At 60.4% G+C, this 57671-nt stretch carries 49 protein-coding genes and 2 pseudogenes (2 of these 51 running past the window's edge); 27 read left to right on the forward strand and 24 right to left on the reverse strand.

What is annotated here, in order from left to right; translation table 11 throughout:
* Positions 1 to 159, forward strand: the 3' portion of a protein-coding gene (locus tag FRT59_RS11435) for a GlsB/YeaQ/YmgE family stress response membrane protein (RefSeq protein ID WP_005792540.1). Its footprint begins 87 nt before the window's first position; 159 of the gene's 246 nt are visible here — the last part of the coding sequence; its start codon lies beyond the left edge, outside the window; the stop codon is at positions 157 to 159.
* 77 nt (positions 160 to 236) lie between these two features.
* Complete coding sequence (locus FRT59_RS11440) at positions 237 to 773, forward strand: DUF3299 domain-containing protein (RefSeq protein WP_034116470.1); 537 nt, start codon at positions 237 to 239, stop codon at positions 771 to 773.
* A gap of 117 nt (positions 774 to 890) precedes the next feature.
* On the opposite strand, the gene FRT59_RS11445 is transcribed toward FRT59_RS11440, so the two are convergent.
* Both FRT59_RS11445 and FRT59_RS11450 read right to left on the reverse strand, forming a co-directional pair.
* Positions 891 to 1790 (reverse strand): D-hexose-6-phosphate mutarotase, encoded by a 900-nt coding sequence (locus FRT59_RS11445; RefSeq protein WP_153871264.1) that lies wholly within the window; start codon positions 1788 to 1790, stop codon positions 891 to 893.
* A gap of 58 nt (positions 1791 to 1848) precedes the next feature.
* The gene (locus FRT59_RS11450) at positions 1849 to 2253 is read right to left on the reverse strand and encodes an acyl-CoA thioesterase (RefSeq protein WP_003176975.1); all 405 of its coding nucleotides are present in this window, start codon (positions 2251 to 2253) and stop codon (positions 1849 to 1851) included.
* A gap of 460 nt (positions 2254 to 2713) precedes the next feature.
* Between FRT59_RS11450 and FRT59_RS11455 the strand changes: the two genes are divergently transcribed.
* The 10 genes from FRT59_RS11455 to FRT59_RS11500 all read left to right on the forward strand — a co-directional run bounded on the left by FRT59_RS11455 (position 2714) and on the right by FRT59_RS11500 (position 13728).
* A complete protein-coding gene (locus tag FRT59_RS11455; RefSeq protein ID WP_034116468.1) occupies positions 2714 to 4003 on the forward strand; it encodes an MFS transporter in 1290 nt (429 codons plus the stop codon).
* A gap of 195 nt (positions 4004 to 4198) precedes the next feature.
* Positions 4199 to 5185, forward strand: a complete 987-nt coding sequence (locus FRT59_RS11460; protein WP_017135798.1) for a phosphate ABC transporter substrate-binding protein PstS — start codon at positions 4199 to 4201, stop codon at positions 5183 to 5185.
* Between the two features lie 384 nt (positions 5186 to 5569).
* Complete coding sequence (locus FRT59_RS11465; protein ID WP_198809684.1) at positions 5570 to 7603, forward strand: ABC transporter permease subunit; 2034 nt, start codon at positions 5570 to 5572, stop codon at positions 7601 to 7603.
* Positions 7604 to 7618: 15 nt separating this feature from the next.
* Positions 7619 to 9289, forward strand: a complete 1671-nt coding sequence (pstA, locus tag FRT59_RS11470) for a phosphate ABC transporter permease PstA (protein ID WP_034116466.1) — start codon at positions 7619 to 7621, stop codon at positions 9287 to 9289.
* A gap of 134 nt (positions 9290 to 9423) precedes the next feature.
* Positions 9424 to 10257 carry a phosphate ABC transporter ATP-binding protein PstB gene (gene pstB / locus FRT59_RS11475; RefSeq protein WP_034116465.1) on the forward strand — a complete coding sequence of 278 codons (834 nt, stop codon included), beginning with the start codon at positions 9424 to 9426 and terminating at the stop codon, positions 10255 to 10257.
* A 110-nt stretch (positions 10258 to 10367) separates the two neighbouring features.
* Positions 10368 to 11129, forward strand: a complete 762-nt coding sequence (gene phoU / locus FRT59_RS11480; RefSeq protein ID WP_034116464.1) for a phosphate signaling complex protein PhoU — start codon at positions 10368 to 10370, stop codon at positions 11127 to 11129.
* 166 nt (positions 11130 to 11295) lie between these two features.
* Positions 11296 to 12195, forward strand: a complete 900-nt coding sequence (locus tag FRT59_RS11485) for a response regulator (protein ID WP_153871266.1) — start codon at positions 11296 to 11298, stop codon at positions 12193 to 12195.
* 187 nt (positions 12196 to 12382) lie between these two features.
* Positions 12383 to 12706, forward strand: coding sequence for a type II toxin-antitoxin system RelE/ParE family toxin (locus tag FRT59_RS11490; protein ID WP_153871267.1), 324 nt, complete (start codon positions 12383 to 12385; stop codon positions 12704 to 12706).
* Between the two features lie 4 nt (positions 12707 to 12710).
* Positions 12711 to 13010 (forward strand): helix-turn-helix domain-containing protein, encoded by a 300-nt coding sequence (locus FRT59_RS11495; RefSeq protein WP_153871268.1) that lies wholly within the window; start codon positions 12711 to 12713, stop codon positions 13008 to 13010.
* A gap of 55 nt (positions 13011 to 13065) precedes the next feature.
* Positions 13066 to 13728 (forward strand): peptidoglycan DD-metalloendopeptidase family protein, encoded by a 663-nt coding sequence (locus FRT59_RS11500; RefSeq protein ID WP_153871269.1) that lies wholly within the window; start codon positions 13066 to 13068, stop codon positions 13726 to 13728.
* Between the two features lie 3 nt (positions 13729 to 13731).
* Here the strand turns inward: FRT59_RS11500 and FRT59_RS11505 are convergent, their stop codons facing one another.
* The 3 genes from FRT59_RS11505 to phoB form a co-directional block, all read right to left on the reverse strand.
* Positions 13732 to 15072: a hemolysin family protein gene (locus tag FRT59_RS11505; RefSeq protein WP_034116459.1), complete on the reverse strand. Its 1341-nt coding sequence runs from the start codon at positions 15070 to 15072 to the stop codon at positions 13732 to 13734.
* Positions 15073 to 15341: 269 nt separating this feature from the next.
* Positions 15342 to 16628: a phosphate regulon sensor histidine kinase PhoR gene (gene phoR, locus FRT59_RS11510; protein WP_153837567.1), complete on the reverse strand. Its 1287-nt coding sequence runs from the start codon at positions 16626 to 16628 to the stop codon at positions 15342 to 15344.
* A gap of 82 nt (positions 16629 to 16710) precedes the next feature.
* On the reverse strand, positions 16711 to 17400 hold the full coding sequence (gene phoB, locus FRT59_RS11515) for a phosphate regulon transcriptional regulator PhoB (protein WP_003176964.1): 690 nt from the start codon (positions 17398 to 17400) through the stop codon (positions 16711 to 16713).
* Positions 17401 to 17552: 152 nt separating this feature from the next.
* Between phoB and FRT59_RS11520 the strand changes: the two genes are divergently transcribed.
* Positions 17553 to 17930, forward strand: coding sequence for a COG4315 family predicted lipoprotein (locus FRT59_RS11520; protein WP_153871270.1), 378 nt, complete (start codon positions 17553 to 17555; stop codon positions 17928 to 17930).
* Between the two features lie 126 nt (positions 17931 to 18056).
* Here the strand turns inward: FRT59_RS11520 and ubiA are convergent, their stop codons facing one another.
* Both ubiA and FRT59_RS11530 read right to left on the reverse strand, forming a co-directional pair.
* Complete coding sequence (ubiA, locus tag FRT59_RS11525) at positions 18057 to 18947, reverse strand: 4-hydroxybenzoate octaprenyltransferase (protein WP_153871271.1); 891 nt, start codon at positions 18945 to 18947, stop codon at positions 18057 to 18059.
* A complete protein-coding gene (locus FRT59_RS11530; RefSeq protein WP_198809676.1) occupies positions 18947 to 19510 on the reverse strand; it encodes a chorismate--pyruvate lyase family protein in 564 nt (187 codons plus the stop codon). Before FRT59_RS11530 ends, ubiA begins: the two co-directional genes overlap by 1 nt.
* A gap of 196 nt (positions 19511 to 19706) precedes the next feature.
* Here FRT59_RS11530 and FRT59_RS11535 point away from each other — a divergent pair, with 196 nt between their 5' ends.
* From FRT59_RS11535 to FRT59_RS27220, 4 genes are all read left to right on the forward strand, one after another.
* Positions 19707 to 19874 carry a rubredoxin gene (locus FRT59_RS11535; RefSeq protein ID WP_003213373.1) on the forward strand — a complete coding sequence of 56 codons (168 nt, stop codon included), beginning with the start codon at positions 19707 to 19709 and terminating at the stop codon, positions 19872 to 19874.
* 36 nt (positions 19875 to 19910) lie between these two features.
* Positions 19911 to 21059, forward strand: a complete 1149-nt coding sequence (locus FRT59_RS11540) for an NAD(P)/FAD-dependent oxidoreductase (protein WP_034116454.1) — start codon at positions 19911 to 19913, stop codon at positions 21057 to 21059.
* A 189-nt stretch (positions 21060 to 21248) separates the two neighbouring features.
* Positions 21249 to 21524, forward strand: a complete 276-nt coding sequence (locus tag FRT59_RS11545) for an HU family DNA-binding protein (protein ID WP_003195589.1) — start codon at positions 21249 to 21251, stop codon at positions 21522 to 21524.
* Between the two features lie 771 nt (positions 21525 to 22295).
* Positions 22296 to 22901: a type III secretion effector protein gene (locus tag FRT59_RS27220; RefSeq protein WP_325167959.1), complete on the forward strand. Its 606-nt coding sequence runs from the start codon at positions 22296 to 22298 to the stop codon at positions 22899 to 22901.
* A 450-nt stretch (positions 22902 to 23351) separates the two neighbouring features.
* On the opposite strand, the gene FRT59_RS27225 is transcribed toward FRT59_RS27220, so the two are convergent.
* From FRT59_RS27225 to tssA, 17 genes and pseudogenes are all read right to left on the reverse strand, one after another.
* Complete coding sequence (locus FRT59_RS27225) at positions 23352 to 23738, reverse strand: hypothetical protein (RefSeq protein WP_233094199.1); 387 nt, start codon at positions 23736 to 23738, stop codon at positions 23352 to 23354.
* A 201-nt stretch (positions 23739 to 23939) separates the two neighbouring features.
* Positions 23940 to 24272, reverse strand: a complete 333-nt coding sequence (locus FRT59_RS11560) for a barstar family protein (RefSeq protein WP_034116452.1) — start codon at positions 24270 to 24272, stop codon at positions 23940 to 23942.
* Complete coding sequence (locus FRT59_RS11565) at positions 24272 to 28618, reverse strand: RHS repeat-associated core domain-containing protein (RefSeq protein ID WP_153871273.1); 4347 nt, start codon at positions 28616 to 28618, stop codon at positions 24272 to 24274. The genes FRT59_RS11560 and FRT59_RS11565 overlap by 1 nt, the downstream gene beginning before the upstream one ends.
* 34 nt (positions 28619 to 28652) lie before the next feature.
* Complete coding sequence (locus FRT59_RS11570; protein WP_233094198.1) at positions 28653 to 28976, reverse strand: 3-hydroxydecyl-ACP dehydratase; 324 nt, start codon at positions 28974 to 28976, stop codon at positions 28653 to 28655.
* A gap of 423 nt (positions 28977 to 29399) precedes the next feature.
* Positions 29400 to 30323 (reverse strand): annotated as a pseudogene (locus FRT59_RS27515) (RHS repeat domain-containing protein); the annotation flags it as partial.
* 1 nt (position 30324) lies between these two features.
* Positions 30325 to 30954 (reverse strand): annotated as a pseudogene (locus FRT59_RS27520) (PAAR domain-containing protein); the annotation flags it as partial.
* Between the two features lie 14 nt (positions 30955 to 30968).
* Positions 30969 to 31403, reverse strand: a complete 435-nt coding sequence (locus FRT59_RS11580) for a DcrB-related protein (protein WP_153837338.1) — start codon at positions 31401 to 31403, stop codon at positions 30969 to 30971.
* Between the two features lie 15 nt (positions 31404 to 31418).
* Positions 31419 to 33365, reverse strand: a complete 1947-nt coding sequence (locus FRT59_RS11585) for a type VI secretion system Vgr family protein (RefSeq protein WP_153871275.1) — start codon at positions 33363 to 33365, stop codon at positions 31419 to 31421.
* A 157-nt stretch (positions 33366 to 33522) separates the two neighbouring features.
* Entirely contained in the window at positions 33523 to 36195 is a 2673-nt protein-coding gene (tssH, locus tag FRT59_RS11590) for a type VI secretion system ATPase TssH (protein WP_034116449.1), read from the reverse strand.
* Positions 36188 to 37234 carry a type VI secretion system baseplate subunit TssG gene (gene tssG, locus FRT59_RS11595; RefSeq protein ID WP_153871276.1) on the reverse strand — a complete coding sequence of 349 codons (1047 nt, stop codon included), beginning with the start codon at positions 37232 to 37234 and terminating at the stop codon, positions 36188 to 36190. The genes tssH and tssG overlap by 8 nt, the downstream gene beginning before the upstream one ends.
* Positions 37198 to 39057, reverse strand: coding sequence for a type VI secretion system baseplate subunit TssF (gene tssF / locus FRT59_RS11600; RefSeq protein ID WP_153837341.1), 1860 nt, complete (start codon positions 39055 to 39057; stop codon positions 37198 to 37200). Before tssF ends, tssG begins: the two co-directional genes overlap by 37 nt.
* Positions 39054 to 39569 carry a type VI secretion system baseplate subunit TssE gene (gene tssE, locus FRT59_RS11605; RefSeq protein ID WP_034116446.1) on the reverse strand — a complete coding sequence of 172 codons (516 nt, stop codon included), beginning with the start codon at positions 39567 to 39569 and terminating at the stop codon, positions 39054 to 39056. The genes tssF and tssE overlap by 4 nt, the downstream gene beginning before the upstream one ends.
* Positions 39563 to 40009 carry a hypothetical protein gene (locus FRT59_RS11610; protein WP_153871277.1) on the reverse strand — a complete coding sequence of 149 codons (447 nt, stop codon included), beginning with the start codon at positions 40007 to 40009 and terminating at the stop codon, positions 39563 to 39565. The genes tssE and FRT59_RS11610 overlap by 7 nt, the downstream gene beginning before the upstream one ends.
* An 81-nt stretch (positions 40010 to 40090) precedes the next feature.
* Complete coding sequence (locus FRT59_RS11615) at positions 40091 to 40579, reverse strand: Hcp family type VI secretion system effector (RefSeq protein WP_034116443.1); 489 nt, start codon at positions 40577 to 40579, stop codon at positions 40091 to 40093.
* 175 nt (positions 40580 to 40754) lie between these two features.
* Positions 40755 to 42251: a type VI secretion system contractile sheath large subunit gene (gene tssC / locus FRT59_RS11620; protein ID WP_034116442.1), complete on the reverse strand. Its 1497-nt coding sequence runs from the start codon at positions 42249 to 42251 to the stop codon at positions 40755 to 40757.
* A 2-nt stretch (positions 42252 to 42253) separates the two neighbouring features.
* Positions 42254 to 42760, reverse strand: a complete 507-nt coding sequence (tssB, locus tag FRT59_RS11625) for a type VI secretion system contractile sheath small subunit (RefSeq protein ID WP_010168268.1) — start codon at positions 42758 to 42760, stop codon at positions 42254 to 42256.
* Positions 42761 to 42814: 54 nt separating this feature from the next.
* Complete coding sequence (tssA, locus tag FRT59_RS11630) at positions 42815 to 43834, reverse strand: type VI secretion system protein TssA (protein ID WP_342449097.1); 1020 nt, start codon at positions 43832 to 43834, stop codon at positions 42815 to 42817.
* Between the two features lie 392 nt (positions 43835 to 44226).
* Here tssA and tagH point away from each other — a divergent pair, with 392 nt between their 5' ends.
* The 10 genes in view from tagH to FRT59_RS11680 are tightly spaced (at most 57 nt apart) and all read left to right on the forward strand, a layout consistent with a single transcriptional unit that may run on beyond the window.
* Positions 44227 to 45561 carry a type VI secretion system-associated FHA domain protein TagH gene (tagH, locus tag FRT59_RS11635; protein ID WP_153871279.1) on the forward strand — a complete coding sequence of 445 codons (1335 nt, stop codon included), beginning with the start codon at positions 44227 to 44229 and terminating at the stop codon, positions 45559 to 45561.
* Between the two features lie 57 nt (positions 45562 to 45618).
* Positions 45619 to 46134, forward strand: coding sequence for a type VI secretion system lipoprotein TssJ (gene tssJ / locus FRT59_RS11640; protein ID WP_034116439.1), 516 nt, complete (start codon positions 45619 to 45621; stop codon positions 46132 to 46134).
* 18 nt (positions 46135 to 46152) lie between these two features.
* A complete protein-coding gene (tssK, locus tag FRT59_RS11645) occupies positions 46153 to 47487 on the forward strand; it encodes a type VI secretion system baseplate subunit TssK (protein ID WP_034116438.1) in 1335 nt (444 codons plus the stop codon).
* Positions 47488 to 47493: 6 nt separating this feature from the next.
* Positions 47494 to 48783, forward strand: coding sequence for a DotU family type VI secretion system protein (locus tag FRT59_RS11650; RefSeq protein ID WP_034116437.1), 1290 nt, complete (start codon positions 47494 to 47496; stop codon positions 48781 to 48783).
* Positions 48780 to 52280: a type VI secretion system membrane subunit TssM gene (gene tssM, locus FRT59_RS11655; RefSeq protein WP_198809675.1), complete on the forward strand. Its 3501-nt coding sequence runs from the start codon at positions 48780 to 48782 to the stop codon at positions 52278 to 52280. The genes FRT59_RS11650 and tssM overlap by 4 nt, the downstream gene beginning before the upstream one ends.
* Positions 52277 to 52930 (forward strand): type VI secretion system-associated protein TagF, encoded by a 654-nt coding sequence (gene tagF, locus FRT59_RS11660; protein ID WP_153871280.1) that lies wholly within the window; start codon positions 52277 to 52279, stop codon positions 52928 to 52930. The genes tssM and tagF overlap by 4 nt, the downstream gene beginning before the upstream one ends.
* Positions 52931 to 53650 carry a PP2C family protein-serine/threonine phosphatase gene (locus FRT59_RS11665; protein ID WP_034116434.1) on the forward strand — a complete coding sequence of 240 codons (720 nt, stop codon included), beginning with the start codon at positions 52931 to 52933 and terminating at the stop codon, positions 53648 to 53650.
* Positions 53647 to 56625 carry a serine/threonine-protein kinase gene (locus tag FRT59_RS11670; protein ID WP_153871281.1) on the forward strand — a complete coding sequence of 993 codons (2979 nt, stop codon included), beginning with the start codon at positions 53647 to 53649 and terminating at the stop codon, positions 56623 to 56625. Before FRT59_RS11665 ends, FRT59_RS11670 begins: the two co-directional genes overlap by 4 nt.
* On the forward strand, positions 56625 to 57329 hold the full coding sequence (locus FRT59_RS11675; RefSeq protein WP_153837349.1) for an ABC transporter ATP-binding protein: 705 nt from the start codon (positions 56625 to 56627) through the stop codon (positions 57327 to 57329). The genes FRT59_RS11670 and FRT59_RS11675 overlap by 1 nt, the downstream gene beginning before the upstream one ends.
* Positions 57329 to 57671, forward strand: partial view of an FtsX-like permease family protein gene (locus FRT59_RS11680; protein WP_153871282.1) — the beginning only. Its footprint extends 842 nt past the window's final position; only the first 343 of its 1185 coding nucleotides appear in the window; it begins with the start codon at positions 57329 to 57331; its stop codon lies beyond the right edge, outside the window. The genes FRT59_RS11675 and FRT59_RS11680 overlap by 1 nt, the downstream gene beginning before the upstream one ends.

Consider the following 57671-nt stretch of genomic DNA (forward strand, 5'->3'; position numbering starts at 1 on the left):
ATCATGACCATCCTGCTGGGTATCGCCGGCTCCCTGGCCGCGACCTATGGCGGCCAGGCACTGGGGATCTACCAGGCAGGCCAGGGTGCGGGCTTCATCGGCGCACTGGTAGGTGCCATCGTGTTGCTGGTGATCTACGGCCTGATCAAAAAGAAGTAATCAGCCGACAAAGTCCTCTGCGCTGCGCAGGCGCAGAGGGCTAGAATGCTCGGCAATCGTATTTGCCGAGCCTCTCCATGCGCCGTCTTCTGTTGACTCTTCTTCTACTGGGCTCTTGCCTGGCTCATGCTGGCGAACTGCCGGAAACCGATTGGCTCGACCTGATGCCGCTTTCGGACCAGAAGGCCCTCGAGGCCATGCCCGAGATCGACCACAACTCCCCCGAAGCCCAAGGCACGTTCACCGACAAAGGCGGCTTGAAACAAAGCAAAGGCCTGCCCGCGGTGATGTATTCCACCAAGACCGTGGCCGCCATGAACGGCAAGAACATCCGCATTGGCGGCTATCCGGTGCCGCTGGAAACCGATGCCAAGGGCCGCAGCACGCTGTTCTTCCTGGTGCCTTACCCGGGCGCCTGCATCCACGTGCCGCCACCGCCGCCTAACCAACTGGTGCTGGTGCGCTATCCCAAGGGCCTGAAGCTGGATGATATCTACACGCCACTGTGGGTGACGGGAACGTTGAAGGTGGAGAAGGTCAACAATGAGTTGGCCGACGCAGCCTATGCGCTGGAGGCGGGGAAAGTGCGGGTCGTAAAGGAATCCGATCTCTGAAACCACACATAACCAATGTGGGAGGGGGCTTGCTCCCGATAGCGGTCTATCAGTCACAAATGTGCTGACTGACCCTCTGCTATCGGGAGCAAGCCCCCTCCCACATTTTGATTGGGTTTACAAAGTGGTACTGGTGATACTCACACCCAAAGTGCGGCTTTCACTGGGCGCCAAAGCCACCACATCATCCAGCACATTCGCCGTCTCGATGCACAACATACCCTGCCAGCCATCATCGGCCATATCGTCGAAAGCCTGGGCTCGCTCGGTCCAGGGGTTCCAGATCACCGTCGAGTTCGAACCCTGGCTGGTGAGTTGGACGCGGCGTTGCCAGTCTTTATCCACAATGCTCAACTGCGCCGGCGTATCCAGGTAGATGCGATCCGTCTCGGCGGTGAAGTGCAGCAGGCCGGATTGCTGCTTTTCGGTCCAGCCATCGGCGGTATCGATATACGCCAAGCCATCCAGGCCCTCGACCTGCACGTTGCGCACATCGCTCACGGCGAAGTAGGTGTGCAGCGCCTGGCTGAGGGTCACGGTGTCGGTGCCACGGTTGTGGCTGGTGAGGCAGATATGCAGTTGGTCATCCAGCAGCAGGCTCAGTTTCAGGTCGACCTGATGTGGCCAGCCGGGGAAGCCGCTCGCAGGTACTGGCAGCTCTAGGTCAACGCGCAACGCCTCGCCTTCAAGCTCGGCGCCGGCCAATTCCCAGAGTGCCGTGCGCGCAAAGCCGTGCGCTCCGGCAGGTTGGTCGCTTTGACGCATCGCCTTGACGCTATCGGGGTTGCGGTCGAACACACCAAACCACGGCCAGCACACCGGTACGCCGGTACGAATGCCTTTGCCCTGCTTGAACAGCGCTTCAGGGTTCGGCCAGATCAGCGGCTGCTCGCCCTGGCGCTGGTAACTGAAGATATGCGCACCCTGCCGGGCCACCATCAGCTCGGCGCCGTTGTGGCGGATGCGCCAGCAGTCCAGCTCGTCGACTTTCACCGTTTCAACGTGGGGCGTAGGCATAACAAAGCACTCTCAATGGCAGGCAATGGGGCAATTGACCGTTAAAACCCGGCGAGGTTTAACGCGCCCGTGACGGTACCGAACGCGTGCGGCCGCTGCCATCGATGGCGACGAACACAAATACCGCTTCGGTGACCTTGCGCCATTCGCTGGACAGCGGGTCATCGCTCCACACTTCGACCATCATCTGAATCGAGCTGCGGCCGATTTCCAGGGCCTGGGTATAGAAGGAAAGCTGCGCGCCCACTGCCACCGGTACCAGGAACGCCATGCGATCAATGGCCACGGTTGCCACCCGCCCACCGGCGACCTTGCTGGCCATTGCCGTGCCGGCCAGGTCCATCTGCGCGACCAGCCAACCGCCGAAGATATCGCCAAAACCGTTGGTTTCACGGGGCAGTGCAGTGATTTGCAGGGCGAGATCGCCTTGCGGGATAGGATCTTCTTGTTCGAGTTCGATCATGCCGAGGGTGCCTCTGACCCGTGACGCTCATGGGTATTTCAAGTGGATAGCCGTCTTCTGGAAAAACGTTTCAGCACCAACATACACCGCGCGATGCGTTTTTCGTAAGGCGTACTGAAGGGAAACTCTGCCAAATCGGCTGGGTGGCACCCAACGACGTTTTGGCACAGCAGCCCGTCAAGACTGCGGGTTCTTGCGCCTGCACCGGCCGAGTATATCGAGACGCTGGCGTCGCGACGACCTCCCGAGATTCATTTTGTCGGTAAATAGGCGCTGTATCGGGGCTTTTTACGGCAACTGTGCTTCTGGCCGAGTTGAGCGCTGCCCTGCGCCGGTGATATTGCCTCCAACTGAACGGTTAAATGCTCGACGCTGTGCTTTTTGAAGCGATTTGCTATCTTGCCAAACCTGCCGCAAGTCCCGGGCTTGCTGTCCTGATTACTATAAGAGAAACCTTGCCATGTCCTCCGTGCCCGCAAGCAGTGCGCAACCCTCGCGCCCGCTGACCCGCAACGACTACAAAACCCTGTCGCTGTCTGCTTTGGGCGGGGCGCTGGAGTTCTACGACTTCATCATCTTTGTGTTTTTCGCCACCGTGGTCGGAAAACTGTTCTTTCCCGTCGACATGCCCGAATGGCTGCGCATGATGCAGACCTTCGGCATCTTCGCCGCCGGCTACCTGGCGCGCCCTTTGGGCGGCATCATCATGGCGCACTTCGGTGACCTGCTGGGGCGCAAGAAGATGTTCACCCTGAGCATCTTCATGATGGCCGTGCCGACCCTGATCATGGGCCTGCTGCCCACCTACGCGCAGATCGGCTTGTGGGCGCCGCTGTTGCTGCTGCTGATGCGCATCATCCAGGGCGCGGCAATCGGCGGCGAAGTACCGGGCGCCTGGGTGTTCGTCTCCGAACACGTGCCACCGCGCCACATCGGCTACGCCTGCGGCACCCTGACCAGCGGCCTCACCGCCGGTATTTTGCTGGGCTCGCTGGTAGCTACCGCCATCAATACAGCCTATACCCCGGAGCAGGTCTCCGATTACGCCTGGCGCATCCCGTTCCTGCTCGGCGGCGTATTTGGCCTGCTGTCGGTGTACCTGCGCCGCTGGCTGCACGAAACGCCGATTTTCGCGGAGATGCAGCAACGCAAGACGTTGGCTGCCGAACTGCCGTTGCGCGCAGTGCTGCGCGACCACCGCGGCGCCATTGTGCTGTCGATGCTGCTGACCTGGCTGCTGTCGGCCGGCGTCGTGGTTGTTATCCTCATGACCCCGACCGTGCTGCAAACCGTCTATCACTTCAGCCCCACAGTTGCGCTGCAGGCCAACAGCCTGGCCATCGTGACCCTGAGCCTGGGCTGCATCGCCTCGGGTGCCCTGGCCGACCGTTTTGGTGCCGGTCGCGTATTGGTCACCGGTTGCGCGCTGCTGCTGGCAACCTCCTGGACGCTGTATCACAGCCTCATGGCCCACCCGGACTGGCTGTTCCCGTTGTACGCATTGACCGGTCTGTTCGTGGGCACCATCGGCGTGGTGCCGTATGTAATGGTCAAGGCGTTCCCACCCGTGGTCCGTTTCAGTGGCTTGTCGTTCTCCTACAACGTGGCTTACGCCGTGTTCGGTGGGCTGACGCCGTTGGCGGTGTCGCTGCTGATGAAGGAAAGCCCGATGGGCCCGGCTTACTACGTTGCTGCCCTGTGCTTGATGGGGATTGTGGTGGGTGGGTATCTGTGGAAGCGCGGACGCTAAAACCAGCCTGATCCACTGTGGCGAGGGAGCAAGCGCCCTCGCCACAATCAAGGTGTTCATTGTTTCGCTGCGCATAAGCCTTCGCTTCCTGATAGTGGCCTTTCATCTAACTGTCACATTCCAGACATAGAGTGTTCACACGGCCTCCTGATACTTGGCCCCGATCCAACTATCCCTATCTGCTAGGAGCAAGGCATGAAACTGAAACGTTTGATGGCGGCAATGACTTTTGTCGCTGCTGGCGTTGCGACCGCCAACGCGGTGGCCGCTGGTGTTGATCCGGCAATCCCGGCTTACGTTAAGACCACTGGTGTGTCGGGCAACTTGTCCAGCGTCGGTTCCGATACCCTGGCTAACCTGATGACCCTGTGGGCTGAGGGTTACAAAAAGGAATACCCGAACGTCAACATCCAGATTCAAGCTGCCGGCTCCGCCACCGCGCCACCTGCGCTGACCGAAGGCACCTCCAACCTGGGCCCGATGAGCCGCAAGATGAAGGACACCGAACTGGCGGCCTTCGAGCAGAAGTACGGCTACAAGCCAACCGCTATCCCGGTCGCCGTGGATGCCCTGGCTGTGTTCGTGCACAAGGACAACCCGATCCAGCACCTGACCATGGAACAAGTCGACGCGATCTTCTCCTCGACGCGTCTGTGCGGTGCCAAAGCTGACGTGAAAACCTGGGGCGACCTGGGTGTGACCGGCGACCTGGCCAACAAGCCAGTGCAACTGTTCGGTCGTAACTCGGTATCCGGCACCTACGGTTACTTCAAGGAAGAAGCCCTGTGCAAAGGCGACTACAAGCCTAACGTGAACGAACAACCTGGCTCGGCTTCGGTCGTGCAGTCGATCAGCTCCTCGCTGAACGGCATTGGTTACTCGGGCATCGGCTACAAAACCGCCAGCGTGAAGACCGTGGCCCTGGCCAAGAAAGGCAGCACTGACTTCATCGAAGACAGCGAAGAAAACGCCCTGAACGGCAAATACCCGCTGTCGCGCTTCCTCTACGTTTATGTCAACAAAGCCCCGAACAAGCCGCTGGCCCCGCTGGAAGCCGAGTTCGTGAAACTGGTGCTGTCCAAACAGGGCCAGGAAGTTGTGGTGAAAGACGGCTACATCCCACTGCCAGCCAAAGTAGCCGCCAAGGCCCTGGCTGACCTGGGTCTGAAAGAAGGCAACTGATTGCCTCTGCGGGGCCGGTATACCGGCTCCGCATCCGAATTTTCTAGTCCGCTGCCAGCTTTGCTTCGCGGCGGATTTGTTGCGTCACTGCACTGTCATCTTTCTGTCATACAGGATCGCTAGGGTGTGCGCATGAATGATCTGGCCAATTCCACCATGACGACAACTTCCCCTCCCAAGCGCATTGATTTCAATACGCCTGAGCTGCAACGCAAGCGCCGCATTCGCGCGCTCAAGGATCGCCTGACCCGTTGGTACGTGCTGGTCGGCGGCCTCGCCGTCCTCGGCGCCATCACCCTGATCTTCTTCTTCCTCGGCTACGTAGTCGCGCCTCTGTTCCAGGGCGCCTCGTTGACCAAGGACGACGCGCTGACGCCCGCCTGGATGCAGGACGCCGGCAAGCCGTTGATGATCTCCCTCGAAGAACAGAACCAAGTTGCCATGCGGGTTTCCGACAAGGGCCAGGCGCTGTTCTTTGAAGTGGACACCGGTGCTGAGCTCAAGCGTGTCGACCTGCCGCTTCCGGCCGGTGCCAGCGTTGCTTCTATTGGTGAAGACCAGCCGGGCAGCCCGCTGGTGATCCTTGGTTTGTCCAATGGCCAGTCCCTGGTGTTCCGCCACACCTATAAAGTGTCGTACCCGGACGGCAAGAAGACCATCACCCCAGCGATTGAATACCCTTACGGCGAAACGCCGATCGTGTTGGATGAGGCCGGTCGCCCACTGGAGCATGTCGCGCTTAACGCCACTGATTCCACCCTGGTGGTGGCCGGTTCGGCAGGTTCGTACCTGAACGTGCTGTCGTTGAGCCGCGAAGAAAACATGATGACCGGTGAAGTCACCAGCGAGCAGAAGCGCATCGAGCTGCCGCAGATGACTGAACCGGTGAAAGCCATCTTCGTCGACCCGCGCCAGCAATGGCTGTACGTGATCAACGGTCGCGCCCTGGCCGATGTGTTCAGCCTGCGCGACAACAGCCTCAACGGTCGTTACAAACTCCTGGAAGACGGCGCGGCTGAAGTCACCGCCAGCACCCAGTTGGTGGGCGGTATCTCGCTGATCGTCGGCAACTCCAAGGGCGGCCTGGCCCAGTGGTTCATGGCGCGAGACCCGGATGGCGAGCAACGCCTGAAGCAGATCCGCACCTTCCAGATGGGCACTGCACCCATCGTCGAAATCACTGCTGAGGAGCGCCGCAAAGGCTTCACCGCCCTTGATGCCTCCGGCCAGTTCGGCGTATTCCACAGCACCGCCCACCGCACCCTGCTGGTGGACCCGGTGGTCGACGGCCAGGGTTTGTTCGGCATGTCGCCACGGGCCAACCGTGTGATCGTCGAGGCGGGTGGCAAGCTGCAACCGTTGCTGCTCGACAACCCGCACCCGGAAGTCTCGTGGAGCGCGCTGTGGAGCAAGGTCTGGTACGAGAACTACGACGAACCCAAATACGTCTGGCAGTCCACTGCCGCCAACACCGACTTCGAACCCAAGATGAGCCTGGCCCCGCTGACCTTCGGTACCTTGAAGGCCGCGTTCTACGCCATGCTACTGGCGGCGCCACTGGCGGTTGCCGCCGCGATCTACACCGCGTACTTCATGGCTCCGAGCCTGCGCCGCAAGGTCAAGCCGGTGATCGAGCTGATGGAGGCCATGCCGACGGTGATCCTCGGCTTCTTCGCCGGCCTGTTCCTGGCGCCGTATGTGGAAGGGCATCTGCCGGGGATTTTCAGCCTGCTGATGCTGTTGCCGATTGGCATTCTGGTCGCCGGTTTTGTCTTCAGCCGCTTGCCTGAGTCGATTCGCCTGCGAGTGCCGGACGGCTGGGAAAGTGCGATCCTGATTCCGGTGATCCTGTTCGTGGGCTGGCTCTCGCTGTACATGAGCCCGTACCTGGAAACCTGGTTCTTCGGCGGCGACATGCGCATGTGGATCTCCCACGACCTGGGGATCACCTACGACCAGCGCAACGCCCTGGTCGTAGGTTTGGCCATGGGCTTTGCGGTGATCCCGAACATCTATTCCATCGCTGAAGACGCTGTGTTCAGCGTGCCGCGCGGCCTGACCCTGGGCTCCCTGGCCCTGGGCGCCACGCCATGGCAGACCATGACCCGCGTGGTCATCCTGACCGCCAGCCCGGGCATCTTCTCGGCGCTGATGATCGGCATGGGCCGCGCCGTGGGTGAAACCATGATCGTGCTGATGGCCACGGGTAACACCCCGGTGATGGAGATGAACCTGTTCGAGGGCCTGCGCACCCTGGCGGCCAACGTCGCGGTGGAAATGCCCGAGTCGGAAGTCGGCGGCAGCCACTACCGCGTGCTGTTCCTCTCGGCGCTGGTGCTGCTGCTGTTCACTTTCATCATGAACACCCTCGCGGAGCTGATTCGTCAGCGTCTGCGCAAGAAATACTCGTCGCTTTAAGAAAGGTAGAAGTCTGTGAAACAGAACTCCCTGAATGGATGGTTCAAGAGCGGCGCTCCGGGCGTCTGGATCAGCGGTGGCGCAGTGTCCATCGCGGTCATCATGACCATTGGTTTGCTGGCTGTGATTGCGGTGCGTGGCTTGGGCCACTTCTGGCCGGCCGACCTGATCCAGGCCAACTACAACGTGCCGGGCCAGGCCAACCATATCGTCATCGGCGAAGTGGTACAGAAAGAAGAAGTGCCGCGTGAGCGCCTGAAAAGCGCGGGCCTGCCGGTGCCGGACCAAGGCCCGGAGTTCATGACCCGCGAGCTGATCAAGGTCGGTAACCGCGACCTGAACGGCAACGACTTCACCTGGATCGTCGGCGAGTGGTTGAAGGACCAGACCAAGCCGACCAACCTGATGGCCATCGAGCGTCGTGAGTGGGGCAACTTCTACGGCACCCTGGTCAACGTCAAACAGGACGGCAAGGTCATCGCCGAAGGCGAAGCCGCGTGGCCGGAGCTGCAAGCCCGCGTGGACCGCGTGAACAAGCTGGCGGCCCAGCTCAAGACCCTGGAGAAATCCGATATCGGCGCGATCAACGCCGGCCTCGAACGTATCCGCCTGCACGGTCGCAAACTGGAACTGGAAGGCAAGCTCGACGCCGCCGCCCAGGCCGATATGGATGCCGACCGCGCCGAGCTGAACGCCCGCTACCAGGACATCGAAGCACGCCTGGCCGACCTGCACGCCCAGTTCAACCGTGACGCCTTGACTGCCCGCGACGGTAACGGCAAGGAAGTGGAAATCGGCATCGGTAAGGTGGTGCACGCCTACCAGCCGAACGCCATGGGCACCATGACCAAAATCGGCTTCTACTTCAGCAAGGTCTGGGAATTCCTCAGCGATGACCCACGGGAAGCCAACACTGAAGGCGGGATCTTCCCGGCCATCTTCGGCACCGTGATGATGACCTTGATCATGGCGATGATCGTGACCCCGTTCGGCGTACTGGCGGCGGTGTACCTGCGTGAATACGCCAAGCAGAACACCCTGACCCGGGTGATCCGCATCGCCGTGAACAACCTGGCCGGCGTACCGGCCATCGTCTACGGCGTGTTCGGCCTGGGCTTCTTTGTGTATGTACTGGGTGGTTCGGTTGACCGCCTGTTCTTCGCCGAAGCCCTGCCGGCGCCGACCTTCGGCACCCCGGGCCTGCTGTGGGCCTCGCTGACCCTGGCACTGCTGGCGGTGCCGGTGGTGATCGTGGCCACCGAAGAAGGCCTTGCGCGGATTCCTCGTACCGTGCGTGAAGGCTCCCTGGCACTGGGCGCGACCAAGGCGGAAACGCTGTGGAAGATCGTGTTGCCGATGGCCAGCCCGGCGATGATGACCGGCATGATCCTCGCCGTGGCCCGCGCCGCCGGTGAAGTGGCGCCCCTGATGCTGGTCGGTGTGGTGAAACTGGCGCCGTCGCTGCCGCTGGACGGCAATTACCCCTACTTGCACCTGGACCAGAAGATCATGCACCTGGGCTTCCATATCTATGACGTCGGCTTCCAGAGCCCCAACGTCGAAGCCGCACGGCCGCTGGTGTACGCCACCGCCTTGCTGCTGGTACTGGTGATCGCCACGCTCAACCTGTCGGCGGTGTGGATCCGTAACCACCTGCGCGAAAAATACAAAGCGCTCGACAGCTAATTCAACGCAGATCAAATGTGGGAGGGGGCTTGCCCCCGATAGCGGTGTATCAGAAACAAGTGTGCAAGCTGACACACCGCCATCGGGAGCAAGCCCCCTCCCACACAACGAATCGGTAGCACAGGGAGCATCCCATGCAACACGAAAACCATTCCCACGGCATCAACATGTCTGCCCTGGGTCGCGACAAACAGAGCCTGAGCCTGGCCCAGGAAACCGTGGCCATCGAAGTTCCGGGCCTGAGCCTGTACTACGGCGACAAGCAGGCGCTGTTCGACGTCAGCATGAACATCCCCAAGCAGCGCGTGACGGCCTTTATCGGCCCGTCCGGCTGCGGCAAGTCGACATTGCTGCGCACCTTCAACCGCATGAACGACCTGGTCGACGGTTGCCGTGTAGAAGGCGCGATCAACCTCTACGGCACCAACATCTATCGCAAGGGCGAAGACGTGGCCGAGTTGCGTCGCCGCGTAGGCATGGTGTTCCAGAAGCCCAACCCGTTCCCCAAGACTATCTACGAAAACGTGGTCTACGGCCTGCGCATCCAGGGTATCAACAAGAAGCGCATCCTCGACGAAGCGGTTGAATGGGCCCTCAAGGGCGCGGCACTGTGGGACGAGGTCAAGGACCGCCTGCACGAATCGGCACTCGGTTTGTCCGGCGGCCAGCAGCAGCGTCTGGTGATCGCCCGCACCATCGCCGTGGAACCGGAAGTGCTGCTGCTCGACGAACCTTGCTCGGCCCTCGACCCGATCTCGACGTTGAAAGTCGAAGAGCTGATCTACGAGCTCAAGTCCAAGTTCACCATCGTTATCGTGACCCACAACATGCAACAGGCGGCGCGGGTTTCCGACTACACCGCGTTCATGTACATGGGCAAGCTGGTGGAGTTCGGCGATACCGACACCCTGTTCACCAATCCGGCGAAGAAGCAGACCGAAGACTACATTACGGGGCGCTACGGCTAGCCCCAGCTGCAAGCCGCAAGTTTCAAGCGGCAAGTAAAAGCATTTTGATCACGACACACATCAGCTTGCAGCTTGTAGCTTGCGGCTTACAGCTTTTGCGGAGCAAAACTATGATTTCGAAGGAAGGCTTAACCCACCACATCTCCGCGCAGTTCAACGCCGAGCTTGAGGAAGTGCGCAGCCACCTCCTGGCGATGGGCGGGCTGGTGGAGAAGCAAGTCAACGATGCGGTCACCGCGCTGATCGAGGCCGACTCGGGCCTGGCCCAGCAGGTGCGCGAGATCGATGACCAGATCAACCAGATGGAACGCAATATCGACGAAGAATGCCTGCGCATTCTTGCCCGTCGCCAGCCGGCGGCCTCCGACCTGCGTTTGATCATCAGCATCTCCAAGTCGGTGATCGACCTGGAGCGTATCGGCGACGAAGCCACCAAGATCGCCCGCCGCGCCATCCAGCTGTGCGAAGAAGGCGAAGCGCCCCGCGGCTACGTGGAAGTGCGCCATATCGGCGACCAGGTGCGCAACATGGTGCGTGACGCCCTCGACGCCTTCGCCCGCTTTGACGCCGATCTGGCGTTGTCGGTGGCCCAGTACGACAAGACCATCGACCGCGAGTACAAGACCGCGCTGCGCGAGTTGGCTACCTACATGATGGAAGACCCGCGCTCTATCTCGCGGGTGCTGAACATCATCTGGGTGCTGCGCTCCCTGGAGCGTATCGGCGATCACGCGCGCAATATCTCGGAATTGGTGATTTACCTGGTGCGCGGCACCGATGTTCGGCACATGGGCCTCAAGCGCATGAAGGCCGAAGTTGAAGGCACTGCTGATCTAATCCCTAATGTTCCGGGCGAATCTGACGATAAGTAAGGTTGCCCGAGAAATTAACGCCCGGCCTCTGGCCGGGCGTTTTCGTTTGCGGCATCTGAATTTTTTACACAGCAGGCGCCATAAGTCCTACTGTGACTAGCGGGTTTTGGCAAAATGCCATCAGTCAGGCGTTTTGCATGCCGAGTTTTTATAGGATGAAGGGTCGATGAGTAAAGTCAGTGTATTGGTGGTGGATGACGCCTCGTTTATTCGCGACCTGGTGAAGAAGTGCCTGCGCAATTACTTCCCCGGGATCAAGATCGAAGACGCGGTGAACGGCAAAAAGGCGCAATCCATCCTGATGCGCGAAACCTTCGACCTGGTGCTGTGTGACTGGGAAATGCCGGAGATGTCTGGCCTCGAACTGTTGACCTGGTGCCGCGAGCAAGCCCACCTGAAGGCTATGCCGTTCGTGATGGTGACCAGCCGTGGCGACAAGGAAAACGTGGTGCAGGCGATTCAGGCCGGTGTTTCCGGCTACGTCAGCAAGCCGTTTACCAACGAGCAGTTGCTGAACAAGGTCAAGCAGGCCCTGCACAAGATCGGTCGTCTCGATGCACTGATCGCCAGCGCGCCGACCAAGATGAACTCGGCCTTTGGTAACGACTCCCTGAGCGCCCTGACCGGCGGCAAGCCCGAAGCGGTCAAGCCGGCCCCCGTGGCGGCCGCGCCAAGCAAGGGCCTGCTCAATAGTCCACCTGTAGCGGCACCTGCTGCCACGCCTGCGGGCGGTCGCGGCCAGGGCCAGTTGCGCCTCTCCAGTGGCACCCAGCAATGCGTCATCAAGGCCCTGAGCATCAAGGAAGCGCTGCTGGTGGTGCGGCGCGGCGAAGTCCTGCCCCAAGTACTGGAAAGCGCCGTGCTCGACCTGGAGCAGGGCGAGAATGCCGAAGTCGCGCGCCTCAACGGCTACCTGCACGCCATCGTCGCCTACGAGCCCAAGCCCGACAGCGACTGGCTGCAACTGACCTTCCGCTTTATCGACCAGGATGCACAGAAGCTGGACTACATCTCGCGGCTGATTGCGCGCGGTACGGCGCAGAAGCATTTTGTGCCGGGTGCTTGATCGCCTGAATAGCGGAAATTGACCGAGCATCTGATTCCCGTCAGATGGCTTGATTTATATCTGTTTCGATATAGTCTCTCGATAAGGCTTCAGTGGTCTCGAGTCGTTGCTATGCCTTGAAACAAACCTGCACTGCTTTCGGCTGAATCGTCGATTACGCTTTTTCTTTCCAGGAAAGGAGAAGCCAATGCCAAGGCACAAGGATGTGGTGTTTCTAGGAAGCTCGCTCAAGGATCTCAAGGATTTTCCTCTCGACGCCCGAAGGGCAGCCGGTTTTCAGTTGGATCTCTTGCAACGGGGTGAACAGCCCTTTGATTGCAAGCCGATGAAAACAATCGGGAGGGGCGTCAAGGAGATCCGGATCACTGAGGAATCGGGAGCGTTTCGAGTGTTCTATGTGGTCAATCGGCCGGAAGCTGTCTACGTGCTGCACGCGTTGCGCAAGACCACACAGAAAACCGAAGGGCGGGATATCGAACTGGCTCGCGCCAGATTCCAGGAGTTAGGTTAAGCCCATGACAAATCAAAAGTTACATACCGAGCGTTTCAACTGTGTGTGGGATGCTCTGGAGGACACGCCTGCGCAAGCCGCCAATATGCGCCTTCGCTCAAAGTTGCTGTTGGAGTTGTGCAACACCATTCGCGGTTGGGAGCTTTCCCAGAAGGATGCGGCGCAAAGGCTGGGTATCAGTCAGCCTCGCCTGAACGATGTGCTCAACGGCAAGATCGATAAGTGTTCTCTTGATGCATTGGTCAATCTTTCGGCTGCCGCCCAGATGAATGTGGATATCTGTTTTAACGCCCTGCCTGCATAGGGCTGTCATGATCTGCTGCTAGCCTGCCGTTCAGTCACCCCGGCAGGTTCGCACCATGCTCCTTCGCCTATTGCTGTCCTGCGTGCTGGTCTCGGTCGCCATCTCGACCCAGGCCATGACCCTCTACAAATCCACCGATGCCAATGGCGTGGTGTTTTTCAGCGATCGGCAAACCCCGGGCGCCCAGGCGTTTGTGATCCAGGAGCGCAGGGTCGAGCGGGTGAGGCGGCCGGTGCTGGATGTGCCCACTACGAAGCAAGCCTATCGCTACCCTTTCCCTTGGCGAGGCGGCCCGTTCCGCCTGACCCAAGGCCCCAACGGCAGTTTCAGCCATACCGATGCCAAGAGCCGCTACGCCATGGATATCGCCATGCCTGAAGGTACGCCAGTCATTGCCGCGCGGGCCGGGGTGGTAGTGAAGATCGGCAATGACCAACTGGGACGTGGCCCTGATCCGTCGGGGAATTTTGTGCGGGTACAGCACGATGACGGCACCCAGGGTGTGTACCTGCACCTCAAGCAAGGTTCGGTCAGCGTCCGGGCAGGGCAGCGGGTAGCGGTGGGAAGCCCGCTGGCGCTGTCGGGCAATACCGGCAACAGCAGCGGGCCACACCTGCACTTCGTGGTGCAGCGCGCCACCGAGGCGGGGCTGGTGTCGATCCCTTACGAGTTCAACCTGCCGGTCGGGACATTGCCCAATTTTGCATTGGGCAAGTGAGGGTCAGTCCAGCAGCAAGACCTTGGCCAACACGATCTTCGGCCCTTTCATCTTCTTGATGATGATCCGCAGGCCTTCAACCTCCAGCACTTCTTCCTCTTCCGGCACGCGCTTGAGGGTGTCGTAGATCAGGCCGGCCAGGGTTTCGGCTTCGATGTGGTCCAGGTCGACGCCCAACAGGCGTTCGACCTTGAACAACGGCGTGTCGCCACGCACCAGCAATTTGCCGGGCTGGTAGGCGAGGATGCCGCGTTCGGCCTTGCGATGTTCGTCCTGGATATCGCCCACCAGCACTTCCAGCACGTCTTCCATGGTCAGGTAGCCGATGATCTTGCCGTCGGCTTCCTCCACCAGAGCGAAGTGTGCGCCGCCTTTGCGGAACTGCTCCAGCAACTGCGACAACGGCATATGCCGCGAAACGCGCTCCAGCGGGCGGGTCAGTTCAGCCAGGTTGAACGATTCGGGGATATGGTCCAGGGCGGCCAGTTCCAGCAGCAAATCCTTGATGTGCAGCAGGCCGACAAACTCATTGCGTACCGCGTCATACACCGGGTAACGGCTGAATTTGTGGCGACGGAACAGTGCGAGGATTTCCTTGAGTGGGGCATTGAAGTCCAGAGTCACCAGGTCTTCCCGGGAGTTGGCCCAGTCGACCACTTCCAGCTCGCCCATTTCCACCGCCGACGCCAGTACGCGCATGCCTTGGTCGCTTGGGTCCTGGCCACGGCTGGAGTGCAGGATCAGCTTGAGTTCTTCGCGGCTGTAATGGTGCTCATGGTGCGGGCCAGGCTCGCCCTGGCCAGCGATGCGCAGGATAGCGTTGGCACTGGCGTTGAGCAGGTAGATGGCCGGGTACATCGCCCAGTAGAACAGATACAGCGGCACCGCCGTCCACAGCGACAGCAGTTCAGGCTTGCGAATCGCCCAGGACTTGGGCGCCAGCTCACCGACCACGATGTGCAGGTAGGAAATCACGAAGAAGGCGGCAAAGAACGACACGCCCTTGATCACTTCCGGTGACTGCACGCCGATGGCGCCCAGCATGGGTTCGAGGATGTGCGCAAAGGCCGGCTCACCGACCCAGCCCAGGCCCAGGGACGCCAGGGTGATACCCAGCTGGCAGGCCGACAGGTAAGCGTCGAGCTGGCTGTGCACGGTGCGCAGGATCTGCCCGCGCCAGCCGTTCTTGTGGGCGATGGCCTCGACCCGAGTGGCGCGCAGTTTGACCATGGCGAATTCCGCCGCAACGAAGAAACCGTTGAGCAGTACCAGGATCAGTGCAAAAAGAATCATGCCGAAATCGGCGAAGAGTGTGGCGACGGTGATGCCAGGGGAAGGGTCCATGATGGGGTTTTGCGGGTTCCGTGTGTTCAAAAAGGGGTGACAGGTGGGCCTGAAAGGCAGGCGCAAGTCGGGCAATGTAGCGGCTGATGGGGCGCTTGCCTAGTGCCTGCTGCCGGGCGGGGCAAGGAATACGTTCTTGGAAACGCTGCAAGTCCAATGTGGGAGCGGGCTTGCTCGCGAATTCGGTGGGTCAGTCAACACATTCATAGCTGGCCCACAGCCTTCGCGAGCAAGCCCGCTCCCACCCTTAGCTCAGCGTCGTTTTCAAGTTATTCATCTGTGCCGATCACCCGCGAACGAGTTACCTGCGTCGTCGGGAAATGGCAGGTAAACGTACTGCCATGCCCTAGCACGCTGCTGATTTCCAGGCGTGCCCGATGGCGCAACAGCACATGCTTGACGATGGCCAGGCCGAGCCCGGTGCCGCCGGTGTTGGAGTTGCGGCTGGAGTCGACGCGGTAGAAGCGTTCGGTCAGGCGCGGCAAGTGCTTGGTGTCGATGCCGATGCCAGAGTCCTGCACGCTCAAGTGCGCGCCGTGCTCGTCGGCCCACCAGCGGATACGGATATTGCCCTTGTCCTGGGTGTACTTCACCGCGTTGAACACCAGGTTGGAAAACGCACTGCGCAACTCGCCCTCGCTGCCCTTGAGCAACACCTGTGTGTCGGCTTCCAGGGTGATCTGCTGGCCGCGCTCACCTGAGAGGGCCTGGGCGTCGTTCTTGATGGTCTGCAGCAGGCTTTGCACCGCCACCGGGTGGTTGTCCGAGGGGTAATCGGTGGCCTCAAGCTTGGCCAGCAACAGCAGGTCGTTGAGCAGGGTCTGCATGCGTGAGCCTTGCTGTTGCATCTGCTGCAGGGCACGGCTCCAGCGCGGGTTGATCTCGTCGACGTTGTCCAGCAGCGTCTCCAGGTAGCCGCAGATCACCGTCAACGGCGTGCGCAGCTCGTGGGAGACGTTGGCGACGAAGTCTTTGCGCATCTGTTCCAACTGATGGATGCGGGTCACGTCGCGCACCAGCATCAAGTGCTCGTTGTTGCCGTAGCGCGTCAGGTACAGCTGGATGCGCACGCGGTCATTGGTGGGCGAGGGGATTTCCAGGGCTTCTTCGTAGTTTTCCTGCTCGAAGTATTCCTTGAAGCGCGGATGGCGCACCAGGTTGGTCACCGGTTGGCCGCTGTCCTGGGGGGTCTTGAGGCCCAGCAGGGTCTCGGCGGCGCGGTTCCACCACTCGAGGTTGCCGTCGCTGTCGAGCATGATCACTGCGTCTTTAAGCGCGGCGGTGGATTCCTGCACCCGGTCGATCACCGCTTGCAGGCGCCCGCGTACGCGTTGGTCGCGGCGCTGCAGGTGGTAGATGCTGTCGAACACCTCGCCCCACAGGCCGTAGCCATCGGGCGGTGCTTCGTCGGGTTTGTGCTGGCGCAGCCAGTCATGCAGGCGCAGCAATTGCTTGAGGGTCCAGCCCAGGTACAGGGCAATGCCGACGGCCAGGCTCCAGCCGTAATAGCCGCTGACCAGGCCTACCAGCAGGCAGCCGGTGATCAGCAGGAGCATGTGGCGGATCAGGGTGCCATGCCAGTTCTGGTTCACTTAAACATGCGTCCTTGTCAGCTGTTAAGGGAGGAATGGGACTGGCTCAGCCTTTGGTGGAAAACCGATAGCCGGTGCCGCGCACGGTTTGTACCAGATTCTCGTACGCATCGCCCAAGGCTTTGCGCAGGCGGCGGATATGCACGTCGACGGTACGCTCTTCCACATAAACATTGCCGCCCCACACCTGGTCCAGCAGTTGGCCACGGGTGTAGGCGCGTTCCTGGTGGGTCATGAAAAATTGCAGCAGGCGGTATTCGGTCGGGCCCATCTCGGCGGGCTTGCCGTCGATGGTCACACGGTGGCTGATCGGGTCCAGCAGCAGGCCGCCGACCTCGATAGGCGCCTCGCCATCGGTCGGGCCGGCACGGCGCAAAACGGCTTTCAGACGTGCGACCAGTTCCCGTGGGGAAAACGGCTTGGTGATGTAGTCATCGGCGCCGACCTCCAGGCCCTGGATCTTGTTGTCCTCTTCGCCCTTGGCGGTGAGCATGATGATCGGGATATCCCCGGTCAGCTCGTCACGCTTGAGGCGGCGGGCCAGCTCGATGCCCGAGGTGCCGGGCAGCATCCAGTCGAGCAGGATCAGGTCCGGCTTGCGGTCGACGATAATGGCGTGGGCCTGCTGGGAGTTCTCCGCCTCCAGGCAGTCATAGCCGGCCATTTCCAACGCAACGGCGATCATCTCGCGAATGGGCGCTTCGTCGTCAACGATCAGAATGCTCCTGCCAACCATGCTCAATCCTCTTGTCATTTAACTGTCTTGCGCCGCATTAGATAACGGAATTATTGCAGTCGTGTGACAGTAATTTAGTCGCTTGGGCAATTCGCGGCACTCTGGACTACCCTTTGGGTCCGAATCCTGACAACCACAAAAGGAAGGTTCCGATGACTCAAAGTACTTTTTCCTGGAAAGCCCTGCTGGTTACGGCGGCGTTGACGCTGCCGACCCTGGCGTTTGCGGCAGAGCCGGCGATGACCAAAGGCGGGATTTTGGTGGACCACAAGGGCATGACGCTCTACACCTTTGATAAGGATGCCGATGGCGAGTCAGTGTGCAAGGAACAATGTGCGACCAATTGGCCGCCGTTGAAGGCCGAGTCCACCGACATTGCGACGGGCGACTGGAAGGTCATCACCCGTGACGACCAGACCAGCCAATGGGCTTACAAAGGCAATCCGGTCTACACCTACAAGGACGACAAGAAGACCGGTGACAAGACCGGGGATGGCAAGGGTGGCGCCTGGCATGTGATCAAGCCGTGACTGTGCGGCGCTGCTGAAAATCATCGGGAGCAAGCCCCCTCCCACATTTTGATGTGTGAATACATTCAAGTGTGGGAGGGGGCTTGCTCCCGAAGGCGCCAGGTCAATCACCACAAAAAACGGCCTTCAGCGAACCGCGTAATCCACCACAATTCCGACAAAAATCGCCAACCCGGCCCAATGGTTGTGCAAAAACGCCTTGAAGCACTTCAGGCGGTCCCTGTCCCGGGTATACCAGAATTCCCAGGCAAAGCAGCCCGCCGCCGCCAGCAGCCCCAGTTGGAACCAACCGCCCAGCTCAAACCGCGCACCCGCCAGCAACAGGCACACCAGTGACAGCCCTTGCAGCGTGAGGATGATCACGCGATCTGCATCGCCAAATAGAATGGCGGTGGACTTCACCCCGATCTTCAAGTCGTCATCACGGTCCGTCATCGCGTAATAAGTGTCGTAGCCCACGGTCCATAACAGATTGGCGATATACAGCAGCCACGCCGTGGCAGGTAAATGGCCGGTCTCAGCGGTAAACGCCATCGGCATGCCCCAGGAAAACGCCGCTCCCAATACCACCTGCGGGTAATAGGTATAGCGCTTCATGAACGGGTAGCTGGCCGCCAGCGCCAGGCCGCCCAGGGACAGCAAGATAGTGGTGGCGTTGGTCAGCAGCACCAGCAGGAAACTGATGCCCATCAGCACGGCAAAAAACACAAATGCTTCTTTCGAGCTGATCTTGCCGCTCACCAGTGGGCGTTGCTCGGTGCGCTTCACATGGCCATCCACCTTGCGGTCGGCCCAATCATTGATCACACATCCACCGGCCCGGGTCAGCACCACGCCGAGTACGAAAATCACAATATTAAGCAGGGACGGCGAACCCTTGCCGGCGATCCACAGTGCCCACAGCGTCGGCCACAGCAGCAGGTAGATGCCGATGGGCTTGTCCATGCGCGTCAACTGAATGAAATCCCAGGCCCTGGGGTTCACGCGGTTCAAGGACTTGAGCAGACGTTGGTACATCAGCAGTTCTCCGGATGGTCATGCAGCGCGTGCCAGAAACTCGGCAGGAAGACTTCCGCTACCAGTACGCTCAGCGACCCGCGGTCGAAGCGTGAGCGGCGCGCCCACAAATTATCGGTTTGGTCGGCTGTCGGCAGCCATGGGCGAGGGTAGTGACACACCTCGATAACCTGGCGGGTAAAGGCGCGGTCGCAGAACAGCAACTCGCCCAACGAACGGCTGCCGAGTTCGTCCATGTGCAGCCCGTCGCCCTGCAAGGCACTACGGGCCGCCACGCTGCGGGCGAACACCCACGGCTGGCCATGCCCGCGCAAATACACTTCGCGCACCCAGCCGATACTGGCGGGGGCCAGCTCCAAGGCGGCGCATTCATCGTCGCGCAGCGGCTGCCAGCCTTCGAACAGCGGCGTCACGCTGAAACCGTCGTTGGACAGCCACGTCAGCCGTCGCGTCAGCGAACCTTCGTCAAACAGCCAATTGACGGTCAAGGGTGTGGGCGCAGGGATCAGAAGGCTCTGGGTCAGCCATTGGCAAGCATCGGGAAGGGCGATTGAATGCGGCACGATGAGTCAGTATTGGCAGCAAAAGAGGCGGCGAGCTTACCATGGCCCCCTGATCTTTTGCCGCGCCAAACCGGCCGTTTGCGTCGATCGTGCTTGCATCTGCCGGCCCCGATCAGTACAAAACGCCCTGAGCCGTGCGGCAACGCTGGATCGATCGACCGCCGGCCAAGACGCCTGGACCCTGAGGAAGCAAGTAATGAAGAAGTGGCAATGTGTAGTCTGCGGCCTGATCTATGACGAAAAAGACGGTTGGCCGGATGACGGAATCGCGCCGGGCACCCTGTGGCAAGACGTCCCGGAAGACTGGCTATGCCCGGACTGCGGTGTAGGCAAAATGGATTTCGAAATGATCGAAATCGGTTAATTCTTAGTTTAAGACACGTACTACAAGGAGAAAGGAATGAACGCACCTGTCGTGATCATCGGCACAGGATTGGCCGGTTACAACGTGGCCCGGGAGTTTCGCAAGCTCGACAGCGAGACCCCATTGCTACTGATCACCGCGGATGACGGGCGCTCCTACTCCAAGCCCATGCTCTCCACCGGCTTTGGCAAGAACAAGGAAGCCGATGGCCTGAGCATGGCTGAACCCGGCGCCATGGCCGAGCAACTCAAGGCCGAGGTGCGCACCCACACGCGCATCAGCGGCATCGACCCGGGCCACAAGCGCCTGTGGATCGGCGAGGAAGCGGTGGCCTACCGCGACCTGGTTTTGGCCTGGGGCGCAGAAACGGTGCGCGTACCCGTCGAAGGCGATGCGGCCGAACTGATTTTCCCGATCAATGACTTGGAAGACTACGCACGCTTTCGTGCCGCCGCCGCCGGCAAGCGACGCGTGCTGCTGCTCGGCGCTGGCCTGATCGGCTGCGAATTCGCCAACGACCTGATCCTCGGCGGCTATGAAATCGACCTGGTCGCGCCGTGCGAACAAGTCATGCCGACCCTGTTGCACCCGGCGGCGGCCGCCGCGGTGCAAGCCGGGCTGGAAGGCATCGGCGCGCGTTTCCACTTGGGCCCGGTGCTCAATCGCCTGCAACGCACGGCTGACGGCCTGGAAGCCCACCTGTCGGACGGTGAAGTGATCCACTGCGACCTGGTGGTCTCCGCCATCGGCCTGCGCCCTCGCGTAGACCTGGCCGCGGCGGCCGGCCTGCAAATCAATCGCGGGATCATGGTGGATCGCCACCTCAAGACCTCCCACGCCAATATCTACGCCTTGGGCGACTGCGCCGAAGTCGATGGCCTGAACCTGCTGTACGTGATGCCGCTGATGAGCTGCGCCCGCGCCCTCGCCCAAACCCTGGCCGGCAATGCTACGGCGGTGAGCTATGGGCCGATGCCGATCACGGTGAAAACCCCGATCTGCCCGCTGGTGGTATCACCTGCCCCACGGGGCACTGAAGGCGTATGGAGCGTCGAAGGGCAGGGCGCCGACATCAAGGCCCTGTGCCGTGACGCCAGCGGCCACCTGCTGGGCTACGCGCTGACCGGCAGCGCTGTCATGGAAAAACTGGCCTTGAACAAAGAACTTCCACCTTTGCTGGCGTAAATACCGGTCGTTCTGTCGGAATCAGCATGTTCTTACCTCGAGAAAGGTCGCCGCGAGACTGGCGCGGCGTCTGAGGGCGTGCCATCCTCACTCCCGTCTGCCGCAGAGTAGAGCCTGCGGCGCCTTGGGCGCTGCTCCACCAGAGAGCAGCACGGACATAACAACAAAAAACCGTCAAAGAGGCTTTATATGCGTAAACCAGATCTCGCAGCCGCCATCGCTGAAAAAGCAGACCTCACCAAAGAACAGGCTAACCGCGTCCTCAACGCCGTTCTCGAAGAAATCACCGGCGCCCTGCATCGCAAGGACAGCGTCACCCTGGTGGGCTTCGGCACCTTCCTGCAACGCCACCGCGGCGCCCGTACCGGCAAGAACCCGCAAACCGGTGAGCCGGTGAAAATCAAGGCCAGCAACACCGTAGCATTCAAGCCGGGCAAGTCGCTCAAAGACAGCGTAAACCCGTAATTAAGCGAGGCCGTCTCGAAGGGAGGCGGGCGGTAAAAGAGTGGGCATGCCGACTAGGTCGGGTGCCCATTTTTGTTGGGTGCGAAAAAGATTGCTCGCGGAATAAAAGTAGTTGCCTATTGCATTGTTGTGAACAGTCACTGTAGGGGCTGTATCAAGTCGAAAGTAGGTTGGGTTATGTAAATTGTTCATTCGATTTGGAACCATATCTAAGCAATTGTCACCTATAGCGCGAGACAGCAGGGAACGCTCTCTAAACTCATTTTTAGAGGTGTATATATGAAAGTTGATCAGCCTATTACTCCCTATTCCAACCCGTTACCCCAGGAAAAAAAGACGCAAGCAGTTGCTTCATCGGCTCCAGGGGATGCTGGAGCAGCGGCAGACAGTTCGAGCGTTGCACCTGAAGCCAGTTTGGTTAACGAGAAGGTATTCAAATACCCTGCAGCAACGCCTGAGGAGATCAATGCAAAAAACAAGCGAGCAGATGATGCTGTTGTTGATAGGCTGGGCCCGGGAGAGCCCGAGCAACTAAAAGCCAGAGGGGGGAGTGGCGGCGGCAAATTTAACTTTTTTGGCTCATCTAGGACGTCGGGTGGGTCCAGGACGTCTGGCGGGTCCAGGACGTCTGGCGGGTCAAAGACATCTCGCGGGTCCACGACGTCTAGCACTTCTAAGGCGTCTAGCACGTCTAAGGCGTCTAGCAAGACTAAGTCGCCTAGCGCACCTGCACCTAAGCCAACGGCTGCGCCGAACAGTCCGAGCAGTAGCGTGAATGCCGCGCAAAGTATTGTCAGCCAGCCACAGAGCTTACCAGCACCACCTCCATCAGTAGGCGCTACTATACGTAATGCTTTTATAAACGCCGGGGCAAACAACATGGTCGCCAGCCCCTTCACTGTGGGAAATCAATTCGCGTCCAGTTACTTCCAGAGCAAACTTACAGCACACTCTGAAATGCCTGGAGCGCCAGTAGTGAACGCAGATGGCACGATAGGAACCGTGGATCCTAACGCGACGGAAGCGCAAAAAATGGATGCTCGGCTTAAAGGCGCTGAAATAAAAAATGAGGCAACGTCCAACCTGTTTATTTTTCTCGGTTTAGGGGCCGACGCGAAGGCGGTGAAGCCGAGCGATGATGCGCCTACCGATACAGAAGGGCGCTTGACCAATCTTGAGAAGACGCTGAATGAAATAGAAAAGCAAATGCCAGAACTCGCTGAGCGTTTCGGAATTGTCTACAAACCGTATGTTGCTCCTGAATCATCAGAAGCACCAACTGAGCAATCTCGGATGGATAATATTGAAAAGCGCCAGGCTTATATCGATAAAAAGGTAGAATTGCTGAAAATTATTCAGAATCAAAAGGCAGGATAAAAGTAAGCCTTTAAGCAAGGGGTAGATCTATTTTAGTTAGATAAATCTGCCCCCCCCCCTTGCCCTTCCTTTTCGTTCTTGAAAAGCATCCAGTGAATTTGTTCCCATATGCGGCGTTGCTTCGTAACTTATCGGATTAAATAAATTCGTCCCCTTTTCCAAAAAATCTTATTTAGGGCGGAGGTGGGGTCTAGCGCTTCCTTCCTGAGTTCCGAGCGAAGGTAAAGGTGGCAGATTTATTTTATATTTCTGAGGACCATAAATCTACATAACGTTGTTCCATTTTACTCTGCTGCGTACATATAAAGCGCGTCTTTTGTACAGTAAAAAACTTTGCTATTGGGATACGCTTTAACGGGAGAGATTAATAGTTCTCTTCAGTCTTTATATTTTATAGATTCGCCAAGAAAGTCGAGAAGGTCATTTAGTGTTGCTTTATAGAGCTCCCCTTTAAATATAATTTTTTCCTTTGCGTACAACGAGGTTGTGTGCAATGTAGTAGAGATCTGAGCTCAGATGAGCTCTCAGATCTGCAAGTGAATCGAAGGTTTCGATTATCTCTCCCGATAATGTAGCTTTTAGCATAAGTGAGTGTATGTGTTCCTTGTTTTTATCCGGGCTCAATTCAATTTTATTGAGTTTATTAAAGGTGTAACTATTTTTCATGTTGGTTTGGGGCGTCATAAAAATATGACCGTCCCCTCCATTGTTGTACCACTTGATATGAGGCGTGTCCCCAAAGCCGCCCTCTGGGGCCATATGTTGTTCGTAGCCTTTCGGGTATTTTGCAACGCCGTCGGCACGAGCACTTTGAGTATGAGCTATATAACGGCTCATGTTGCCTTGTGACTCTTTCAAAAAACCTTCGCGTCTGAGCTTGATTTAACTTTTACCTGAAATTTTTCTCCATTTGCCATCGCCATTCTGTTATCCGCGACAGCTTGTTTTCACTCTTTTGAACCTTTAGCTAATGCGTGCATCTTTGATGCTTTTTAATAGGTGCGCTGATTCGGTGTATGCCCATTTTTGAATGAGGCTTTAGCGCCCAAGCAGTAACAGGATAGACGCGGGCGTTTCTTTGAATGCGCATTTGTAGTTTACGAATTCAACAATAAATATCAGCGTATCTCTCAGGTTCTGCTGGGCGCCGCTAATGTTTTTTGTCTGGATTATTATTTTTTCATTCGTATCAATGCTTAACTTTGTCATGCCTTCTTCGGGGTAGCGTAAACCAAAAAGACAATCAATGATTGCATCGACGTTTTTGCCGTAGCCGGTAGGGAATCCGAACTTTTCTGCAAGCGTCTGATAAAGCTCATCGACTTCTTTTATTGTGGAAAAATCCAGCTCAACGGTTGTTTTAATGTTCATTACTTCCAGCCTCCAAGATCGATTTCCATGAATGAGTCGTAGTGATCGTGGGAGTAATAGGCTTGTCCGGTTTTCTTATCCACTACAATGCGCCTAGCACCATTGTTTCCAACGGTCGGTGTTTTTACCGTCCACTCTTGGTAGGGCCCACTTCCTGTATTTAATCGTTGGCTGTTGGGATTACCAATGGTATGTGAGTTACTGAAAGGTGTGCCGTCGTTAGAATAACGAGGCTGCCTTAGCTTGATCCTATTGATAGTATTCTGCAGCTCTTTCATCTCCTGTTTTGACATCGTATGTCCCCATTTGCTTTTAATCTGGGCGTGGGCTTGCTTAGGATTCTTAGCAAAACTGGAGCATTTTAAACCCAGCGGGTCTATATAGCCTTGTGGGTTGGACGCATAAGCGTAAGCGTTGAGGCCCCCCGCCAAGCTGATCGGATCCGGCGTCGTGAACCGCCCTACATCTGGATCATAGAACCTCAACGTATTGAAATGCAGCCCCGTCTCCCGGTCCAGATACTGCCCCTGAAAACGCAGGTTCTGCTCTTCAAGAAAATACGCTTCGCGCACTTCCTCTTGCGTATTACCCCACACCTGATAAGTCGCATGCCAAACATCATGACCATCAGCCTCGGTGAGCTGCTCCGGCAAGCCGTTGAGGTCGTTATGGTAGTAGCGGATTTTCTGCAATGGCCCAGTCCCGTCAACGCGGGCAAGGGGTTCGTAGCCATAGTCTTGGTAAATGTAGAGGCTAGTCTGGCTATGTTTATGTTCCTGCAACAGGCGTAAGCCATCCCAGGTGAATCGCGTCACGCCGAGTGGGTGACCATCGGCGGCATGCTCGGTTTTTGCGATGCGTCGCCCCAGTGGGTCATAGGTCATCCTGACCACGCTGCCGTTTTCATTGCGCACTTCCACAAGCCGACTTTCGGCGTCGTAAACAAAACGCTGCAAACCACGAACGGCACTGCGCTTTTCAATCATTCGCCCAAGGGCGTCGTACTTGTAACGTTTGTCCTGATACGTGAGCAGCCGGTTATGCCGCACCAAGCCCCCTTGGACTGGGTTGTCGAGCAAATTGGCTGCAGCATCATAAGCGTAGGATTCGCTGTGCCCCACCTGATGGCTCGCAAGAATACGGCCCGTACTGTCGTAGCCCAGGTGCTCTTGACGGTCAGTTCGACGACGGCCGATCAGATTGTCGCTGGGGTCGTAGCTGTAATCGGTCTCGACCAAGGGCGGCAACTGCCACGGCTGGTCGATGCTGCGGCGCTGACGCGCGCGGACCCTCCCACTTCGATCATAGGCAGTACTCGTCTTGAGTTGGCCCTGAGTACGTTGTACTTCACGATGCAAGCGGTCGCGTTCGAAGTCGCTGATGACCTTTCCATCGAGATTCAACTGATGCAGATGGCCGCTGCCGTAGTACAGGCGGTTCAGCCATCGACCGTCGGGCAAACCGGTTTGAATCAGGTTCCCCAGTTCGTCGTACCGATGCTGCACAGTTCCTGCCGAGCTTTGTTCCTCAAGGAGTTGGCCGAGGGCGTCATAGCTGAAACCGAGTGATTGCTCACTACCATCACGCGCCGTGAGCGTGACACCGACCAGCTGGTCGTTCATATCGTGCTCGTAGACGGTGGTGCCGTCCTCGGTGACTTTGCTGACCAGGCGTCCAACTGGGTCTCGCTGGAACTGGTGTGACAACGGGGCTACCGGTTCGCCTTCCGTTCCCGGCAGATGGTCCACGGCTACCACATCATCCAGCGGATCATAGGTGTAACAGCGCCGGCTTTGATCCAGATCCTGCTGCTGCACCATGCGGTCGGCTGCGTCCCATTCGAAGCGATAGCTTTCACCGTTCTCGTTGGTCAACTTGCGCAGTCGCCCGTAGGCATCGTGATCGAACAAGACCGTGCGGTTATGTGCATCCCAGCGTTGTTTGACCAGGCCGCGTACGTCATAGGCATAGCGCGTGGTGCTACCAGCAGGGTCGATATAGGCCGTCAGATAACCGCTGGTGCTACGTTGAAACTGTTCCACGCGACCATCTGGTAGCTGGCACTCCAAGAGCAGCCCCTGAGGGCCGTACCGGTAGCGCACCGATTCGCCTTCGGCATTGGTCTGCACCACCAGATTGCCAAACGCGTCGTACTGATAACGTGTCGGATAACCTGAGCAATCCACTTCTTCGACCAGCTGGCTCCATTCGTTCCAATGCAGCGTTCTGGTTTTTTCTGTGGCATCGATGATTTGCACCGGCTGACCGAAACCGTCATAGACGTAACGGGTACGGTTGCCCAGTGGGTCGACTTCCTCGATGCAGTTGCCACGCTGGTCGTAGCGATAGTGCCAACTGTTGCCCGCAGGATCGGTTTCCACCTGAGGCAATGCCCAGTGCTCCAGCCACTGCGTGCCGCGAGCCCTGCCCAGTGGGTCGATCACGGCACTCAGGTTTCCTGGCTCGTCATAGTTGAAGTGCCACTGGCCGTTTTTCGGGTCGATTGCGCCCACCAATTGACGGTTTTCGTTCCAATCGAATTGCCATGCATGGCCCAGGTTATCGACGTAGCGAGTGATCTGGAACTGCGGGTTCCAATGCCGCGTGCTGACCCGCATCAAGCCATCGGTCACCCGGGTAATGCCGGCGTCCAGATCGTAATCGAAGCTGTATTCATCGCCCGCGTCGGTCCAGTGCCGACTGACGCGCCATTCCGGGCCGTCTGGCCCAGGTACTTCAGCCCATTGGTAAAAGCAGCGCAAACCACTCGGCAATTGGTGCTCGGCCATGCGCCTGCCGCTGTCGTAGGCAAAGCGTCGAAGGATTGTGCCTTGTGCGTCCAAGACCTCGGCAAGATCGCCATTGCTGTCATAGCGATAACTGACGAGCACGTCGCTACGCGCATCGAAATGGTCCTGGCGCAGGTAACGCCGTTCGATGTGGCTCACGCGCCTTGGGTGTTCAGCCGAGTAGTTCAGTTCAACATGCATCAAGTCATGGGTGTCGCGCAGGCGATACAGTCGCCCCTGACTGTCATAGTCAAGGAAAATCCGCCCTTCGTTACGATCACCCAACAGTTGCAAACGCATCCGCGAGCTGTTCAGCGGGTCGGTTTCGAAGAGCCGATACAGGCCGTCGATACTCTCGATCAATACCGCGCCGTCGCCACTGCGCCTGACCGCAAGGCCTTCGCCCGGATCGAATGCTCCGCCGGACAAGGGGATGTAACCTATCTCCAGACGGCGCCCTTGCTCATCGATATAAGTCAGGTTTTCATCGGCATCAGTCTCTACCGCCACTTCATAGCCGACACTCCATCCCGCACCAAAAAGCCCATGCTGGCGAGCATCGAGGCTGCTGTAAAAGCGCTGCCATACGATGTTGAGCAGCCCGGGCAGGATGAAGTCCAGCTCCTCCTCTTCGCCCAGGACCTTGGCCCCCGTCGCGCTGTGCACCGGATTGGGCGAACCATTCATGGCGCTCTTGAGTGCCGAGGTAACCTTGGCAGTCCCATAAGAGATCGCCCCTCCCACCAACGCACTGCCGATCATGCACGGCAGCTTGGTCCAGAAACATTTCAGGTTGCCCCGCAACGCCATCACCACGGCAATCGCCAGACCCACCCCGGGCGTCTTCCCGCTGCGAATCTCCTGCACCACGATGGTCCCGCCGCCGATGCGAACATCCGGCGAAATCAGCCCTTCGGCCGTACCAATCTTCGCATCACAGGTACTGCGATCACCGCTGCGCGCCGCAGGCTGCCCATTGATAAACACCGAGCTGGAACCCTCGGCAATGAATTGCAGCGGCATCGGTGGGTGCTTGGTGCATGCCACGGTATCCAGCGGGCAAGGCTCGGTGCCGGGGGCCGGCGAGGCGACGGTCGGGCGCCACATCTGCGAGAAGAACTCGCCTGCCATGTCCAGGAAGCTGGGAGCCGGCGGCTCGCTGGGCGCGACGGGTACAGCCGTCATCTTGCCAGCGGCGCGGGCCGCCTTTTTGCCATTGATGAAGACGTTGTCCGAACCGCTGGTGATGAAGGCATCGATCACCGGCGGGAACACCCAGTTGGCGGCGGACTCGCACCAACTGGATATCTTCAGATCAGCCCCTGTGAGCCCTGCGGTGATCCCGACGACCGCCCCCACGACCAACACCAGCGCAACGCCGCCTGTGGCGATGGTTGCACCGGTCGCAAGGAAAACCGCCCCGGCAACGGCCAGGCAGCCCACGGTAGTGAGCGCCGCATAGGCGGCCACTTCCAGTACACCGCCGAGAATATCGGCCATCACCGAGGTGTGTAGCAGCGCGTCGCCTTCGCGGGCCGCCCAGAGGTCTTCACTCATTGTTCAGGCTCGACTCGTAGTTCTGGCCGAGGGCCTACCAGTTTGATGGCTCACCGTCTTCATCGTTTATAGAAATACGAGTACAGGACCTGATCCATTCAAAAAGTACAGAAAGATCATGCTCGATGCTTTTCGGATGGGCGCTGATTTCTAGGAAGATACGTTCTTGTTCTAAAAACAGACGCACGTCGTAGCTCCAATCACTTGGGCTTCTGGGCTCAATGCCTGCCAACCGAAACTCTCGGTCTTCAACAAACTCAGAAAAAGTCTCAAGGCGGGTGATGTGCTGCGTTATCTCGCCGAGGTGGGTCGTGTACCAATTATTGTCCTCAAAGGACAGTATGAATTCTGCTGACATCATCATTGCCTTCTAACTGCCGTGAGGTCGACCCGATACCGTAGGGTAGTCGGACGGGTTCTTCATTCCGATGTGCGCTTCCGCAGAGTGGGTACTGACGGTTGTTTTTCCGTCGTTAGCTAATTCTGTAGTGCCGGAGTTTCCATGTCTTCCTACCGATTTGTGGCTGTGAGCGTTGTTCGAGCCTTTGAATGGTGTCGGGTTGCCATTCCCGTAGGCATGGATTTGGACTTCCGAACCATCAGGGTGTACCCAGCGCTGATTTTTGGTATTCGCAGGGTTCGTTCGGGTGTAGCCGTTTTTGCGTAGGATTTTCTCCACTTGGCGCACGGACTTTCCTTTAAACGACGGCAACTTGGCGACATTGGGTTTATTGGCAAATCTACCCCTGGCATCGATCCATCTTCCTTTTGAGTTTTGTCGGGTTGCCGGGCCACAAGCCAGCCCGAGTGGGTCTATCCATGTGAAGGGGTTCGGTGCGTAGACATACAGATTAAATCCGCCCGCCAGCCCAATCGGATCCGGTGTTGTAAACCGCCCTACATCCGGATCATAAAATCGGAATGTATTGAAATGCAGTCCTGTCTCCCGGTCCAGATACTGTCCCTGAAACCGCAGGTTCTGCTCCTCAATGTAATATGGCTCGCGCACCTCCTCCAGCATGTTGCCCCATACTCGATAGGTCGCCTGCCAGATGTTGCGCCCGTCGGCCTCGGTCAGTTGTTCTGGCAGCCCATTAAGATCGTTGTGGTAGTAGCGAATTTTTTGCAGTTTTCCGGTGCCGTCGACGCGGGCTAAAGGTTGATAGCCGTCGTCTTCGCCCTCGTAGACGTAAAGGCTCGTTTGGTTATGTCTATGCTCCTGCAGCAGACGCAGGCCATCCCAAGTGAAGCGTGTCACGGCCCGCGAATAACCAGCGCTGTCATGTTCGGTTTTTTCGATACGGCGGCCTAACGGGTCGTAGGTCATCCTGATGACGCTGCGGTTTTCATTATGCACTTCAACCAGGCGGCTTTCGGCATCGTAGACAAAGCGCTGCAAACCACGTGCAGTGCTGCGCTTTTCGATCATTCGGCCCAACGCATCGTATCGATAACGCTTATCTTGATAAGTGAGCAGCCGGTTATGTCTTACCAGGCCACTTTGTAGCGGGCTGTCGAGTAGGTTGGCTGCAGCATCATATGCATAGGTTTCGCTCCGTCCCCCTTGGTGGCTGACAAGGATACGTTCGGTACTGTCGTACCCCAGGTGCTCTTGATGGTCGTGCTGGCGCTCGGTACGACGGCGTCCGATCAGGTTGTTGCCATGGTCGTAGCTATAGTTGTTCTCAGCGGATGGAGGCAACTGCCTTCGCGTCACAGGTACTGCGATCACCGCTGCGCGCTGCAGGCTGCCCATTGATAAACACCGAGCTGGAACCCTCGGCAATGAACTGCAGCGGCATCGGTGGGTGCTTGGTGCATGCCACGGTATCCAGCGGGCAAGGCTCGGTGCCGGGGGCCGGCGAGGCGACGGTCGGGCGCCACATCTGCGAGAAGAACTCGCCTGCCATGTCCAGGAAGCTGGGTGCCGGCGGCTCGCTGGGCGCGACGGGTACAGCCGTCATCTTGCCAGCGGCGCGGGCGGCCTTTTTGCCATTGATGAAGACGTTGTCCGAACCGCTGGTGATGAAGGCATCGATCACCGGCGGGAACACCCAGTTGGCGGCGGACTCGCACCAACTGGATATCTTCAGATCAGCCCCTGTGAGCCCTGCGGTGATCCCGACGACCGCCCCCACGACCAACACCAGCGCAACGCCGCCTGTGGCGATGGTTGCACCGGTCGCAAGGAAAACCGCCCCGGCAACGGCCAGGCAGCCCACGGTAGTGAGCGCCGCATAGGCAGCCACTTCCAGTACACCGCCGAGAATATCGGCCATCACCGAGGTGTGCAGCAGTGCGTCGCCTTCGCGGGCCGCCCAGAGGTCTTCACTCATTGTTCAGGCTCGACTCAGGGCGTAGCAGAAAAGTTGAGCGTGTTTTTGAGTGTTGCCCAGTGAGCCGCCTCGGCAGGGCCCAGGGGCTGGGTCTTGACGTAGCTCAGGGCAATCAAGCGGCGGGTGCCGGGTATCTGCATTGCCAATTGATACTGGTAGATGTTGTCGGTGCCCTTGTTGAAGCGGTTCTGCACTTCAAAGGCGTCGATGTCTTGCGCCGGCCCGACCTTGACGGCTTGCGCCGGGGAATAGCGAAGATCTTTTACCTGCTGCTCGAGTTTTTTCAGTTGGCCTTCGAAATTGCTTTGCAGGCTTTCGCCATCCGCCAACGGGCTGCGGCTCACGACCAGCGTGGTACCCAGCTTGGCGAACTTGAGGATATTGATCGAGGTGTCTTGTACCTCAGCGTCGGGCAGGGTGAACTGGGCTTCGTTAATCAGGTAATTCATGGTGAAGAAATCTCGTTATTGACCAGCGCCGGGCGTACCGGGAAATTTTGATTCGACGGCGGACTTGATCGTGCCTTGCACACCTTGGGCGCCGGGGGAGGTGCCCTTGTCACTGCCCAGGTTGATATCCAGTTTGCCCTTCGTCTGGATCTTGCTGCTGCCGGTGGAAAACAGGTTGAACGAGCCACAGGTCAGGTTAATGTCCCCGCCTGCCTTGAGCTCGATCACACTGTCGCCGCACACCAGGCGAATGCTCTCGCCGGCTTCGATGGTGTAGTGCGTGGCGGCGCTGTCCGACTTGGCGCCACCGACGATCACGGTGTCGTTGTTGCGCACCACCCGCAGCCGGTTATTACCGATGGTCACCGTCTCGTTATGCCCAATGCTCTTGTTGCGGTCATGCCCCACCGAGTGGCTTTCATCCACCTCCACCACGATGTCCTGATTGCGTTCGGCATGGATATACAGCTGCTCCAGCCCCTTCTTGTCCTCCATGCGGATTTCATTGAAGTTGGCCGGCGTACCGCCCTTGCTCGAACGGCTTTTCATGCCGCTCTGGGTCGCGTTTTCCGGCAAATCGTAGGGCACGGTCTGCTCGGCGTTGTACACGCGGCCGGTGATGATCGGACGGTCGGGGTCGCCTTCGAGGAAGCTGACGATCACTTCCTGGCCGATCCGTGGGATCTGCATCGAGCCCCAGTTCTTGCCGGCCCAGGACTGCGACACGCGAATCCAGCACGAGCTGTTCTCATTGGATTGGTCGTGACGGTCCCAATAGAAATGCACCTTCACGCGGCCGTATTGGTCGGTCCAGATTTCCTCGCCTTTGGGGCCGACCACCAAGGCAGTCTGCGGGCCTTTGACGATGGGCCGGTGGGTGTTGGCCAGCGGGCGGAAACTCTGTTGGGCGTCGATGCAGGTCAGGCTGCTTTCGAACTGCGCCGAACCGGAGCCACCGCCGCTTTCCAGGCTTTCCTGAACGATGTAGTAGCGGCAGCCGACGATCAGGTATTCGCGGTTCTGGTCCTGGCGGCTGAAGCCGGTGAGGCTGAACAGATGGCCTGAGCCCAGGCCCCGCGCATTGCCGGCAAACTCGATCTGCTCATGCAGGGTTTGCAGCGCTTCGATGCGCGTGCGCGCGTAGTGTTCGCCGTCGGCGCTTTGCACGTAGGTGCCAGGGTAGTCGTACAGCGGGTAGTCGCCGGCGGTGTGCGGGCGCGGCATGGCCGAGCGTACGTCGATGCTGGCGCTGGGGCGCTGGAAGTCGTAGTCGTTGAGCTCCAGCGAACCCGGCTGCACCTCCTGCGCCAGGTGCCAGTTGTGCATATGGTCGCGTTCGCGCTGTTGCTCGTCCTTGGGGTAGTAGGGGATCGACGCGTAGCCTGGCACCGTGGTGTGGGCGCCATAGGCGTCGGCCAGCACCAGCACATGGCGGTCCTGTTCATGGCGGAAGAAGTAGTAGATGCCTTCCTGTTCCATCAGGCGGCTGACGAAATCAAAACTCGTCTCGCGGTACTGCACGCAGTATTCCCACTCGCGATACGGCCGGCTCAGGGCGTCTTCGAAGTCGGAAAACCCCAGGTCGCGGAACACCTGCTTGATGATCTGCGGGATGCTCAGGTTCTGGAAAATCCGGCAGTCGGACGTGCGGCTGAGCAACCACAGCCACGGGCGCAACGTCACCTGGTAACTGGCGAACTGCCCTTGGTCGATGTTCTGGCTGCAACGGGCGACGATGCCGTGGAAGTGCCGCTCGCTGCCGTCCGCCAGTTGCAGGCCCACGCTCATCGGCTTGCCGAGCAACTGGTTGAGATCGATGTTGGCGTCCAGGGACGTCAGTTGCAGCTCATAGTTGAACAGCCTTCCTAACTCTTCACCGCCGCCCATTTCATTGAGCAACAGCACATCCGGCCCGAGGGGGCTGGTGATCTTGGCCAGGCGTGAGGCTTGGTTGAATAGCATCGGTTAACCCGTAAGTGTCGTAATAACTGAAGAAACCGAGTCCAAATGTGGGAGGGGGCTTGCTCCCGATAGCAGTGTGTCAATTGACATATTGGGTGGCTGGTGCACCGCTATCGGGAGCAAGCCCCCTCCCACATTTGAGCTGTGTTCCTTCAGGTTAATCGCTGAAGTCGTAGTGCAATTCGTTATCCCGACTGCTGATCCGCACGCCCGCCAGCGCCTTGCCTTCGAGCATGCGCGTGAGGAATTCACGGCTCATGTCCGGCAGCAGGCTGTTGGTGAGGATGGTGTCGATCATGCGTCCGCCGCTTTCGGTCTCGGTGCAGCGCGAGACGATCAGGTCGACCACCGCGTCGTCGTAGTCGAAGGCCACTTTGTGGGTGCTCTCCACGCGCTTCTTGATGCGGTTCAATTGCAGGCGCGTGATCGCCTTGAGCATGTCGTCGCTGAGCGGGTAGTAAGGAATCGTCACCAGGCGCCCCAGTAACGCTGGCGGGAAAATCTCCAGCAGCGGCTGGCGCAGGGCCTTGGCGATTTCTTCCGGCTCGGGGATGTTTGCCGGGTCTTTGCACACCTGGGAAATCAGCTCGGTACCCGCGTTGGTGGTCAGCAGGATCAAGGTGTTCTTGAAGTCGATCACGCGACCTTCGCCGTCCTCCATCACGCCCTTGTCGAACACTTGGAAGAAGATCTCATGCACGTCCGGGTGGGCTTTTTCCACCTCGTCCAACAACACCACACTGTAGGGTTTGCGCCGCACGGCTTCGGTCAGTACGCCGCCTTCGCCGTAGCCGATATAGCCCGGTGGCGCACCCTTGAGGGTCGACACGGTATGGGCTTCCTGGAATTCGCTCATGTTGATGGTGATCACGTTCTGCTCGCCGCCATACATGGCTTCGGCCAGGGCCAGGGCGGTTTCGGTCTTGCCCACACCCGAGGTGCCGGCGAGCATGAACACGCCAATCGGCTTGCTCGGGTTGTCGAGGCCGGCGCGGGAAGTCTGGATACGCTTGGCGATCATCTGCAGGGCGTGGTCCTGACCGATGATGCGTTTCTTCAGGTGCTGGTCGAGGTTGAGCACGGTCTCCAGTTCGTTGCGCGCCATGCGGCCCACCGGGATGCCAGTCCAATCGGCGACTACCGAGGCCACGGCCTGGTAATCCACGGTCGGCAGGATCAGCGGGGTTTCGCCTTGCAGGGCGGTGAGGCGCTGTTGCAGGTCGACCAGTTGGGCGCGCAGCTCGTTGCTCTCGTTGTTATCGGTGGAGCTGTCTACCACGCCGGCTTGTTCACGCAAGGTCGCACGTGTGGCGAGCAGTTCGTCCACCAGCGTTTTCTCTTCGGCCCAGCGGCTTTCCAGCGTTGCAAGACGCTCACGCTCAGCGCTCAAAAGCGCTTCGCTATTGGTTTGGCGTGCACCAATCGAAATGCCGATGGCATGTTCGCGGGCGATGATTTGCAGCTCGGTTTCCAGGGCCTCGATGCGACGGCGGCTGTCGTCCACTTCGGCCGGCACCGCGTGCAGGCTGATGGCGACGCGGGCGCAGGCGGTGTCGAGCAGGCTTACGGATTTGTCCGGCAACTGGCGTGCCGGGATGTAGCGGTGGGACAGCTTCACCGAGGCTTCCAAGGCTTCATCGAGGATCTGCACCTGATGGTGTTTTTCCATGGTCGAGGCCACGCCGCGCATCATCAGCAGCGCCTTGTCTTCCGAGGGTTCGGCAACCTGTACCACCTGGAAGCGACGGGTCAGGGCCGGGTCTTTCTCGATGTGCTTCTTGTACTCGGCCCAAGTGGTGGCGGCCACGGTACGCAAGGTGCCACGGGCAAGAGCAGGCTTGAGCAGGTTGGCCGCGTCACCCGTGCCGGCAGCACCACCGGCACCCACCAGGGTATGGGCTTCGTCGATAAACAGGATGATCGGCTTGGGCGAGGCCTGCACGTCTTCGATGACCTGGCGCAGGCGCTGTTCGAACTCACCTTTCATGCTCGCGCCGGCTTGCAGCAGGCCCACGTCGAGGCTGCGCAGTTCCACATCTTTCAAGGCCGGCGGCACGTCACCGGCGACGATGCGCAGGGCGAAACCCTCGACCACGGCAGTCTTGCCCACCCCGGCTTCACCGGTGAGGATCGGGTTGTTCTGGCGCCGACGCATCAGGATATCCACCAGTTGGCGGATCTCTTCGTCACGGCCGACGATAGGGTCGAGCTTGCCGCTGCGCGCCTGTTCGGTCAGGTCGACGGTGAAGCGCTTGAGGGCCTCCTGCTTGCCCATCGCGCTCGGCGCCATCGCACCGCTGGCTTCGCCCGGCACGGCGCCGGCATTGAATCCGTCGCTGGCCGTCAGTGCGTTTTCCGGCGAGTCACCGACGTATTCGTCAAAGCGCTCACTCAAGGCTTCGGCCTTGATCTTGTCGAACTCGGCAGACAACCCCAGCAGCGCGTGGCGCAGGCTTGGCGTCTTGAGAATGCCCAGCACCAGGTAGCCGGTACGCACCTGGCTTTCGCCGAACATCAGGCTGCCGTAGACCCAGCCGCGCTCTACCGCTTCCTCCACATGGGAGGACAGGTCGGTGATTGAGGTGGAGCCACGCGGCAGGCGGTCCAGGGCTTCTGTGAGGTCACGGGCCAGGCGCGCCGGCTCGACGTTGAACTGGCGGATGATGCGGTGCAGGTCCGAGTCCTGCAATTGCAGCAACTGGTGAAACCAGTGGGCCAGTTCTACGTAGGGGTTGCCCCGCAACTTGCAGAACACGGTGGCGGCTTCGATGGCCTTGTAGGCCACGCTGTTGAGTTTGCCGAACAGTGCGGCGCGACTGATTTCACCCATGCTCTGGATTCCTTGAGGTGGTGGTGGCGTGGTCGGCGTAATGCCGGGCCAGGATTAGGTCGTTGGCGTCATGCCGAGGTTGGCCGAGCCAGGTGTTGAAGCCCAGGCGGAACTGGCCATTGAGTTGCAGCGCCGGTACTTCGGGTTGTTGCAAAACCAGGTTCAGGTCCCAGTCCAATTCATGGCCCAGGTACTCGGCCACCCATGCCACCAGCTCGTTGAAAGGCTGTTGGCCGGGCAACATGCTCATGTAGTCGTCCAGCGTGAGCGGCCCCAGGCAGATACGGAATTTATGCTGGCGGTCCCACACATGGCTGCCCAGGCAAAAGTCCACGCCCAGCTGGTTGGCGCTGATACCCACGCGGCTGCGCTCGGGCAGTTCCAGCCATTGGCCGACATACTCCTCGATGGCTACCGGCAGGCCGAAATACTCGCCGAGGATCGCCTTCAAGCCATCCGGATAGCGGGTTTGCGCCGACAGATGGCCGCTGTAATGCAGCTTTGCGGTATCCGGGATGAGCCCCTGATTCTGCAGGCTTGGCATGCCGCGACCACTCAAGGCGGCGAGGCGTGCCGACCAGTAGTCATCGTCCGGGCGGTCGTGGCTGACCGTCGGCCGCGCCTCGGCCCAGGCCCGGTAGAACAGGCTCAGCAAGCGGTGGTGGAACACGTCCAGGAATTGCTTGCTGGTGCTGTCGGCGTTGTTGCGCTGACGCTCGCGTACGTATTCGGTGATATGCAACGGCAGCGGGCCATTGGGGCCGCCCAGGCCGAAGAAGAATTGTTCGAGCCGTGCCGGCTTGCCGTCGCCACCGGGATCGACCGCAGCCAAGGTGGCCGGGGCGAAGGTGCAGTCGGCCTGTTGCCCGAGGCGCAACGGGTCATCCGCCAGACGCAGGGAATGGCCCAGGCGCGGCAACTGCGGCGATTCGCACTCGATACGCCGCAGCGCCTGGAAAAAGTCATATTCCCAGGGCTCCTGATGCATCGCATCCAGGGTACTCACAGGGTCGGACGTCGTCCGGGCTTGGCTTTCCATCGCATGATCTCGCCGCGTTCGGTGGTACGGATCACCGTCTCGGTAAAACTGTTGATCGACACGTAGCGTGCCAGGAAGCGCTCCAGCACCGCACCGAGCAGGAACACACCGGTACCGCGAAACGCGTTTTCATCGAACTCCAGCGTGATTTCCAAACCACGGCCAAACACAATCGGGCCGGGCATCGGCAAGCGCCGAGTCACGGCCTTGCTGCTGACTTCACGCAGGCCCTCGATCTGTAATTGCAGGGCGGCGTCGTTGCTGTCGCCGTACAGGCGCAGCAGTTCACGCAGGGCGCCGGCACCCTGGCCCTGTTCGCTCAAGGATAGGTAGTTAAGCGACAACTGGCTGATCAGGCGCCAGGCCTTGGCGTCATGAGCGTGGCTGGCACGCGGGCGGCTCGGACCGGCGACGCAGCGCACGGACAATACCGGGGCGCTGTCGGCCAGGGTGAAATCGGTCTTGCCGTTGCCCACGCTCATGAACAGCGGCAAGTCGCGGTTGGTGCACAATGCCGTGACGCCCAACTGGCGCAAGTCGTGGCCGTAGGGCGCCTGGCGGCTGTCCACCAGGCTGACGAAGGTTTCGCTGCCCACATAGGTGGAGCGTGGGCCGTTGCGCCGCTGGTCGCTGGACAATACCCGTGGTTCACGGCGCAGGGTGTAGTAAGCCTGGTCGCGACCATAGCGCGAAGGATCACGCACTGCATAGAACGGCAAAAACGGCTGCTCCGGCCCGGTGCCGTGGCCGGTGATACCGCTCAATGAGTGAATCTCGAAATCCATCGGGCGCGTGCGGTCGGCGATCACATGGTGTTCGTTGACGCGGTCTGACAAGTGAATGCGGTCCACGCGCTTGGGGAACAGGTTGATCGCCGGCGTGCAGAACGGCAGGAACTGCGCCGCGCCGACGCTGCCCTCCAGGCTCGGTTCATGACGGTCGAACAGCACGATCAGCTCCAGCTCCTGGCCGTCGCAGCGCTTGACCGCCCGGCCCAACTCGGCGAACTCGACGAACAGGAAACGATGGGGCAGGGCGAAGTATTCCTGCAACAAGCGATAGCCCTGGAACGCCCGCGCCACCACCGGCATGGCTGCGTCGGCATCGTCGAAACCCCGCGAGCGCAACGCGTCCTGGGGCAGGCGCTCGATCCAATCGCCACCGGGTTTGCGCGCAAACACCGCGCAGGCGTTGCCCAGCAGTTGTTCGTAGAGGCGGAACGGTTGCTCATCGGCGCCGCTCAAGTACAGCGGCAGGGTATCCAGGTCGAGGCTGTTGAATTTCAATTCGGCGCCGGTACGCAGGGTCAGGCGCAGACCGGCCTTGGCTTTCGGCTCACTGGCGGCCAGACGCCCGAGCACGGCGGCGGGGTTGCCGAAGTACTCGGCATTACTGACCTGCAACGGCCACAACGTCACCGGGTGCGCGGTGCGATACTCGCAGCAGGTCTGGGTTTCGCGGCCCAGGGCAGCACGCAAGACCGTGTCGCGAGGCAGCGGGAAACCGCCGGCCAGGGAGCCCTCGTCAGGGTCGGTCTGCAATTGCACCACGGTCATCGACGGCGTCGGTGCCAGGTAGTGCGGGTAGGCGATTTCCAGCAGGTTGTGGGTGAAGGTCGGGTACTCGGCGTCGAGTTTGAGCTGTACGCGGGCGGTGAGGTAGGCAAAGCCCTCAAGCAAGCGTTCGACGTACGGGTCGGCGCAGTCCATACCGGACAGGGTCAGCCGACTGGCGATCTTCGGGTATTCCTTGGCGAACTCGGCGGCGCTTTCGCGCACATGGTGCAGTTCCTGGTTGTACAGCTCCAGCAGGCGCGGGTTCATGGGCGCCTCCGCTGGTCGGCGTTGACCACACGCACATGGCCGGATTCCAGGTCGAGGTCGGTCTGCAGCAACAGGCGCAATGGCACCGGCTGCGCCCACAGGTCGCCTTCGATCTCGAAACTCAGGGCGTTGTGATTCATCTCACCATGGCCGACGCGGGCTTTGACCCGCAGGGTGTGACGCAGGATGCGCGGTTCGAAGGTGGCGATGGCCTGGTAGATCAAGGCTTCAAGCGCTTTTATATCGACACTTGAAACGCTGTTGCCTGCCAGCGCGGGTAGGCCGTAATTGACCACCGAGGTGCCGGCCGGGGTGTGCAGCGTGGCATCGGCATCCAGCAACGACGTGGTGTTGAGCAGCCACGCCAGGTCACGTAGCACCGAGGCTTTCAATTGGGTCAGGGACAGCACGCGTTTGTCGGCGCTTTCCTTGGGGTTGGTCGGGTCGTCGTCGGTCAACCGGTCCAGCAGGGACGGTTGCAGACGGTCGCGGGTGGCGATTTCGGTTACCACGTAAAGAGTGCCACGAAATTTTTCTGGTCCATAGCGCCAAGCAAACAACGACCGCCGTGGGCAACCATAGACGCCTCCAAGCGACCCTCAATATGTCTGATGGCTTGATACTGAGAGCGACACTCCTGGCTCGGTGCAGGTTCTGGTGCAAAGTGCTGCACAATGATGATCTGTGCATTGTTAAAGTTCTCGACCCTTGGCTGGCCCTTGCGGTCGATGCTCAAATGGCAAGGCCAAGGCATATCCAGAGTAAACAGGCTCTGGTCGGGCTTACGCAATGCACAGCGTTGTGCATGATTTTCCAAGGTCAGTCGTTGACCTCCAACCACCACCTCGGGGTTTGATTGGGTGGCGTCGATTTGTTCAGCTTGCTCCGCACAGGCATTCAGGCTCAACAGCATGCTCACGGACAGTATGCATTGCAGGGTGGGTTTGGCCATGACTCAGATACCGAAAAGGAGAAGGTCGAAACTCGAGCAAGCACCAAAAAACCCCGGCGCGTGGCGCCAGGGGTCTTCGTATCAACGCTTGGTGTTGGAACGGATATTCCAGCCGAACTTGATTGGGCCGCCGTCTTTGGTGCCGTCGGCTTTCTGCGGCTGGTAGTCGACCATCACTTGGGCAAAGTTCAGGGTGACGTTTTCGGTCAGGCGATCATCGGTGCCCGAGCCGCCAGTGCTCAGGGACGTGACCAGCACTTCTTCCAGGTTGATCACCATGTACTCGACCTGGCTTTCACCACCGGCCTTGCGCACGGTCAGCTTGACCTTGTCGATGTGCTTGCCGCTGGCGCAGTGCATCATCAGGTTGGGCGAAGCCTTGTCGACGTACTTGGTCAGCGACAGGTCCTGGATATTCACCTTGCCCGCACCGCCGCCACCGCCGACGTGCATGTTGCCGGACTGGGCCATGCCCCAGCTCCAGTTCAACACGTCGATTTCGTCCTTGTGGGCCTTGTCCATGGACTCGCCCTTGATGTCGCCGATCTTGATGAAAATATCAACAGCCATGTTTTCTCCCTGTGTGGTCTGAGCCACTGTATTTGTTAACGCCGCCGACCCCTGTAGGAGCGAGCTTGCTCGCGAAGGTCGTCAACGGTGACGCGGGCATCCTGGATGAACGCAGCGCCTTCAAGTTTTTCGCGAGCAAGCTCGCTCCTACAGGGAGCGAGCCAGTCCCGATTTTTTACGCGCTCTTGGCAGAAGGCAGCTTCGATACCAGGCGCAACGACACCGTCAGCCCTTCAAGCTGGTAGTGCGGGCGCAGGTAGAACTTGGAGTTGTAATACCCCGGGTTGCCTTCGACTTCCTCGACGATCACTTCGGCAGCCGCCAACGGGTGCTGGGCCTTGGTGGTTTCAGTGGAGTGCGCAGGGTCGCCGTCGACGTAGTTGAGGATCCAGTCCTGCAACCAGCGCTGCATCTCGTCCTTCTCTTTGAAGGAACCGATCTTGTCGCGCACGATGCACTTCAAGTAATGGGCGAAACGGCAGGTGGCGAACAGGTACGGCAGGCGCGCGGCCAGGTTGGCGTTGGCGGTGGCGTCCGGGTCGTCGTATTCGGCCGGTTTCTGCAACGACTGCGCGCCGATGAACGCGGCGAAGTCGGTGTTTTTCTTGTGCAGCAGCGGCATGAAACCGTTCTTCGCCAATTCCGCTTCACGGCGGTCGCTGATGGCGATTTCGGTCGGGCACTTCATGTCCACACCACCGTCATCGGTAGGGAAGGTATGGGCCGGCAGGTTTTCCACTTCGCCGCCGGACTCGATGCCACGGATGCGCGAGCACCAGCCGTAGTGCTTGAACGAACGGTTGATGTTCACCGCCATTGCGTACGCGGCGTTGGCCCAGGTGTACTTGGAGCTGTCGGCGCCGTCGGTGTTTTCTTCGAAGGCGAAGGCTTCCACCGGATCGGTCTTGGCGCCATACGGCAGGCGCGCCAGGAAGCGCGGCATGGTCAGGCCGATATAGCGCGAGTCTTCCGACTCACGCAGCGAGCGCCAGCCGGCGTACTCCGGGGTGGTGAAGATCTTGGTCAGGTCGCGCGGGTTCGACAGTTCCTGCCAGGAGCCCATGCCCATCACGGTCGGCGAGGCCGCAGCGATGAAGGGCGAGTGCATGGCGGCGCAGACTTTCGAGAGCTCGCCCAATAGTTCTACGTCGGGTGGTGACTGGTCGAAGTAGTAATCGCCCACCAGGCAGCCGTAGGGTTCGCCGCCGAACTGGCCGTATTCTTCTTCGTACATCTTCTTGAAGATCGGGCTCTGGTCCCACGCGGTGCCCTTGAATTTCTTCAGGGTCTTGTGCAGCTCCGGCTTGGAAATGTTGAGCACGCGAATCTTCAGTTGCTCATCGCTCTCGGTGTTGTTGACCAGGTAGTGCAGGCCACGCCAGGCGCTTTCCAGCTGCTGGAAATCCTGGTGGTGGATGATCTGGTTGACCTGGGCGGTGAGCTTGGCGTCGATGGCGGCGATGATCGATTCGATCGACTTGATCGCGTCGTTGGACACCAGGTCGGTTTGCGCCAGGGCTTGTTCAGCCAGGGTGCGCACTGCGGTTTCCACCGCTTCGCGGGCACGCTCGGTCTTGGGCTTGAATTCTTGCAGCAGCAGGTTCGCGAACTCGCTGGTTTCTTCGGTGGCGCCCAGGTTCTGGGCGCCTTCGCGCACGGTATTGTCAGTCATGATTACTGGTCCCCTGCAGGCTTAGGCGCGCTGGCAAGTGCCTGAAGCAGTGCCGGGTCCTTGATTGCCTTCATGATGATTTCTTCAGCGCCGGTCTTGCCGTCCATGTAGGTCAGCAGGTTGGCCAACTGAGTGCGTGCTTCGAGCAGCTTGTTCAAGGAGTCGACTTTGCGCGCCACGGCGGCCGGGCTGAAGTCGTCCATGCTTTCGAAGGTGATGTCCAGGCTCAGGTTGCCTTCGCCTGTCAGCTCATTGGGTACGTGGAACGCCACGCGCGGCTGCATGGCCTTGAGGCGCGAGTCGAAGTTGTCGACGTCCACTTCAAGGAACTTGCGGTCGGCCACGGGTGCCAGAGGCTCGGCGGGCTTGCCGGCGAGGTCGGCCATCACGCCCATCACGAAGGGCAGCTGGACCTTTTTCTCGGCGCCGTAGAGCTCGACGTCGTACTCGATCTGCACTCGAGGCGCGCGGTTGCGCGCGATGAATTTCTGAGAACTTTGCTTCGCCACGTTGCTGCTCCTGGTCGCTTGAGCGACGGTGTTGTTACTGCACGGTCCGGCGGCTTACTCGCTGTCCGGGCCGCGCAGGTTTTCAAATTGGGACATGCCGTCGGGAATCAGATTGCGCACGATGGCCGCGAAGTCGGCGTGCACCAGATTCTTCGCTCGGTTCAACAACACCGGCAGCGGGCTCGAAGGCTCGTGCCGGGTGTAGTACGCAAGGATTTTGTCGAGGCTGCGCAGCACATCATCGCGCGTGGCGATGTCGCCGGTCGGGCGAGGGACTGCGGGCGCAGCGGCGTAGTCGACCGAGGGGGCATCGTCTTCACTGACGGCCTCGGGATCGCTGCTGCTGTCGGTGCCTGGCACCGCTTGATTGAGTATTTGCAGGGCCTGCTTGAGCGGCTGCTTCAAGGCGCTGAGGTCCACGCCCTGGGCGGAACCGACCTGGTCATTGACCTGTTGTTCGATGGCTTCGCAGGCTGTACGCGCCGCAATCAGGGCGTCGCGGGTGGCTTGCAGGTGTTCGGGGTCGCTGTCGAGGAACGCGGCATTGAGTTGCTGGTTGCCCAGTTGCTCATCGGCGAAACTCTGCAAGCCGCTGGCGTTGAGCGCAGCGCGCAGGCTCACGGGGCCGAAGGTGCGCGAGCGCGTGAGAATGCTTTCGCGCAGCAGACGAATGTTCGTGTCGCAGGTCAAGCCGGTGAGAGCGTTGATGCGTACGGTGGGGTCGTTATCGTCGTCGGCATCCAGGCGCGGATGCAGGTCGGCCCAGTATTCGCGCAGCAGGGCGTTGATCAACGTAAGGGCTTCGGCCAGCCCGGCCACACCCTGGAGGGCGAGGGAGCTTTGCAGTAGAAAATGGGTGATGCGCAGGTCTTTGCTGCGCTGCAACAAGTCTAGGCTTTGCTGCTGGATGCTGCGCCATTCCGGCGGTTCAGCGGGCAGGATCGAATCGCCCATGCTGCGCTCGGGTTGGCCCTTGGCGTCACGTTCCAATTGCAGAAATTGCGCGTCATATTCCATGTCTTCGCCACAGGGCGAAGTCGCGGAAACGGCGGTGAGCAGCAACGGCACATCCACTGTATTTGATCTCCTTATCAGCCCGCTGGAGGGCGGGCAATGCATGCATTAGTTGCGCGAACAACTTTGCATGTTTTCTTGAGCATATAGGCAGAGTGCCACTACTGTGCCATCAATGATGTTCAAGAAGTTGTGCATTTTTGGTGTAGTAGTTATGCATTGTCAAGGTAAGCTATTCGCCCTCTGTGACAGATGTGTGGTGTTTAACAACCTGCGCGACTGATGGGTCGAACAGCGTCCCAACAAAGGATTTTTGTCATGGAAGCCAGTTAAGATCAGCGATCATGCTGGTAAAAACAGATTTTGATGGTCGTTCGCACGACCTTGCGGGGATATCCAGGGACGCGTTGCCTTTGGATCCACCGCGCGCGATGTATCAGCAAGGAGGCAAGATGTCGCTGTGTTTGACTATCACTAGTTATCACAAGATTACCCCTGGGCAATGCCCCGAAAAGTCCATGGATCAGGGCGTGATGGCTATTGGCCGCAGTTCGGACAATGACTGGGTATTGCCTGACCCTGAGCGTCTCGTCTCCTCCCAACATTGCGTTATTCAATACAAAGATGGCCGTTATTACTTAACCGATAACAGTACAAACGGGGTGGAGCTGGTTAATGCCGGTATCCGTTTGCGCAGGGGTAACAGCGAGCCGTTGCAAGATGGCGAGTTGATCCGCATCGGCGATTATGAAATCCAGGCACGTATCGACTTCAACGTGCAGGCCGTCGACAGCCAGCCGTTTGCCGGTGATTCGCCGAACAGTTTTGAAGCGCTGATGGGCGCCGTGGCGAGCACGCCCGCGCCAACGCCGATGATCGCGCCGCAGTTCCATGGGGCCTCGTCGATGGAGACTCTGCCGGACCTGTTCGACTTCCTCAGCCCCACCGCCGTGCCGCCGCCTACCGTGGCGGACCATGTGCCGAGCGAACAACACGATTTCCGCCCGCCGGCCCCGGTTGCTGTACCTGTACCCGCGCCTGAAAAACCGCAGGTGCAAGGTTCGGTTATTCCCGAAGACTGGGACCCCTTTGGCGAGGCACCCGCGCCGGTCGCCACTGCTGTTCCTCCGCCCGCACCGATTATCCCGTCACCACCAGTGGTCGAGCCTGTTGCGCTCCCCGTGGCCGACGCCGAGCCACAACCCGATCTCTTGCAAGCCTTCCTGCGTGGCGCCGGCCTCGATCAGCTACGCCTGGACAAGGCAGACGCCTGCGCCCAGATGGAAAGCATTGGCCGCAGCTACCGATTGATGGTCGAGGGCCTGATCGACGTATTACGTGCCCGGGCCAGCCTCAAGGGCGAGTTCCGCATGCAGCAGACGATGATCCGACCCGCCGAAAACAATCCGTTGAAATTTGCCCCGAATGCCGACGAAGCGTTACTGCTGTTGCTTCGCCACGGCAACCAGGCGTTTATGGCGCCGGACATCGCTGTGCGTGACAGTTTCGATGACCTGCGCGCCCACCAGTTGGCGGTCATGGCCGGCGTGGAAGCGGCGATCAAGCACTTGCTCATGCGCTTTGAACCGGCGCAGTTGGAAGAGCGCATGGGCAAGCCCGGTGGTCTCTCAAGTATTTTCAACGGCTCGCGCCAGGCCCAGTACTGGCAGCAGTTCACCGAGCTTTACAGCAATATTTCCCGCGAGGCCCAGGAGGATTTCCAGGACCTGTTCGGCCGCGAATTCAGCCGGGCCTACGAGGAACACAGCGCACGACAGCGACGCTAAAAACGCGTTGCACTAATGGATAAAACGGATAGCTAAGTACGTCATTGAGGACGCAGGATGATTCCCAGGTTTTTACTCGCAGCCGCTACCGCGCTGCTGCTGACAGCGTGTGCCAACGACGCGGTCAAACCCCAAGCGGCGGCTGAAGCCGAGGCCAGCACCAACACCGCTGTCGTCGAGTTGCACTTTCACGCGATTGCCGGGCTTAACCCCGGCGCCAATGGCCAGGCTGCGCCGGTACGGGTGCGTATTTTCGAGCTGAAAAACGCCGCCACCTTTGCGCGCTCCGATTACTTTGCCCTGGCTGACCGGGCGCAATCCACCCTCGGCCTCGACCTGCTGGACCAGGATGAAGTGATGATCCAACCCGGCCAGCAACTGAGCATCCAGCGCGACCTCAACCCGGCCACGCGCCAGATCGGCTTGCTGGTGGGCTATCGCGAGTTGGACCGTGCGCAATGGCGCACCGTCATCAACGTGCCGCCGCGTCAAGCCAGCGAACACCAGATCAGCCTCGATGTGCGTGCCGTGCGCGCCGACGTCGTGGTTGCCCCATCCAGCCCAGCCCAATAACAAGCAATCGGAGCCCCCATGTCCTGGAACAATCGCGTGGTCTGGTCGGAAGGCATGTTCATCGGAACGCAGCACTTCCAGCAGCATGACCGTTACCTGGAAAACCTGATCGATGCCCGCAGCCGTCCGTTGTCGGCCGGCGCCTGGGGCTTTTCCGAGTTGCTGATCGACCAGGGCCTGCTGGCCCAGGGCAAGCTGGCGATTGTGTCGGCCCGGGGCCTGTTGCCTGACGGCACACCGTTCAATATCCCCCAGGATGACCTGGCGCCGAGCCCGTTGAATATCGACGACAGCCTGCGCGACGGCCTGGTGTACCTGGCCCTGCCGCTCAAGCGCGCCGGCGCCCGTGACACGGTCGACGAGGGCGAAGCCCTGGAGGCGGCGCGTTATGTGAGCCAGGTGCGCGAAGTGCGCGACGACAACGCGCCATTCGAAAACCGTGCGCCAGTGGCCGTGGGTTCGCGAGCGCTGCGCCTGCTGACAGCGCAGGACGGCATCAGCGACTACGCCGCTATCGGCCTGGTACGCATCAAGGAAAAACGCGCCGACCGTGCGCTGGTCCTCGATGACACGTATATCCCGCCGGTGCTGGACGTGGCCGCGAGCAAACCATTGACGGCCTTTCGCAGTGAATTGCTCGGCTTGTTGCACCAGCGTGGCGAAGCCCTGGCCGGTCGCGTGGTGGCTTCGGGCGCTGGCGGCGCTTCGGAGATTGCCGACTTCATGCTGTTGCAACTGGTCAATCGCGCCCAGCCGCTGATCCAGCATTTCAGCCAGTTGAGCCCACTGCACCCGGAGCGCTTCTTCAGTGAGCTGGTGAGCCTGGCCGGTGAATTTTCCACCTTTTCGACTTCAGGCCGGCGCCCCCAGGAATACCCGCAATACCAACATGACGACCTGGCCCTGAGCTTCATTCCCGTGATGGCTGCCCTGCGTGAAGCGTTGTCGATGCTGATCGACAGCAAGGCCACGCCGATCCCGATTGTGGAGAAAGCCTACGGCATCCACGTGGCCATGCTGGCCGACAAAACCCTACTCGACAGCGCCAGTTTCATCCTCGTGGTGCGGGCCGATGTGCCCGGCGAAACCCTGCGTGCGCGCTTCGGCCAGCAGAGCAAGGTCGGCTCAGTGGAGCACATCCGCGACATGGTCAACCTGCAACTGCCGGGCATTGGCCTGCTGCCGTTGCCGGTGGCGCCGCGCCAACTGCCGTACCACGCGGGCAGCACCTATTACGAGCTTGATCGGGGCAGCGAGCACTGGCAGCAGTTGAGCAACTCCGGCGGTTTTGCCTTCCACATCGCCGGGCAGTTCCCGGGCTTGAACCTGGCCTTCTGGGCGATCCGAGGATAATCCGCGATGCATCCCAATGACGATGACCGCACCCAGTTCATGCCGCGCCCGGGTGGCCGAGCGCCGGAACCTGCACGCGCAGAGCCGACGCCGCTGTCGATGCCGGCTGCGCCGATCCTCACCGGCAAAAGCCACGGCCTGAACCCGCTGGAAAGCGCCGCCGGCCCTTTACTGGCGTTGCTGACGCGGCTGCGCAACACCATCGCCCACCCGGCACCGGCCAGCCTGCGTGCGCAGTTGTTGGCCTATCTGCGCCAGTTCGAAGAACGCGCCGAAGCGGCCGGTGTGGCGCGCAACGAAGTGCTGCTGGCCCGTTACGCGCTGTGCACCGCCCTGGATGAAGCGGTGTTGAGCACGCCTTGGGGCAGCACCAGTGACTGGGGTAAACAAAGCCTGCTGATCACCGTGCACAACGAAGCCTGGGGCGGTGAAAAGGTCTTCCAGTTGCTCGACCACTGCCTGCAAAGCCCACGGGAGCGCCTGTATCTGCTGGAGCTGCTGTACCTGTGCATGTGCCTGGGTTTTGAAGGCCGCTACCGCGTGATGACTGACGGGCGTAGCCAGTTGGAAGCCTTGCGCGAGCGTACCGCCGCGGCCATTCGCAGTGCCCGTGGTGACCACGAGCGTGAGCTGTCGCCGCACTGGCGTGGCGTGACTGTGGCCCGTGATCGCTTGGCGCAATTCATGCCGCCGTGGATCGCCGTGGCGATTGGCCTGGCGCTGCTGCTGGCGTTGCTGTTCGGCCTACGCATGAAGCTGGCCTCGGACGCCGAGCCGGTGTTCAAGAATATCCATGCCCTGGGCGAGATCCCGGTGCAGGCGATCGACCGTCCGGTGGCGCAACCGAAAGTGATTGAGCGGCCGCGTCTGGCCGGCTTCCTGGCCGAAGACATCAAGGCCGGTCGCGTGGCCGTGGAAGACAAGGTTGACCGCTCGGTGGTGACCATTCGTGGCGACGAACTGTTTGCTTCGGCCAGCTCCAGCATCGTCGATGACTACCAGCCGCTGATGCTGCGCATCGCCGATGCCATTCGCAAGGTCAAGGGCCAGGTGCGCGTGACCGGGCACAGCGACAACCGCCCGATTGCCACACTGCGCTTCCCGTCGAACTGGGCGCTGTCCGAAGCCCGTGCCAAGTCGGTGCTGGAGATGCTCGCGGCCAAGACTGGCCAAGGCGATCGTTTCAGCGCCGAAGGCCGCAGCGATACCGAGCCGTTGGCGACCAACAGTACTGCCGAAGGCCGTGCCCGCAATCGTCGGGTTGAAATCACCGTATTGGCGGAGGGCGTCGAGTGAAGGCGTTTTTCAGTTTCATGATTCGCTGGGTGATCCCCGTGCTGGGCTTGATTGCCCTGAGTCTGATCATCTGGTTTGTCGGGCCGTTGCTCGATGTACTGGTACCCGAAGGGCGACGCTGGGCACTGATCGTCCTGATGTTTGCGCTGTGGCTCGCTTACCGCGTGTTCCGCATCATCCAGGCCCGCCGCCAGGCCGCCGAAGTGATGCGCAGCCTGGCGGCCGAAACCCCGGCCGATCCCAACAGTGTTGCCACCGCCGAAGAGTTGTCGACCCTGCGCCAGCGCATGGACGAAGCCCTGACGCTGCTGAAAAAAGCCAAGCTGGGCGGCGATGAGCGGCGCAACCTCTACGAACTGCCGTGGTACGTGATCATCGGCCCACCGGGTTCGGGCAAGACCACGGCATTGGTCAATTCCGGGCTGCATTTCCCGCTGGCGGCGCAGTTGGGCGCCGGTGCGGTGCGAGGTGTCGGTGGTACGCGCAATTGCGACTGGTGGTTTACCGATCAAGCGGTGTTGCTCGACACCGCTGGCCGCTACACCACCCAGGACAGCAACTCCACGGTGGATAAAGCTGCGTGGCTGGGCTTTCTCGACCTGCTGAAAAAGCAGCGTTCGCGTCGCCCCATCGATGGCGCGTTTATCGCCATCAGCCTCTCGGATTTGCTGCTCGGCACAGACGCCGAACGCGCGGCCCATGCCGCCGCGATTCGCCTGCGGATCCAGGAGCTGTACACCCAACTGGGCGTGCGTTTCCCTATCTACCTGATGCTCACCAAGCTCGACCTGGTGCCGGGCTTCATGGAGTTCTTCGACAACCTGAGCAAGGAAGAACGCGCCCAGGTGTGGGGCATGACCTTCGCCCTGGACGACGGCAAGCACAGCGAAAGCCCGCTGGCGCATCTGCAAAGCGAATTCGCCGGGCTGGAACAGCGCCTCAACGAGCGCTTGGTGGAGCGCCTGCAACAGGAACGCGACCCGGCGCGGCGCGACCTCATCTACGGCTTCCCACAGCAGTTCGGCGCATTGAAGGACTGCCTGCAAAGCTTCCTCGAAGGCGTATTCAAACCCAATGCCTTTGAAGAACGCGTGTTGTTGCGCGGCGTGTATTTCACCAGCGGTACCCAGGAAGGCAGCCCGATTGACCGCCTGATCGGCGCCATGGCCCAGAGCATGAACCTGGACCGCCAGCACCTGGCGCGCCAGAGCGGCACCGGGCGCAGTTACTTCATCGAGAAACTCTTCACCGCCGTGGCCTTTGCCGAGCGTGGCTTGGTGGGGGTGAACCCGAAAGTCGAACGGCGCCGCAAGTGGATCGCCCGTGGCGTACTGGCTGCCACCGTCGCGTTGGTGGTGGTGGTCAGCAGCTTGTGGTGGGTGAGTTATCGCGCCAACCAGGCCTATATCGCCCAGGTCGACCAGAAGGTCGCGCCCCTGGGCCAGACCGTGCAGAACCTGAGCCCGGCCCAGCGCGAAGTGCTCGCCGTGCTGCCGTTGCTCAACGCGGTGAAGAACCTCGCGGGGGATTCACCCAGTTGGTCCGAAGGGTTGGGGCTGTATCAAGGCGATATGCTCGAAGCCGAGTCTGCCAGCGTCTACCGCAAGCTGTTGATCGCCGTCTTCGCGCCACGCCTGGTGACGCGCATCGAAGAACAACTGCACGGCGGCGGTAACTCCGACTTCCTCTACGAGGGTCTCAAGGCTTACCTGATGCTCGCCGACAGCGAGCATTACGACCCGGACTTTATCAAGGCCTGGATCGCCTTGGACTGGGACCGCAACCTGCCCCGTGACCTGCCGGCCGACCAACGCCAGGCACTGGCCGGGCACTTGCAGGCGCTGTTCGAGCGGCACCCGCCGAGCGCCCGCCTGGACCCACGCCTGATCGATGACTTGCGTCGTCAGTTGCAGCAACTGCCGGTGGCCCAGCGCGTGTATGACCGGGTCAAACGCCAGAAGCTGCCCGAGGGCGTCCCGGACTTTCGCCTCAACGAAGCCGCTGGCCGTGACGCCGCGCTGGTGTTCAGCCGCAAAAGCGGCAAGCCATTGGGCGAGCCATTAAGTGGTTTCTTCACCGCCAAGGGCTATCGCCAGGCGTTCCTGCTGAGCAGCCTGAACCAGACCGGCACGCTGGCTGAAGAACAATGGGTGCTGGGCCACGAACAGGCCGATCAGCAGAATGTGGTGAGCCTGGCTGCGGATGTGCGCCGTCTGTATTTCCAGGATTATCAGCGCCAGTGGGATGCGCTGCTCGCCGATATCGACTTCGTGCCGATTACCAGTGTGGCCCAGGCCGCTGATGTACTGCGGGTGATCTCCGGCCCGACCTCGCCCTTGAAGAAGTTGCTGGTGGCGGTCGCCAAGGAAACCGATCTGCAAGCCGAAGAGCGCCAATTGGCCGCCAAAGGTGTGCCGGTGGAAGGCGGCGTCGACAAGCTCAAGGAGCGCCTGGGAAGCTTGCTCGGCGAGGAGCAACCGACGGCGAATGCCCCGGTGGCGGCGGATGATCCAGTGACCGCGCACTTTGCCGAACTCAACAGCATCGTCAGTAAAAACGAAGGCGAACCGGCGGCCATCGACGGCCTGCTGTCGGACATGAATGCGCTGTATGTGCAGGTCAGTGCCATGGTCGGCGCCAGCGGCGATGCGCTGCTAGGTGAGGCCAAGAACCAGGCGTCGGCTGCGGCCACGCGGGTTAGCCTGAATGCCGAGCGCCAGCCGCCGCTGGTGCAAGGCATGGTCAAGTCGGTGGTCAACTCCACCACCAACAGCATGATGGGTGGGGTGCGTAACCAACTGAATGCGGCCTGGGTCAGTGAAGTGGTCAACGTGTATCGCCAGTCGTTGGCCGGTCGTTACCCGATGTCGCCGGGCAGTGCGCGGGACGCGACCCTGGATGACTTTGGCCAGTTCTTCGGTGTGGGCGGGGTGATGGACAACTACTTCCGCAAATACCTGCAGCCCTATGTAGACACGTCGGCACAGACTTGGCGCTGGCAGCCGGGCGCGGCGCAGAAGCTTGGGATTGCCCCGGGCGTGCTGCAAACCTTCCAGCGTGCAGCGACGATTCGGGATGCGTTCTTTAGATCCGGTGGCACCCAGCCCATTGTGCGTTTCGAGCTCAAGCCGGTGTCGATGGACCCGACCATCACTCAGTTCCTGCTCGACCTCGACGGCCAGCAATTGAGCTACGACCACGGCCCGAGCCGCCCGGTAGCGATGCAATGGCCGAACCCCGGCAGCATTGGCGTGGTGCGTATTTCCATCATGCCGCCGTCGGCCAGTGGTCGCTCCGGTATCACTTTGGATGGCCCGTGGGCCTGGTTCCGCCTGCTGGAGCAATCGGACCTCACCGCCGGCAACTCGCCGGACCGCTTCAACCTGCGCCTGCGGGTCGACGGCGCCAGCATCGCCTACGAGTTGCGCGCCAACAGTGCCTTCAACCCGTTCAAGAGCCGTGTGCTCAGCGGCTTCAGCCTGCCGGAGCGGCTATGACGACCCTGGGCTTCTACGGCAAGTTGGCCAGCCGCGGCGACTTTGTCAGCCGCGCCTTGCCCCAGAGCTTTATCGGCCCGTGGGACAGCTGGCTGGCGGCGGGTTTGCTCGCCAGCCAGAACAGCCTGGGCGGTGACTGGCTCAACGTGTACCTGGTCAGCCCGTTGTGGCGCTTTGTACTGGCGCCGGGCGTATGCGGGCCAGACGCGGCGGCGGGTGTGGTGATGCCGAGCATTGACCGGGTCGGTCGGTATTTTCCGTTGGCGGTGGTCAGCTTGCTGGATCACGACACCAATCCCGCCTCCTTGGTGGGCGGGCCGGACACTTGGTTCGAGCAGGCCGAAGAGCTATTGCTCAGCACCCTGGATACCGGCGCCACCTTCGAAAGCTTCAACGCAGGCCTCGACAACCTGGGTTTGCCAGCGACTGTGCCGCGTGCGGTGGACAGCCGTTTCGCCGGCCTGCAACGCGTATCCGCCACCGTGCCCCATCAGCGTATGACCGCACTGGCCGAACAGGCTTGCGAGGGCGCGAGTTTGTGGTGGGGCCGGGGTTCGCAGCGTATTTCCCCTGGTTTATTACGGTGTCAGGGTTTGCCTGCCGCCGACGATTTTGCGCAGTTTTTGCTCGGACAAGAAGGTGTGGTGTAGATGGGGGCGACGTACAAATCCGCGAGCAAAAGCCATGTGGGCATGGTTCGCCAGGTCAATGAAGACGCCTGCCTGGACCTGCCGGAAAACCGCCTGTGGGTGGTGGCCGATGGCATGGGCGGGCACGCGGCGGGGGACTATGTCAGCAGCTTGATCGTCGACAGCCTGCGCAACGTGCCGCTGGGCCGCTCCCTCGACGAATACTCGGCGGCGCTGCGTAACGACCTGCTGCGCGTCAACGCGGCCGTACGCGAAGAAACCGCCCACCGTGGCGTGACCATGATGGGCAGCACCGTGGTGGTGTTCGCCGCTCGCGGCTTGCGCGGTGTGTGCCTGTGGGCCGGTGACAGTCGCTTGTATCGCCTGCGCGACGGTGTATTGGACAGCATTTCCCGCGACCATAGCTACGTGCAAGACCTGCAAGACAGCGGCCTGCTCAGTGAAGCGGATGCCCGCACACACCCGCGCGCCAATATCGTTACCCGCGCTGTTGGCGTGGAAGCCCAGCTGGAAGTTGCGTCGGTGGATCTATTGATCGCACCCGGCGACAGCTACCTGTTGTGCAGCGATGGCCTGAACAAGACCGTCGAAGACCATGAAATCCGTGAAGTGCTCAGCCATGACGCGCCGGATGAAATCGTGCGCAGCCTCGTGCACCTGGGGCTCAATCGCGGTGCACCGGACAATATCACCACCCTCGTCGTGAAGGTCTCGTCATGAACATTGTCATCCCGGGTTATGACATCGAAGGCGAGATTGGCGAAGGCGCCATGGCCAGCGTGTACCTGGCGACCCAGCGCTCGCTGGAGCGCAAGGTGGCATTGAAAGTGATGGCGGCGGCGCTGGCGGCCGACCCGACATTCTGCGAACGCTTCCTGCGCGAGGGCAAGACCCTGGCGCGCTTGTCGCACCCGCACACGGTGACCATCCATGACATCGGCAACGTCGGTGAGCTGTATTACATGGCCATGGAATACCTGCCCAATGGCACGCTCAAGGAACGTATTGCCGCCGGCCTGACGCCGGAGCAGGGCGTGGCGCTGATCCGCCAGATTGCCTCGGCTCTGGGCTATGCCCATGCCCAAGGGTTGGTGCACCGCGACGTCAAGCCGGCAAACATTCTGTTCCGCGCCGATGGCACGGCGGTGCTCTCGGACTTTGGTATCGCCAAGTCGCTGGACGACCGCACCCAATTCACCCAGGCCGGGTTTGCCGTGGGCACGCCGAGCTACATGAGCCCGGAGCAGGCGCGGGGCCAGGAGATCGACGGGCGCGCAGACCTCTACGCGCTAGGTGTGGTGCTGTACGAAATCCTTGTCGGCAAGCTGCCCTATAGCGGCACTGATGCGCTCTCCACTGCGTTGGCGCACCTGACCGAGCCGTTGCCGGAACTGCCGGTGCACCACGGGCGTTATCAGGGCGTGCTGCGCAAGTTGCTGGCCAAGGACCCGGCGGAACGCTTCCCGGATGCGGCGGCGTTGCTGGTGGCGTTGGACCAGTTGCCGAAGGATGAATCGGACGCCACGCTGGTACGACCGCTGCCTATTCCGCTGAGCTTTGACCTGGCGGGCATGACGCCTGTCACCATCGACATCCCGACCGATAAACCGCAGCCGCAGCCGGTAGTGCGACAGCCGGTAGTCACGCCGACGCAGCACAATGCCCCGTCCGAGCAGCGCCGTGGGCCGGTGTTGGCATTGGCCGCTGTGGCGGTCGCGGTGGCCTTGGCCATTGGTGGCGCCAGTTACTGGTGGTTGAGCGTCAGCGATGCACCGGCCCAGCCACCGGCTGCCGTAGTGCCGAAGGTGACGCCACCTGTGGGCGTCGCTGAAGTGGACGGCGGCCAGCGACCCTTGCTGATGGCGGGCAAGAAGACCCTGTTCCAGCGCGTACTCAGTAAGCCCGGCGCCAAGCTTTCAACGGACGCGGGCACTGCGCCTGGCAAAGCGCTGCCGGCGTTTTCCGTGCTCTACGTGTACCAGCGCAAGGATGTCGATGGCAGCTCGTGGGTGCGCGTTGGCGCTGCCACCGATGGTCGCAGCGACGGTTGGCTGCCGGCTTCTCAGGTCAGCGACTGGAAACAAAGCCTGGTGCTCAAGTTCACCGAGCGCTCGGGTCGGGCGCCGGTGATGTTCCTGCGCCAATCGGCCGAAGTGGAAAAGCTGCTGGCCGATCCCGCCGCCGCGAAAAGCGTGTTGGCCAAGGCGCAGAACAACCGTGATGACAACCAGCAAGTGCTGGCCCTGGAGCCGACTGCCAGCGCAGTGCCGCAGAACCAGTTCTACCTGCTGCCAATCTTCGATTCCAAAGAGAGCTTCGACGAAAACGGCCAACCGGTGCAGTTGCTCAACATCGCCTCCATCGACCCGGGCAGCAGCGCGGTGGCCAAACCAGCCACGCCGGTGATCAGCGCCAACGCCGACGCTTTCCGCACTGCCGTGGTGCTAGTGGTCGACACCACTGTGTCGATGCAGCCCTATATCGACCAAGTGCGCGATGTGGTCCACGAACTGCAAACCCGAATTGCCGAACGCGGCGAGCTGGACAGCGTCAGCTTCGGCCTGGTGGGTTTTCGCAGCAGCATCAAGAAAACCCCGGGCCTGGAGTACGTCGCCAAGACCCTGATCAGCCTCGACCAAGGTCGTGACCCGCAACGCTTTCTCGATATGGCGCGCCAGGTCAAAGCCTCCACGGTGTCCAGCCACTCTTTCAACGAAGACGCATTTGCCGGGGTGATGCAGGCGGTGGATGGCATGGATTGGTCTGGCTACGGTGGCCGCATCATCTTGCTGGTCACCGACGCGGGCGCGCTGCGCAAGAACGACCCGTTTGCCGCCACCCAGATGAACGAAGCCGAAGTGCGCCAGGCCGCGCTGGGCAAGCAGATCAAGATCTACGCACTGCACCTGCGCACCGACGCCGGCAAGAAAACCCATGCCGGTGCCGAGAGCCAATACCGCATCCTCACCGCCGACGCCAACCCGCAGATCGGCGACCTGTACACGCCGGTGCCGGGTGGTGATGTACGCAAGCTGGGCGAGCGCGTCGATGAGATCGGCACGGTGTTCGCCAACCTGGTGCATCAGGTGCGCAGTAACACGCCGCAACCGGTGCCGCTGCTCAGTTCGGCGCCCAGCCTGGCGGACAAATCCGCAGCGGTCGGCTATGCGATGCACATGGACTTCCTCGGGCGCAAAACCGCCAGCCAGGCACCGCAATTGGTCAGCGCCTGGACCGCCGACCGCGACCTCACCAACCCGGCGCTGCCGGCGTTTCAGGTGTGCGTGATGCTGACCAAGCTGCAACTCAACGACTTGCAGCAGTCGCTGAAGTTGATCGTGGATGCGGCGCGCAAGACCCAAAGCTCACCCAAGGATTTCTTCCAGGAAATCGCCAGCGCCTCGGCCTATATGAGCCGTGACCCGCAAGCCCTGCGCAAGGGCGGCAACCTGGCCGACGGCGGCTTGCTCGGCGAATACCTGGAGGGCCTGCCGTACCGCAGCAAGTCGCTGAACATGACCCAGGATTTGTGGCTGTCGTTGAGCGTGGCCGAGCAGGAGGACTTTATCGACGAGCTGGATTCGAAAATCCGCCTGTATGAAACCTTCCATAACGACGTGGCCAACTGGGTCCGTTTCGGCGATGCCGAACCGGGCGATGCGTTGTATCGCGTGCCACTGTCGACGTTGCCGTAATGCTGAGCCTGAACGCGGTGCACAAGAGCCGGGGCGTCGGTAGCCAGCGCTATAGCCTGGTGATTCCGGCGTTGCAGCTGGGCGCAGGTGAGCAACTGGCGATTGTCGGCCCCAGCGGTTGCGGCAAAAGCACCTTGCTGGATGTGCTGGCCCTGGTATTGGCGCCCGATCAAGTCGAGCAGTTTGACTTCAACCAGCAGGACATCGGCGCGCTGTGGCGTGCCGACCGGCAGTCCGCCCTGGCCGCGCTGCGCAGCCGGCACCTGGGCTATGTGCCGCAAACCGGTGGCTTGCTGGGGTTCCTTGATGTGCGCGGCAATATCGCCCTGTCCCGGCAACTGCTGGGTTTGCAGGACGACGGCCGCGTGGCGCGCCTGGCCGAGCAGTTGCAGATCAGCGATCAGTTGGCCAAGCGCCCGGCCGCGTTGTCGGTGGGCCAGCGCCAGCGTGTGAGCTGTGCCCGCGCCTTGGCCCATGCACCGCAACTGGTACTGGCGGATGAGCCGACCGCATCCCTCGACCCGCTCAACGCCGAGCGGGTGATGCAGGCGCTGCTGACTCAGGCCCGCGAACACCGTGCGGCCTGTGTGATCGCCACCCATGACGAACCTCTGGCCCGCGCCAGTGGCTTGCAGGTACGGCGCATCAGTTGCCGGCGCGACCCTGACGGCGGCGTCACCGCGACCCTCGGGGAGGTGTGCTGATGCGCATCGGCCTGGTTACATCGCTCGCCTGGCAGGATTACCGCAACGACGGATGGTTGTCGGCCTGTTCGGTGCTGGCGCTGGTATCGGCTATCGCGCCGTTGCTGGTGTTATTTGGCCTGAAGTTTGGACTGGTTAGCAGTTTGACCGAACGCTTGGAGACCGACCCCTCCACCCGTGAAATTATCCCGTTGGGCGGTGGTCGATTCAGCGCGGCGTTTATCGAGCAACTGGGTCAGCGCAGCGATGTGGCGTTTGCCTTGCCGCGTACACGCCAGATTGCCGCGACGGCCCAGGTGGGCGCGTTGACCGTGGAAATGCTGCCGACCGCAGCGGGTGATC

Origin of the sequence: Pseudomonas haemolytica (assembly GCF_009659625.1) — a bacterium.
GTDB classification, from domain to species: domain Bacteria; phylum Pseudomonadota; class Gammaproteobacteria; order Pseudomonadales; family Pseudomonadaceae; genus Aquipseudomonas; species Aquipseudomonas haemolytica.

Excerpts from the sequence above, each read along its gene's own strand:
- tagF (WP_153871280.1), top strand. The coding sequence starts at position 52,277 with ATGACGACCCTGGGCTTCTACGGCAAGTTGGCCAGCCGCGGCGACTTT.
- FRT59_RS11445 (WP_153871264.1), bottom strand. The coding sequence starts at position 1,790 with ATGCCTACGCCCCACGTTGAAACGGTGAAAGTCGACGAGCTGGACTGC.
- tssC (WP_034116442.1), bottom strand. The coding sequence starts at position 42,251 with ATGACTGACAATACCGTGCGCGAAGGCGCCCAGAACCTGGGCGCCACC.
- FRT59_RS11495 (WP_153871268.1), top strand. The coding sequence starts at position 12,711 with ATGACAAATCAAAAGTTACATACCGAGCGTTTCAACTGTGTGTGGGAT.
- tssH (WP_034116449.1), bottom strand. The coding sequence starts at position 36,195 with ATGGGTGAAATCAGTCGCGCCGCACTGTTCGGCAAACTCAACAGCGTG.
- tssG (WP_153871276.1), bottom strand. The coding sequence starts at position 37,234 with ATGGAAAGCCAAGCCCGGACGACGTCCGACCCTGTGAGTACCCTGGAT.
- tssF (WP_153837341.1), bottom strand. The coding sequence starts at position 39,057 with ATGAACCCGCGCCTGCTGGAGCTGTACAACCAGGAACTGCACCATGTG.
- FRT59_RS11505 (WP_034116459.1), bottom strand. The coding sequence starts at position 15,072 with ATGGACCCTTCCCCTGGCATCACCGTCGCCACACTCTTCGCCGATTTC.
- FRT59_RS11450 (WP_003176975.1), bottom strand. The coding sequence starts at position 2,253 with ATGATCGAACTCGAACAAGAAGATCCTATCCCGCAAGGCGATCTCGCC.
- FRT59_RS11560 (WP_034116452.1), bottom strand. The coding sequence starts at position 24,272 with ATGAACATTAAAACAACCGTTGAGCTGGATTTTTCCACAATAAAAGAA.
- FRT59_RS11490 (WP_153871267.1), top strand. The coding sequence starts at position 12,383 with ATGCCAAGGCACAAGGATGTGGTGTTTCTAGGAAGCTCGCTCAAGGAT.
- phoB (WP_003176964.1), bottom strand. The coding sequence starts at position 17,400 with ATGGTTGGCAGGAGCATTCTGATCGTTGACGACGAAGCGCCCATTCGC.
- pstB (WP_034116465.1), top strand. The coding sequence starts at position 9,424 with ATGCAACACGAAAACCATTCCCACGGCATCAACATGTCTGCCCTGGGT.
- FRT59_RS11615 (WP_034116443.1), bottom strand. The coding sequence starts at position 40,579 with ATGGCTGTTGATATTTTCATCAAGATCGGCGACATCAAGGGCGAGTCC.
- tssJ (WP_034116439.1), top strand. The coding sequence starts at position 45,619 with ATGATTCCCAGGTTTTTACTCGCAGCCGCTACCGCGCTGCTGCTGACA.
- FRT59_RS11465 (WP_198809684.1), top strand. The coding sequence starts at position 5,570 with ATGCAGGACGCCGGCAAGCCGTTGATGATCTCCCTCGAAGAACAGAAC.
- FRT59_RS11585 (WP_153871275.1), bottom strand. The coding sequence starts at position 33,365 with ATGCTATTCAACCAAGCCTCACGCCTGGCCAAGATCACCAGCCCCCTC.
- FRT59_RS11540 (WP_034116454.1), top strand. The coding sequence starts at position 19,911 with ATGAACGCACCTGTCGTGATCATCGGCACAGGATTGGCCGGTTACAAC.
- FRT59_RS11670 (WP_153871281.1), top strand. The coding sequence starts at position 53,647 with ATGAACATTGTCATCCCGGGTTATGACATCGAAGGCGAGATTGGCGAA.
- FRT59_RS11610 (WP_153871277.1), bottom strand. The coding sequence starts at position 40,009 with ATGGCCAAACCCACCCTGCAATGCATACTGTCCGTGAGCATGCTGTTG.
- FRT59_RS11520 (WP_153871270.1), top strand. The coding sequence starts at position 17,553 with ATGACTCAAAGTACTTTTTCCTGGAAAGCCCTGCTGGTTACGGCGGCG.
- FRT59_RS11485 (WP_153871266.1), top strand. The coding sequence starts at position 11,296 with ATGAGTAAAGTCAGTGTATTGGTGGTGGATGACGCCTCGTTTATTCGC.
- FRT59_RS11565 (WP_153871273.1), bottom strand. The coding sequence starts at position 28,618 with ATGAGTGAAGACCTCTGGGCGGCCCGCGAAGGCGACGCGCTGCTACAC.
- FRT59_RS11675 (WP_153837349.1), top strand. The coding sequence starts at position 56,625 with ATGCTGAGCCTGAACGCGGTGCACAAGAGCCGGGGCGTCGGTAGCCAG.
- tssK (WP_034116438.1), top strand. The coding sequence starts at position 46,153 with ATGTCCTGGAACAATCGCGTGGTCTGGTCGGAAGGCATGTTCATCGGA.
- tagH (WP_153871279.1), top strand. The coding sequence starts at position 44,227 with ATGTCGCTGTGTTTGACTATCACTAGTTATCACAAGATTACCCCTGGG.
- FRT59_RS11460 (WP_017135798.1), top strand. The coding sequence starts at position 4,199 with ATGAAACTGAAACGTTTGATGGCGGCAATGACTTTTGTCGCTGCTGGC.
- FRT59_RS11665 (WP_034116434.1), top strand. The coding sequence starts at position 52,931 with ATGGGGGCGACGTACAAATCCGCGAGCAAAAGCCATGTGGGCATGGTT.
- ubiA (WP_153871271.1), bottom strand. The coding sequence starts at position 18,947 with ATGTACCAACGTCTGCTCAAGTCCTTGAACCGCGTGAACCCCAGGGCC.
- FRT59_RS11535 (WP_003213373.1), top strand. The coding sequence starts at position 19,707 with ATGAAGAAGTGGCAATGTGTAGTCTGCGGCCTGATCTATGACGAAAAA.
- FRT59_RS11580 (WP_153837338.1), bottom strand. The coding sequence starts at position 31,403 with ATGAATTACCTGATTAACGAAGCCCAGTTCACCCTGCCCGACGCTGAG.
- FRT59_RS11440 (WP_034116470.1), top strand. The coding sequence starts at position 237 with ATGCGCCGTCTTCTGTTGACTCTTCTTCTACTGGGCTCTTGCCTGGCT.
- phoU (WP_034116464.1), top strand. The coding sequence starts at position 10,368 with ATGATTTCGAAGGAAGGCTTAACCCACCACATCTCCGCGCAGTTCAAC.
- FRT59_RS11545 (WP_003195589.1), top strand. The coding sequence starts at position 21,249 with ATGCGTAAACCAGATCTCGCAGCCGCCATCGCTGAAAAAGCAGACCTC.
- FRT59_RS11500 (WP_153871269.1), top strand. The coding sequence starts at position 13,066 with ATGCTCCTTCGCCTATTGCTGTCCTGCGTGCTGGTCTCGGTCGCCATC.
- phoR (WP_153837567.1), bottom strand. The coding sequence starts at position 16,628 with ATGCTCCTGCTGATCACCGGCTGCCTGCTGGTAGGCCTGGTCAGCGGC.
- FRT59_RS27225 (WP_233094199.1), bottom strand. The coding sequence starts at position 23,738 with ATGAGCCGTTATATAGCTCATACTCAAAGTGCTCGTGCCGACGGCGTT.
- FRT59_RS11650 (WP_034116437.1), top strand. The coding sequence starts at position 47,494 with ATGCATCCCAATGACGATGACCGCACCCAGTTCATGCCGCGCCCGGGT.
- FRT59_RS11570 (WP_233094198.1), bottom strand. The coding sequence starts at position 28,976 with ATGTCAGCAGAATTCATACTGTCCTTTGAGGACAATAATTGGTACACG.
- FRT59_RS11455 (WP_034116468.1), top strand. The coding sequence starts at position 2,714 with ATGTCCTCCGTGCCCGCAAGCAGTGCGCAACCCTCGCGCCCGCTGACC.